The sequence below is a fragment of the Enterovibrio calviensis DSM 14347 genome (assembly GCF_000621165.1).
GTDB lineage: Bacteria > Pseudomonadota > Gammaproteobacteria > Enterobacterales > Vibrionaceae > Enterovibrio > Enterovibrio calviensis.
Genome location: NZ_JHZA01000001.1, coordinates 807,400 through 865,070, shown reverse-complemented (window position 1 = coordinate 865,070; position 57,671 = coordinate 807,400). Strand labels below are relative to the sequence as shown.

At 47.6% G+C, this 57,671-nt stretch carries 36 protein-coding genes (1 of these 36 running past the window's edge); 14 read left to right on the top strand and 22 right to left on the bottom strand.

What is annotated here, in order from left to right; all coding sequences use genetic code 11:
- Nucleotides 1-505 precede the first annotated feature (505 nt).
- Both Q365_RS0103730 and Q365_RS0103725 read right to left on the bottom strand, forming a co-directional pair.
- Nucleotides 506-790, bottom strand: coding sequence for a type VI secretion system PAAR protein (locus Q365_RS0103730; protein ID WP_028022083.1), 285 nt, complete (start codon nucleotides 788-790; stop codon nucleotides 506-508).
- A 260-nt stretch (nucleotides 791-1,050) separates the two neighbouring features.
- Nucleotides 1,051-1,827 (bottom strand): phospholipase A, encoded by a 777-nt coding sequence (locus tag Q365_RS0103725; protein WP_028022082.1) that lies wholly within the window; start codon nucleotides 1,825-1,827, stop codon nucleotides 1,051-1,053.
- A gap of 428 nt (nucleotides 1,828-2,255) precedes the next feature.
- Here Q365_RS0103725 and Q365_RS0103720 point away from each other — a divergent pair, with 428 nt between their 5' ends.
- Both Q365_RS0103720 and Q365_RS25370 read left to right on the top strand, forming a co-directional pair.
- Nucleotides 2,256-2,768 (top strand): hypothetical protein, encoded by a 513-nt coding sequence (locus Q365_RS0103720; protein ID WP_035024333.1) that lies wholly within the window; start codon nucleotides 2,256-2,258, stop codon nucleotides 2,766-2,768.
- A gap of 36 nt (nucleotides 2,769-2,804) precedes the next feature.
- Entirely contained in the window at nucleotides 2,805-4,310 is a 1,506-nt protein-coding gene (locus tag Q365_RS25370) for a GGDEF domain-containing protein (RefSeq protein ID WP_081796127.1), read from the top strand.
- Nucleotides 4,311-4,425: 115 nt separating this feature from the next.
- Here Q365_RS25370 and Q365_RS0103710 read toward each other — a convergent pair whose 3' ends face one another.
- The 7 genes from Q365_RS0103710 to Q365_RS0103680 all read right to left on the bottom strand — a co-directional run bounded on the left by Q365_RS0103710 (nucleotide 4,426) and on the right by Q365_RS0103680 (nucleotide 11,595).
- Nucleotides 4,426-5,130 (bottom strand): ThuA domain-containing protein, encoded by a 705-nt coding sequence (locus tag Q365_RS0103710; protein WP_035024330.1) that lies wholly within the window; start codon nucleotides 5,128-5,130, stop codon nucleotides 4,426-4,428.
- A gap of 38 nt (nucleotides 5,131-5,168) precedes the next feature.
- Nucleotides 5,169-6,056, bottom strand: a complete 888-nt coding sequence (locus tag Q365_RS0103705; protein WP_028022079.1) for an NAD(P)-dependent oxidoreductase — start codon at nucleotides 6,054-6,056, stop codon at nucleotides 5,169-5,171.
- A gap of 28 nt (nucleotides 6,057-6,084) precedes the next feature.
- Nucleotides 6,085-7,635 carry a sugar ABC transporter ATP-binding protein gene (locus tag Q365_RS0103700; RefSeq protein WP_028022078.1) on the bottom strand — a complete coding sequence of 517 codons (1,551 nt, stop codon included), beginning with the start codon at nucleotides 7,633-7,635 and terminating at the stop codon, nucleotides 6,085-6,087.
- Entirely contained in the window at nucleotides 7,632-8,582 is a 951-nt protein-coding gene (locus tag Q365_RS0103695) for an ABC transporter permease (RefSeq protein WP_028022077.1), read from the bottom strand. The genes Q365_RS0103700 and Q365_RS0103695 overlap by 4 nt, the downstream gene beginning before the upstream one ends.
- 23 nt (nucleotides 8,583-8,605) lie before the next feature.
- A complete protein-coding gene (locus Q365_RS0103690; protein WP_028022076.1) occupies nucleotides 8,606-9,625 on the bottom strand; it encodes an ABC transporter permease in 1,020 nt (339 codons plus the stop codon).
- Nucleotides 9,626-9,785: 160 nt separating this feature from the next.
- Entirely contained in the window at nucleotides 9,786-10,721 is a 936-nt protein-coding gene (locus tag Q365_RS0103685) for a sugar ABC transporter substrate-binding protein (protein ID WP_028022075.1), read from the bottom strand.
- Between the two features lie 70 nt (nucleotides 10,722-10,791).
- Nucleotides 10,792-11,595: an SDR family NAD(P)-dependent oxidoreductase gene (locus tag Q365_RS0103680; protein WP_028022074.1), complete on the bottom strand. Its 804-nt coding sequence runs from the start codon at nucleotides 11,593-11,595 to the stop codon at nucleotides 10,792-10,794.
- Nucleotides 11,596-11,993: 398 nt separating this feature from the next.
- Between Q365_RS0103680 and groL the strand changes: the two genes are divergently transcribed.
- A complete protein-coding gene (gene groL, locus Q365_RS25365) occupies nucleotides 11,994-13,604 on the top strand; it encodes a chaperonin GroEL (protein ID WP_081796126.1) in 1,611 nt (536 codons plus the stop codon).
- 227 nt (nucleotides 13,605-13,831) lie between these two features.
- Here the strand turns inward: groL and Q365_RS0103670 are convergent, their stop codons facing one another.
- The 5 genes from Q365_RS0103670 to Q365_RS0103650 all read right to left on the bottom strand — a co-directional run bounded on the left by Q365_RS0103670 (nucleotide 13,832) and on the right by Q365_RS0103650 (nucleotide 20,196).
- The gene (locus Q365_RS0103670) at nucleotides 13,832-15,289 is read right to left on the bottom strand and encodes a 2-oxo acid dehydrogenase subunit E2 (RefSeq protein ID WP_028022073.1); all 1,458 of its coding nucleotides are present in this window, start codon (nucleotides 15,287-15,289) and stop codon (nucleotides 13,832-13,834) included.
- A gap of 13 nt (nucleotides 15,290-15,302) precedes the next feature.
- The gene (locus tag Q365_RS0103665; protein ID WP_028022072.1) at nucleotides 15,303-16,763 is read right to left on the bottom strand and encodes an NAD-dependent succinate-semialdehyde dehydrogenase; all 1,461 of its coding nucleotides are present in this window, start codon (nucleotides 16,761-16,763) and stop codon (nucleotides 15,303-15,305) included.
- Nucleotides 16,760-17,740, bottom strand: a complete 981-nt coding sequence (locus tag Q365_RS0103660; protein WP_028022071.1) for an alpha-ketoacid dehydrogenase subunit beta — start codon at nucleotides 17,738-17,740, stop codon at nucleotides 16,760-16,762. The genes Q365_RS0103665 and Q365_RS0103660 overlap by 4 nt, the downstream gene beginning before the upstream one ends.
- Nucleotides 17,728-18,714, bottom strand: a complete 987-nt coding sequence (locus Q365_RS0103655) for a thiamine pyrophosphate-dependent dehydrogenase E1 component subunit alpha (protein ID WP_028022070.1) — start codon at nucleotides 18,712-18,714, stop codon at nucleotides 17,728-17,730. The genes Q365_RS0103660 and Q365_RS0103655 overlap by 13 nt, the downstream gene beginning before the upstream one ends.
- A gap of 177 nt (nucleotides 18,715-18,891) precedes the next feature.
- Nucleotides 18,892-20,196: a M24 family metallopeptidase gene (locus Q365_RS0103650; RefSeq protein ID WP_028022069.1), complete on the bottom strand. Its 1,305-nt coding sequence runs from the start codon at nucleotides 20,194-20,196 to the stop codon at nucleotides 18,892-18,894.
- A gap of 227 nt (nucleotides 20,197-20,423) precedes the next feature.
- Between Q365_RS0103650 and Q365_RS0103645 the strand changes: the two genes are divergently transcribed.
- Together Q365_RS0103645 and katB are read left to right on the top strand one after the other, a co-directional pair.
- Nucleotides 20,424-21,464, top strand: a complete 1,041-nt coding sequence (locus Q365_RS0103645; protein WP_162176366.1) for a LacI family DNA-binding transcriptional regulator — start codon at nucleotides 20,424-20,426, stop codon at nucleotides 21,462-21,464.
- Nucleotides 21,465-21,785: 321 nt separating this feature from the next.
- Nucleotides 21,786-23,246, top strand: coding sequence for a catalase KatB (gene katB / locus Q365_RS0103640; protein ID WP_028022067.1), 1,461 nt, complete (start codon nucleotides 21,786-21,788; stop codon nucleotides 23,244-23,246).
- A 77-nt stretch (nucleotides 23,247-23,323) separates the two neighbouring features.
- Here katB and Q365_RS0103635 read toward each other — a convergent pair whose 3' ends face one another.
- The 3 genes from Q365_RS0103635 to xsc form a co-directional block, all read right to left on the bottom strand.
- Nucleotides 23,324-24,340, bottom strand: a complete 1,017-nt coding sequence (locus Q365_RS0103635) for a CNNM domain-containing protein (protein WP_028022066.1) — start codon at nucleotides 24,338-24,340, stop codon at nucleotides 23,324-23,326.
- Nucleotides 24,340-25,716: a hemolysin family protein gene (locus tag Q365_RS0103630; RefSeq protein WP_028022065.1), complete on the bottom strand. Its 1,377-nt coding sequence runs from the start codon at nucleotides 25,714-25,716 to the stop codon at nucleotides 24,340-24,342. The genes Q365_RS0103635 and Q365_RS0103630 overlap by 1 nt, the downstream gene beginning before the upstream one ends.
- A gap of 526 nt (nucleotides 25,717-26,242) precedes the next feature.
- Nucleotides 26,243-28,054 (bottom strand): sulfoacetaldehyde acetyltransferase, encoded by a 1,812-nt coding sequence (gene xsc, locus Q365_RS0103625; protein WP_028022064.1) that lies wholly within the window; start codon nucleotides 28,052-28,054, stop codon nucleotides 26,243-26,245.
- 209 nt (nucleotides 28,055-28,263) lie between these two features.
- Here xsc and Q365_RS25360 point away from each other — a divergent pair, with 209 nt between their 5' ends.
- The 3 genes from Q365_RS25360 (at nucleotide 28,264) to Q365_RS0103610 (ending at nucleotide 31,985) form a co-directional block, all read left to right on the top strand.
- Nucleotides 28,264-29,307, top strand: a complete 1,044-nt coding sequence (locus tag Q365_RS25360) for an AAA family ATPase (protein ID WP_245621483.1) — start codon at nucleotides 28,264-28,266, stop codon at nucleotides 29,305-29,307.
- Nucleotides 29,304-31,061 carry a cobaltochelatase CobT-related protein gene (locus tag Q365_RS0103615; protein WP_028022063.1) on the top strand — a complete coding sequence of 586 codons (1,758 nt, stop codon included), beginning with the start codon at nucleotides 29,304-29,306 and terminating at the stop codon, nucleotides 31,059-31,061. The genes Q365_RS25360 and Q365_RS0103615 overlap by 4 nt, the downstream gene beginning before the upstream one ends.
- A gap of 123 nt (nucleotides 31,062-31,184) precedes the next feature.
- On the top strand, nucleotides 31,185-31,985 hold the full coding sequence (locus Q365_RS0103610) for an IclR family transcriptional regulator (RefSeq protein ID WP_028022062.1): 801 nt from the start codon (nucleotides 31,185-31,187) through the stop codon (nucleotides 31,983-31,985).
- A 133-nt stretch (nucleotides 31,986-32,118) separates the two neighbouring features.
- Here Q365_RS0103610 and Q365_RS0103600 read toward each other — a convergent pair whose 3' ends face one another.
- From Q365_RS0103600 to Q365_RS0103590, 3 genes are all read right to left on the bottom strand, one after another.
- Nucleotides 32,119-33,408 carry a TRAP transporter large permease gene (locus Q365_RS0103600; RefSeq protein WP_028022061.1) on the bottom strand — a complete coding sequence of 430 codons (1,290 nt, stop codon included), beginning with the start codon at nucleotides 33,406-33,408 and terminating at the stop codon, nucleotides 32,119-32,121.
- A 9-nt stretch (nucleotides 33,409-33,417) separates the two neighbouring features.
- The gene (locus Q365_RS0103595) at nucleotides 33,418-33,945 is read right to left on the bottom strand and encodes a TRAP transporter small permease (protein WP_028022060.1); all 528 of its coding nucleotides are present in this window, start codon (nucleotides 33,943-33,945) and stop codon (nucleotides 33,418-33,420) included.
- A gap of 90 nt (nucleotides 33,946-34,035) precedes the next feature.
- Nucleotides 34,036-35,199, bottom strand: a complete 1,164-nt coding sequence (locus Q365_RS0103590; RefSeq protein WP_081796125.1) for a TRAP transporter substrate-binding protein — start codon at nucleotides 35,197-35,199, stop codon at nucleotides 34,036-34,038.
- A gap of 430 nt (nucleotides 35,200-35,629) precedes the next feature.
- Here Q365_RS0103590 and Q365_RS0103580 point away from each other — a divergent pair, with 430 nt between their 5' ends.
- Nucleotides 35,630-37,243 carry a GMC family oxidoreductase gene (locus Q365_RS0103580; protein WP_028022058.1) on the top strand — a complete coding sequence of 538 codons (1,614 nt, stop codon included), beginning with the start codon at nucleotides 35,630-35,632 and terminating at the stop codon, nucleotides 37,241-37,243.
- Nucleotides 37,244-37,262: 19 nt separating this feature from the next.
- Here the strand turns inward: Q365_RS0103580 and Q365_RS0103575 are convergent, their stop codons facing one another.
- Nucleotides 37,263-38,030: an IclR family transcriptional regulator gene (locus tag Q365_RS0103575; protein ID WP_028022057.1), complete on the bottom strand. Its 768-nt coding sequence runs from the start codon at nucleotides 38,028-38,030 to the stop codon at nucleotides 37,263-37,265.
- A 394-nt stretch (nucleotides 38,031-38,424) separates the two neighbouring features.
- Nucleotides 38,425-39,621 carry a benzoate/H(+) symporter BenE family transporter gene (locus tag Q365_RS0103570; protein WP_028022056.1) on the bottom strand — a complete coding sequence of 399 codons (1,197 nt, stop codon included), beginning with the start codon at nucleotides 39,619-39,621 and terminating at the stop codon, nucleotides 38,425-38,427.
- 88 nt (nucleotides 39,622-39,709) lie between these two features.
- On the opposite strand from Q365_RS0103570, the gene Q365_RS0103565 reads away from it, so the two are divergent.
- The 5 genes from Q365_RS0103565 to Q365_RS0103545 form a co-directional block, all read left to right on the top strand.
- Complete coding sequence (locus tag Q365_RS0103565) at nucleotides 39,710-40,276, top strand: helix-turn-helix domain-containing protein (protein WP_028022055.1); 567 nt, start codon at nucleotides 39,710-39,712, stop codon at nucleotides 40,274-40,276.
- An 831-nt stretch (nucleotides 40,277-41,107) separates the two neighbouring features.
- Nucleotides 41,108-41,533, top strand: a complete 426-nt coding sequence (locus Q365_RS26085; protein WP_051563722.1) for a hypothetical protein — start codon at nucleotides 41,108-41,110, stop codon at nucleotides 41,531-41,533.
- Nucleotides 41,534-41,587: 54 nt separating this feature from the next.
- Nucleotides 41,588-43,417 carry a M23 family metallopeptidase gene (locus Q365_RS26080; RefSeq protein ID WP_051563721.1) on the top strand — a complete coding sequence of 610 codons (1,830 nt, stop codon included), beginning with the start codon at nucleotides 41,588-41,590 and terminating at the stop codon, nucleotides 43,415-43,417.
- A complete protein-coding gene (locus Q365_RS0103550) occupies nucleotides 43,414-54,621 on the top strand; it encodes a hypothetical protein (protein ID WP_028022054.1) in 11,208 nt (3,735 codons plus the stop codon). Before Q365_RS26080 ends, Q365_RS0103550 begins: the two co-directional genes overlap by 4 nt.
- 30 nt (nucleotides 54,622-54,651) lie before the next feature.
- Nucleotides 54,652-57,671 carry the 5' portion of a hypothetical protein gene (locus Q365_RS0103545; protein ID WP_028022053.1) on the top strand. It continues 4,915 nt past the right edge of the window, so the window shows 3,020 of its 7,935 coding nt (coding positions 1-3,020); its start codon is at nucleotides 54,652-54,654; the stop codon falls past the right edge of the window.

Here is a 57,671-nt window from a genome sequence, read left to right as displayed (position 1 = left end):
TATTTACGAGTACCACCGTAGAACTTTGCCAACCAACGTTTAAATTTTTTCATGTGCGCCACTCTCTACTGATGATTCAATCATTTGCATAGGGATGAACAAGCACATTCTAATTTTAGTTATATTTAATTAGTTATTGCTAAAACCAATACTAACTTTTTATTTTATGTCTGGGCACATCATGAAACATGACCCCGACAGACCACAAGAAAAAGAAGTAAAAATTTGCATAGAAAAATATAGAAACAAGATCTACATCTATAATAATCAGCAGTTAAACAAATAACTCATTATTGATACAAAGCACAACTTTAAACTCATTTCATGAATAGTTGATTATTAACAAGAAAGACATTAGCTTTCAGGAGGGTCATTAATATAGTACTTTTATCATCTCAGCGAATGTTGTGAGCAAATATTAATGAGAGGGTGAATTAATTGTGGCTGATATCCCCTAGGGGGTTATTTCTATTCATGTGATAAACATATAATTCAATCGCCAACATTAACCAATATTGACGGTCCCACCTCCAATTACTACGCCACCGCAGCCAACCGCATCACCCGTTCGCGCAACTGGTTTTCCATTCGCAAACACTGTGGATGAACCTGCCGCAATACTTCGTCCATGGGGGGGATTTTTAGGTTTATCGTGAGGCGCCAGAGTATCTCCTTGGCGTGCAAGAGGGATGCCGTCAACTTTCACATCTGGAGATGCAGAGGTCACTGGAGATGGATGAAATCCGTCATGATCAGTACCAATGTTACCTAGCACAACTGCATTACCCATGAAATATCATCCTTGTTCAGTTAGGCAGCCAGTTACCAATCGACGGTAATGGCGGAGAATTTATCGTTCGTTATAAATACAACAAGATCAATACAGCAAGTAATACGCCAACATTTACCCCATTTAAAATCAATTACTTAGCATTAAACCAAAAATTATCCAAGCAACAGTTTGCCCAAATGTTGGTAAAATCTTGCTCAACAAGCAACAAATTGCTCAAGTAACGACGTCTTGATGACACTTTCCGACACGTTGAACGGCTAGAAGTTGAATGCAAAACCAACTCCGTAAGCGCTGTCATCAAAGTTGTAGTTAGAGACCGTTAATCCATAACCCGTTTCCGCTTTCAAGTATCCTCTTAACCCTTGATAAATTGGAAAATTCCAACTCAATCTATAAAGCATGCGATCAACATCATCGGCGAACACATTTCCTATTAGAACTTTCACTTCTTGATGACTTGTTGGATGCCATCCAAGCTCTAGTTCACCAAATCCCAGAAAGTCTGAAATATTGGGGTTATAACTCACACTACCCACTCTAAACCATGGCTTGATTCGAACATATCCCCACTCCCAACGGCGTCTTACATCTGCATAAACTCTATTCCAACTTACCTCGTTTTCACCACCAGCGCCGTTGGATTCATGCTCGGCTCCGAGCGACAGTTGCCACGATTCATAGTTCAGCCGATAAAATAACTCAGGGTTATAGTTGCTATCTCTAAAGTAGGCAGAACTATCATAAGCCTCCCAGTTTGAACGTTGGGTGTACGCGATATAAAGACCGTGTTCATCAAACTCAAAGATCTGATATTTGAGGCTAAATTGAAACTGTACAAAGGTATCTTTGGCGTCACTATCATTGGGGTTTAAAGGAGCAAAACGTGCCTGATTAACGTGACTTTCTTTGTAGTAGGGCAACAGGTAGTTGTCTCGATGCGCAGAGAAATCACTTTCTATCGCATGGGCATATGGGGATATCATCAAGGACAAAGAGAAGGTCCATCTGCATAACGTGTTGATCTTGGTATTCATCAAAGCTCCCTGAGAATGCTGTCAAACTTACTGATGGCGACGCTGTATCACCTGTCATTCAGCCAATTTCTCGAGAGTATAGAAGGCCACTCAAACCAACATTGTTGTGTTTAGCCCCGTGAATCAACAATGAGGCAACTAGCTAGGAGCAATAGAGGCATAGAAAGTATTAGAAGCTAAAAGCGTGTTATTCCTTTATGAAGGAGATCACTAGATCGGCAAAGGAATGCCTAGATCATAACGTCAGTAAAGTTCGCTGAATCCTGCATCTTCAGGTTGCTTGGATATACTTTGAATGCAACATAAAAAAGCCACTAGGCCGCATTATTGAAGCAATTAACTGTTTCATCACTGGCGCAACAATTATCATGAATGAGACCTAATCTCGTCAGTGGGGCGAGTGTTGTTACTAAAAATGGAATTACCTTATGTTGTTTTCGGCTCGCCGATATTTTGTGGTTTTTGTTACGCTACTATTTAGTAGTTCAGTATTCGCAGATTCAATTGCCAGTTACCCAGCAGGATGGGAAGAGTGGCCCGTTGTCAAAGAATCCATGAACCTTCCTGCAGATACCGTTCTCCCCCCTGATGCCTCTTTGTTTATGCAAGAGTCCGTTAGAGCATATTCATGGATCAATGATGGGCAAGGCTCTCCTCTTACGATCCGAGTTAATCCCACTAAACTCGAAGAGTACAAAACCCATGGCCCTTACAGTGATGGGCCGACGGTGATCGCAGTCTCTGAAGCGCAGGGAATCATCTGGGTAACAGAGCACTTCGGTGGACTGGCCCTGTATGGAAGTTACAGTCGACAGGGTGAAGATATCAGTAGCATGCACCCTTCATTAGAACCCGCATTTTGTCAAAATTGTCATGATACCTACAAAGACATTTGTATCAACGGCACCTGTACTGAGCCAGTTTCATCTCTGTATGAATAATTTAGGTCAACGGCTGCAAATCATTCGGATCTTAGCTTGCTAAAGAAATTTACGATAAATCAGCTTCTCTTTATTTCCCATCTGATGTTGGTGTTAGTACTTATCGCGGGTATGAGCGCCTCGCGCTATCAAAGTGAATGGGATAGCCGAGTTAACTACGCGACAGAACGGGCTGAACGTGCATTAACACGCTTAGTTCGCGATTTTTCGTCAGCGGTCGCAGGCAGAAACTATGCAAATTTAATGATGCCTTCTCAGAAAGAGGCACTCGTTAGTATTGGAGAGTTACTGTTCCTCGATATTGAAGGGACGTCAGATTACAGTCAAAAACACGTCGGTGTACGCTATTCACGAGAGCACATGACTGTATGGCGAACAGACGTCACGCAAGACGAAATCGCCGATGTTAATGCAAGAAAAACTAAGCTCATGGCTTCGCTTGATGATCCCGAGAACCAAAGTGAAGTGAGAAGTAGAAAGCTGAATTTTGTCCTCAATAAAACAAATGATGACCTAAAGGCTTTGCAAAAAAGTTTACGCTTGTCATCAGTCATACCCCGCTGGACTCCTTCTCGTTCCCCGGATATAGCTTTTCAACTGAAGCCAGATGAAGAAATTTTGATCGTGCAATTACCGCTTATCAACAAAAATGGCGGTAACATTTGGGCGGTTTTCGATGCCTCTAATCTGTTTATTCTCAAACAGCAAATCTTGGTTACCCTAGCGATCGAGGCTGCCGTGGCGTTATTCGTTTCTCTGCTGCTGATTGTCGGCGTTACTCATTGGTTAGTGGCACCATTAAGCCGCCTAGCCAAACGAATAGACCACGACATCGAATACCTTGATATCTCCGATCTAGAAGAACTGCGCCGACATGATGAAATTGGCGTGTTGGCTCGCGGTCTTCACAAACTAACACTCAAAACCCAATCGCAAATGAAGATATTACGCCATCAATCAGATACCGATGCCCTGACAGGTCTAGCAGGACGCCACAGCTATGTGAAGCGCGCGGAGTCCTTCTTACATACAACACGCGCCGAGAATAAGCTCTTTGGCATTGTTGTTTGCGATATTGACCACTTCAAAGCGTTTAACGACACCTTCGGGCATGCACGCGGAGATGAAGTGATCAAGTCCACGGCAACCGCCATCCTAAACGCACTTCGAAATGATGACTTGTGCTTCAGGATTGGTGGTGAAGAATTCGTCGCACTGCTTCAAATTGAAAATGCGGACTCACTCGAAGCGGTTGCAGAGCGGATACGAAGCAGCGTCGAAGAGTTGGCAATCCCTCATGCCACCGATGAAGCTGTGGTTACACTTTCCATTGGCGCGATACTCATCCCACCTTCTGCATCAGCATGGTCGTTTTCGGATGCATTCGATGAAGCAGATTCGTTGCTTTATCGCGCTAAGCGTAATGGTCGAAACCAAATTGCCATTGGTGCAGTGCATGACCAACAGATCACGTTAAGCGACGACTGGGACATTGACGCAAATGACAAACTAGAAGAAGTCGAAAAAGTTGATCTAAAGTAGAAAGCACAGTCAAACAGAACCAAACGAAAAATAGCTACTGAAACACACTCAGTGGCTGCTTTCTTAGGCCTCAAGCAACCTCGAACTGTGCCGAGATAAAACCTTCCGCTCTTAACTACCTAGCCGCCCAGACAAAACCTTTACGCATCAATTTGTCCACCATGGGATGCATCAATTCTTCAACGGTATGACCGATCGAACAATAGAATACCTTCCCTGAATCCCAGCGACGACGCCAAGCAATTGGCATCACTGTGCCTTCAATCCAATGAAGGTGATCGCCAGAAAACACAGTGGTAGCGACAACATCATTGCTCGGATCAACCAGCATATAGTATTGCTCGCCATGTATATCAAAGTCTTCTAACCCTTTCATAAAAGGGTCATCAGATTTCGCAAAGGTAACGCGATAATCGACAAAATCGTCAGAAGGGATTGGATTATCCGGCCACCCAGGAGGGTGTGCGACGAACTGACCACCAATCATGAAGTGATAGGTGGGGTGGTCACGAAATGCATCACCCATATGACCGTGCCAACCTGCTATGCCGCAGCCTTTTGCTATCGTATCTAGCAATGCTTGCTCTTGCTCACGCGTGATATTGCCAAATTCATCCTGATGACTGCTTCGTGCGCTAGACCAAATGGGCACAATGAGGTCGAGTGTTGTCGTCACATTGGTATCAAGTAAAGGGTCAAATGAGTCATATGACGTCACTTCAAACCCTTCATCTTCGAGCAATTTGGTTGCCCAGTCACAAAATACTGTTGGAGTATGGCCTTCCCATCCCCCCACAAACAAAGCTGCTTTCTTTGCCATCGCCGATTCCTTAGTGATACGTGTTGATAGAGTGACTCTTACTTTTGACTCGCCAAATACTGAGCAATCGCCGCCATGTCTTTATCACCCCAGCCCTGCTCTTCTGCTGCTTTCAATTGCTCTAAGTTGGTGTTGATTTGCGCAAGCGACCAGCCATGTTCATTCGCGAGATCAGAAACAAGCGCCATGTCCTTTTTTGCCAAGGCAAGAGAAAAAGTGACATCGTCACTTTCACCTAAATAGAGTGGCGTTCGAAAACGAATCATCGGTGAGCCCGCAGCACTTTCTCCAAGCAATTGCATTAACGCTGTTCGGTCAATATCGCAAGATGCGGCCAATGCTAATATCTCACCCACAATTTGATTCTGGCTGTGAATCACGCTGTTGATGAGTAGCTTGGCCGCGTGTCCCCTGCCAGCCTTACCCAAGGCAAACTGCGCCTTACCCATAATGGAAAAACACTGCTGAATGGCCTCTGGTAACTCTCCATCCGTGCCAAACATAAACACTAAGTCACCCGCTTCAGCGGCATTCAAACTGCCGGAAACCGGTGCATCGATATACCCAGCAGACCTTTCATCGGCTAGCGTCGAAATCTGTGTTGATAACGCAGGGCTAATCGTGCTCATTTCCACCCAATATTGTTGTTTTCCGAACACCGAATTGCCAAGCGCAGCCACACCCGATTCTTTATCGAAATATACAGCTTTCACCGCGTCATCGTTGGCTAGAATGGTAAACACCACATCGCATGTCGAGGCTATCTGTGCTGGCGTTTTGGCGGCGGTAACATTTGAGAATGTCTCAGCCAAACACCTCGCTTTTTCCGCACTTCGATTCCAAACAGACAGGCGTAAGCCCTCTCGAGCCAAATTAGAAGCCATAAGCGCTCCCATCCGGCCCAATCCAATAAAGCCAATGTGCATAAAGAAAACCTTTGAGGTGTGTAAGAACCTAGTTGTGAGCCGCGTTAGCGGTTTGCCCTGTAATTGCCGTGACTAAACGATTTTCCGTAACGGTTTCAGCAGTAAATGTCTCCATTATCTTGCCTTCATAGAGTGCCAGTATTCGATCACTCACACTGAGTACTTCAGGCATCTCAGAGGAAATCACCAACACCGCCAAACCAGAGCGTGCAAGCTCCCTAATCAGCCCATGTATTTCTGATTTTGAACCCACGTCGATGCCACGTGTGGGTTCATCGAGAATCAAAACCTTAGGATGAATAGAGAGCCACTTTCCTATCACCACTTTCTGTTGGTTCCCTCCGCTAAGATTACCAACAGGGTAACTTCCATCAGGGGCTTTTATAGAAAGTTGGTCAGCGTACTTCTTGTAGACTTTGCTTTCTTTGCCTTCCAAGAGCCAGCCAATCACCGACACGCGATCAAGCTGCGCCATAGTGATATTGTCTTGGCAGCTCATGGGGAGCACCAAGCCCTGCTCTTTTCTGTTTTCCGGCACCAGTGCGATACCAAGGTCGACTGCCTTTTGGCTGTCATCGATAGTGATGTCTTTGGCATTAAAACGAATGGTGCCGGCATCAGCTTGTCGAAGACCGAACAAAGTCTCGGCTATTTCGGTGCGCCCTGCGCCAACCAAGCCATACATGCCTAACACTTCGCCTTCACGCAGAGAAAATGAAATATCCTGATAGTGACGTTCAAGGGTGAGTCCTTCGACTTCTAGGCGTATTTCACCACCAGCGGCCATTTGTACAACCTTGCCGGTTTCGAGTTCACGGCCAATCATCATCGCCGTCACTTCCGGCTCATTGGTATCTTTAGTGATCAAGGTGCCACGGTACTCACCGTCTCGCAGCACGGATAAGCGGTCAGAAATGGCGAAAATTTCCTCCATTCGGTGAGAAATATAGGCGATACCAACACCGTGAGCCTGAAGCTCTTTGATTACCTCAAACAATACGACTTTTTCATAATCGGTAAGCGAAGCCGTAGGTTCATCGAAAATCACTATTTTGGGCGTAAACACCAATGCTCGTGCGATTTCGACCATGTATTTTTTAGCAATGGTGAGCGATGAAACACGATCATCCGGTCCAAAGTCACAATTTAGACGCGTTAGAATTTCAGCAGCCCTCGAGCGGAGTGTCGCATTATCTACCACCCCAAATATCTTGGTGGGCATCATGCCAAGAAAGATATTCTCGGCAACGGTCATGTCTTCCACCAGCGACAATTCCTGATGGATCATCAAAATGCCATGATGTTTGGCATCCATAGGCGTTTTAAGATGCACCACTTCGCCATCAATAAGAATGTTGCCCTCTTCCGCTTGATAAATGCCCGACATCACCTTCATCAATGTCGATTTACCCGCACCGTTTTCGCCCAAGAGTGCATGAACCTCTCCCGCTCGAATATCAAAGCTCACGCCATTTAGCGCGACCACTCCGGGAAACACTTTCTTTATGTTTTTGAGTTCCAGAGTTGGCGAAGTAACCGAAGCCTCGATTTCTTCGTTCGCGATTTGTGCCATATTCATGCGCTAACCCCTCCGCGCTCTGCTTGGTTCACTTTCTTATCAATGAAGAGAACAAGGATCAGGATAGAACCCATGATAACGAGCACATAGAACGCAGGAACTTGCATCAAGTTCAGTCCATTACGAAGAATCCCGATGGCAAGCACCCCACCCAGTGTTCCCATAATGCTACCAGCACCACCTGTGAGACGAGTTCCCCCAAGCACAACCGCAGTGATCGTCCAAAGCTCGAAATCACGCCCTAAGTTTGGCGTAGACGCCCCCATTTGGGTCGATAGCGTGACGCCCGCTAAGGCAGCAAAGAACCCCACCAACATGAAGTTAATCATCATGTGAGGGCCAACCCTTATACCTGCATCAATAGCAGATTTCCGATTTCCCCCAACGGCATAACAATTTCTGCCATGAACCGTGTACTTCATCATCAATTGCATCAGTACCGTGGCTAGCAAGAACAAGAGTGCCAACGTTGGTAAACCAAACACGGAGCTAGACCCAAAGTCTGAATACGCAAAGTCACTGGCATAGAATGACTGCTCGCCGGTGTAGACAAACACCAGACCACGAACCCCAATCATCGCGCCTAATGTGACAATGAATGCGTCAACACCGGTTTTCCACACAATCAAACCGTTCAACATCCCCAGCAGAATCCCTGAAGCCAGAGCGATCAAAACGGCGGTTGGAATACCAAGCGTTCCCTGTAATTCAATCGCAAGGCTGGCAGACAGAGCCACGACTGCCCCCACAGACAAATCAATGTTGCCGTTGATCATCACCACCGTCATGCCTAAGGCGATAAAACCTATCGTGGACGTTTGAATCAAAATGTTCTTAAAGTTAGCGATGTCAAAAAAGTATTCCGACGAAAAACTGAACAACACAATACAAAACGCAACGAATATCCATATTGGCTGCGTCTTCAGAAAGCGAATTATTCTATCCATCATTTGTCTCCTTCAGCTTTCCGTCAAAATTTGGTGAACACACTGCCGCGTTTCGTGCCGACATCCAGCCAAACAGCCAAAATGATCACCGCCCAAGTCACTAGCCACTGTGCGTAATAAGGAAAGCCCAGAAGCAACAAGCCATTTTGGATAAAGCCCAATATCAATACGCCAATCACGGTTTTTGTGATGCTGCCAGAGCCACCTAATAAGCTGGTTCCGCCCAAAATCACACCGGCAAGCACCAATAGTTCATAGCCTTGACCCACATTGTTCTGTGAACCCATCACGCGTGAACCCAATATCAAGGCAGCGCAACCCGTTGAAAATGCCGACAGTAAATACGTGCTGAATACGAGTTTGTTTCTGCGAATACCTGAATACGCAGTAGCAATGGGGTTCCCCCCGACGGCAAAGATTTTTCGCCCATAGGCTGTGCGTTTAAGCAGGAGTTCATAAAGGACGGCGAGTACGAGGAAGATGATGATGGGCACGGCAATGGGCCCGAAAAACCCTCGACCAAAAATGGCAAACCAAGTCTCTTCTTGATTCGCAATATCAACGTTCTGGCCTCCGCTATAGATCAAGGTTAAACCTTGAATCGCCGAGAGCATTCCTAAGGTGACAATCAACGAATTGAGCCTTAAATAGCCCACCAGAAAACCATTAATCACCCCCACAAGAAGCGTGAAAAGGAACATCAATAAGATGGCTTGACCCGGCCCCACTTTGTCGTGCAAATCCACCACAAGAACCGTTGAGAAAGACAGCAAAGAGCCCACTGACAAATCCAGATTCCCGCCAATCACGACAATGGTTACACCGAGGGCAATCGTGCCAATGATTGAAGCTTGACGGACCACCGTCATAAAGTTATCCGTACTGAGAAATCGGTCAGATGATAATGAGAATGCGACAATAAACATAAAGAACGCCACCAAAATCCCGTGGCGAGCCATCAATGTTTTTACTGAGAATGCCTGCGTTTTGCCATCGGCTTTACTAGCACTTTTGGCAGCATCAGTTGAAGAGCCTGAAGCCATAAATCTATCCCTTGATGAGTAGAGAGAATGTCGCAATCCTTGCTAAACAATACCTGTCCCATTCAGTATGACTGAGAAAGTAAAATCAGGTGATGTTGCCTCAATGTGCTGATTGGTTAGAGAGGGAGGCCCAATCAAGCACACAGAGGCAATGCACTTTTTAAAACACTGGCTTCGTGAAATTAGCCATGTTCTCTTGCGTGATTTTTGGTGTATCAAAGTAGTTTAGCTTCGGTACATCCTCGCCATTGGCGATGGCTATTGCCGTTGCCAACGCATTCTCTGCATCGTCTACAGGGGACTGATAAACCGAGCCCCAGTATTCCCCGCGTCCCATGGCTTCGTAACCAACCGCAAAGTTCGTTGCGCCAATAAATGCGATGCCTTCACGCCCAGCCGCTTTCGCCGCGTTTAGAGCACCAACACCCATGTTGTCATCACCAGAGTAGACACCATCAATGTTGTCATACTTGGTCAGGAAGTTTTCCATGACACGTTGCGACTTCTCGCGGTTCCAGTCTCCTGGTTGCGTTTCCATAATTTTCACGTCTGGACACGCGACGGCCAATCTATCTTCAAACCCTTTTTGACGCTCAATGGCCGTTGTGTAACCCGGCTGACCGGAGATTTGAACAATCTGGCCTTTATTACCTAGCGCATCACACATCATCTCAGCCGAGTAGGCGCCTTGAACAATGTTGTTAGGCCCTGAGAATGATTCAATAAACTGCTGACCTTCTTCGGCGACATTGGAATTAGTGACGACAACAGGGATGCCAGCCTGTTTTGCTTTACGAACCGCTGGCACAACGGCTTTACCATTAGTCGGCCAGATAATAATGACATCTACTTTTTGTTGAATGAGATCCTGAATTTGTGCAATTTGACGCGCGACATCACCGCCAGCATCAAGCACCACAGTATCAACACCTTTAGTGTTTGCTGCCGCCTCTTTAAATGCCTTTTCATAGGTGGTTTGGTACGAGTCTACACCCACGTTATTCTGCGTAATGCCAATGACTAAGTCTTCCGCGTACACTGCTGAGGCACTAGCCGAAATCATTAGGCCTAACAGGGTTTTACTGACTATTTTCATCCTTACCGCTCCGTTTCTAACGCACCCCAGAGAGGGGGCTTCAGTTTTCGTCTACAGACATTCCAGCCTGTTACTGCATGACCATGCCGCCATCAATCATGATGAGCTGACCTGTCATATAATCCGAGTCTTTACTTGCGAGGAAACTGGCCGTGCCTAACACATCTTCGGGGTAGGAATAACGCCCGAGCAAAATCATGTCACGCGCCAAGGTATCCATCGACTCACCCGGCTTTTCGAACTTTCCGATGGCAACCAGATCTTTATCGAGCTGCTCCCATAATTCTGTTCGAACAACACCAGGCCCATAACCGTTCACCGTAATGTTGTGTTTCACCAACGCTTTCGCACCACCATTGATCATGGCGAGCACGGCATGCTTGCTGCACGAATATGGCACGACATCATCAAAGGCCATCCGAGAAACAATGGAGCCTACATTGATGATCTTGTAGGGCTCATCTTGTGGGCCTTGTGCGATCATCTGTTTGGCCGCTTCCTGCATTCCCATCAAACAGCCCAAACCATTCACATCCATGATTTGCTGCCAGTTTTCTTCCGTAATATCGAGAAACATTAATGGCTTATTAATGCCCGCATTGTTCAGCATCACATTGATAGAACCAAAAGCGTCCACTGTGGCTTTCACACCCGCAGCGATATCCGCACGTTTGGTCACATCCATTTTGACTGCGATCGCTGAGCCGCCTTTTGCGACAATGCGATCAACAACTTCTTGGCAGCCATCAAGGTTAACGTCAGCCACACAGACTTTTGCGCCTTGCTCAGCGTAATTTTCCGCAATTGCCGCGCCCATGCCTCGAGCAGCACCAGTGATCAGCACATGTTTATTTGCAAGTCTTGATGTATCCAAAGTGATCTCCTTTTCTCTGTTGGCATTTCAAGCCTCAAGCCATACAGCAAACGTTTGCAATGAAATGTCGTTAACTAATTATTTACAATTAGCCTCAAGCATAGAACAAGAAATGAGCAATAAAAACACACCTTTCCGTTCCAAATTTAAGAATCATGATTCTTTACTTTTAACACTTGATAGTTAATACCTTGTAGTTACTTGGTAATATCGGAAATCGTCGTCCAAAAGCGGCATTCACTATTCTTGTGAAAACCACAATACCGATCACAAAGCACACGCCACTTCATTCTTTGCCCAACTGCAATTTCTGCAAAAAATTGCCATTTTATTTGCAAACGATTGCAAAACAGTTAACGTTATAGAAACAAATACAGGAATCAATGCGAGGGAAAGCTATGCAGCAAGATCACTTAGAATTTGGTGAAGAGGCCAGAAAGCGTCTGCTTGTTGGCGCCAACCTTTTAGCGGATGCGGTAAAAGTCACCCTCGGCCCAAAGGGCAGAAATGTCGTGATGCGGAATTTTGATCAACCACCCATCATCACAAAAGACGGTGTTTCCGTTGCCCGAAAAGTGGCCATTAAAGGGCAAATGGAAGAAATGGGGGCATCACTGATCAGGGCTGTCGCATCGAAGGCTAACGACGAGGCAGGCGATGGCACGACCACGTCAACAGTGATTGCGCAAGCTATCCTCAACCAAGGATTCAAAGCGCAAGCCGCAAACTACAACATTATTGACATCAAACACGGTATCGAGCGCACTATTCAAGCCGCCGTTGCTGCTTTGAAAGAGCAGGCCGTTGCTTGCAACCAAGATGCAGATATTGAACATGTCGCCACGATTTCTGCCAATAACGACACCAGTATTGGGAAGATCGTGGCAGAAGCCATTCGCGCTGTGGGTGAACATGGGGTTGTTACCATTGAAGAAGGCAAAGGCTTTGATACCGAATTGCACGTGGTGAAAGGCATGCAATTTGATCGTGGTTACATCTCTCCGCACTTCGTCAATGTCAGAGGGAAAATGCGGGTAGAACACACGATGCCGATGATTTTGTTGGTTGATGGCAAGCTTAGTCAATTTGAGCAAGTGGTTCCGGCTATGGAGCTCGCCGCCAAACTAAAACGCCCACTGTTTGTTATGGCTGAAGAGGTTGAAGGCGAAGCGCTTTCTACTTTAGTGGTCAACCATATGCGAAAAACACTGGATGTGGTCGCCACACGCACCCCGGGATTTGGACCCCGTCGCCAAGCCATACTGCATGACATCGCCGCATTGACGGGAGCCACTGTGATGTCTGCTGAAACGGGGCATGACGTCAGTCAAATCAGCGAACACGACTTTGGTCACGTGGAAAAAATCGAACTCACTAAGAATGCCTTCACCCTCATAAAAGGGCTTGGCACGGAAGCAAGAATTGCAGATCGCATTGCCCAAATTAATGCCGAGATCGCCAGTTCAGATTCTGAGTATGACACTCAAAAAATGACCGAGCGACGCGCCAGACTGTCCGGTGGTATTGCGCTTATTGAAGTCGGGGCTGCGACCGAAACTGAAGTGAAAGAGAAAAAAGCACGCGTAGAAGATGCCCTACATGCAACGCGTGCAGCCATCGAAGAAGGCATCGTTCCTGGTGGTGGCATTGCCCTGCTCCGTGTATGCGAAAACATGTCCTTGCCGACTACCAACAATGATGATGAAAAAGCGGGCATGCAAATCGCGCTTGATGCGATGAAATCACCGTTTAAGCAAATAGTAAAAAATGCAGGACTCGATGCCGGCGTTTATCTCGAAAAAGTCAGCCATCAGTCCTTCGATTTTGGTTTTAATGCCGCCAATGGTCAATTTGGTTCGATGCTGGAAATGGGCGTCATAGATCCCGCGAAAGTGACACGTTTATCGCTTCAAACTGCCAGTTCGATCGCCGCACTCATGCTCACCACCGAGGCGTTAGTCGGAGACACGGATCCAGATTACGTCCCTTCTCACCACCATGAGCATTGATATACCCGAGCAAACTGAAGATGCAGGATTCAGGATGTTTGGGTACAGATTGTTTGGTTACAGGTTGTTTGGGTATATAACGTCAGACGATTGAAAACAAAGGGAGCGGCTGCTCCCTTTTGTTTTTCTGATGTGCCTGCTGATGTTTTTACTGATATGTTTACTGAAAAAACATCCTTTCAAACGATCCTACAAACACAACCTACCCAGCACTGGTTGAGCTCAACTTAAAGCTCTCCCTGCCAATCATGAGATTCGATCATCGATTTCACTTTCTGCAAAAAGGCACCGGAATAAGCACCATCAACAGCCCGATGATCGAACGATTGAACGAGCATCCCGACACTGCTGATCCCTAGCGTTTCTCTACCATTGGCGTTCACTACCGTGGGTTTTCGAGCGATGCTATCGATAGACAATATCGCGATTTCAGGGTGATTAATAATCGGCGTCGTAAACACAGTGCCAGCAGCGCCATTGTTGGAAAGCGTATACGTGCCACCTGACATTTCATCAAGTGTTAAACGGTTTTCTCGCGCTTTTGTTGCAAGCTCAGCGATGCGCCTTGCTAACCCAGACACATTCATCGTATCGGCATCTTTGATTACCGGCACGACCAGACCTTGGTGATTAAGATCCACCGCGATGCCTAAGTGAACAGCAGCACTTAGCACCAATTTATCTTCTCCTACTTGACCATTGAGATTTGGATACGCCTGTAATGCCTTTACCACTGCCCTCGCAATAAACGCGAGCGGCGTCAGACTGCAACCGTAACGCTGTTTGAACGCCACTTTGTGTGTCTGCCTAACGTCCTCAACGGCATCAAAGTTGATTTCCATACCCTGAGCAACGTGAACGGCATGCTGCACCGATGAAGTCATCTGACGGGCAATTTGTTTGCGCATAAAAGTAAACGGTACGGCTTCCCCTTGAATAGAGAGTGGCGTCGATGAAACCGGATTTGTCTGATTGGTCAGCGGTGCGCGTGGATTGGCTGCAACACCACCATCAAGATAAGACAAGACATCTGACTCGGTAATACGCCCGTGCCTGCCCGTTCCCTCAAGGTGATTGATGTCTACATCATGCTCGGTGACCAAACGACGCACAGACGGAGACAACTGTGCCAGCGCGTGATCTTCTAACGCCAAGGCTTCTTCATCTCGAACAGGCGAACGCCATGCAGACACTTGCTCAATATGTGCCTGCATATCCCGTTTGGTGATACGCCCATTTTTACCACTCCCTGTGAGCGAGGACATATCGATAGGATGCTTGGCGGCGAGATATTTCACTGCTGGCGAAAACAAACCATTCCCGCCTTTTAAGTGGGGTTTGGATTGGTTTGGCACAGCCTTGGCTTCATTCGACGACGCGGGTTTAGATACTTCCGTCTCTGCAGATGCAGAGAGGTTTGAATGATCTGAACTCGCAACAGCTAACTGTTCACCCACAACCGCTATTACGGCAACGGGCTCACCCACCGGAACCACTTCACCAACGGCAGCGATGATTTTGGTCAACACCCCGTTTTCCATAGCAGGTACTTCCATCGCCACTTTGTCCGTCGAAATCTCGAACAATGCATCGCCTTTTTTGACTTCGTCGCCTTCGGCTTTATGCCACAAAAGGATTTCTCCCTCAGCAACCGTCTCCCCCAATTGGGGCATAATGATATCCATGTCTGCCTCTTACCTACTGGGAGTCACTCGGCCAATCAAGACCGATGTACTGAGTTTCAGTGAATTCCGCAATGCCAACATAACCACCTTCACGGCCTAGGCCGCTTTGCTTCATGCCGCCAAATGGCGCGGCGGGATCAGATATCACCCCTTTATTGATGCCCACCACCCCCGCTTCTAGCTGCTTCGCAACGGAAACCGCATGAATTGCATCGGATGACATCACATACGCCGCCAAACCAAAGATGGTGTTGTTGGCCGCAGCGATTGCCGCCTGTTCATCATCAAACGGGATGATCACCGCCACAGGGCCAAAAATTTCGGTATGGAGAATGTCGGCATTGTCGGTAAGGTCTTTCAATACCGTTGGTGGGTAAAAATATCCCGCGCCATCCGGCAACACGCCGCCAGTGAGCAATTTCGCCCCTTTCTGTACGGCGTCGTCCACCAGCGAAGCGACTTTTTGTTGGGTGGTACGATTGACCATAGGCCCGATATCGACACCCTCAAGTGTGCCATCGCCCATTTTCAATGCAGCCATTTTAGACGCCAATGCATCACTAAACGCATCATAGTGCTGACGCGCTACGTAAATGCGATTTGCGGCAATGCAGGACTCCCCCGCGTTTCGAATTTTAGCCACTAAGGTTTGCTCAACCGCCGTATCAAAATCGGCGTCGTCTAGCACCAAAAGAGGCGCATTTCCGCCAAGCTCCATCGAACTATTGACCACACGTTCAGCAGCGTTATGCAGCAATACACGCCCCACTTCCGTTGAGCCGGTAAACGACACTTTCCGCACACGATCATCCGCGAACATCACCTCAGAAATCGTGCGCGCACTCAAAGAAGGCAGCACCGAAATTACATCATCTGGCACACCAGCTTCTGTGAGTAATTCAGCAACATACAAGGCGGTAAGTGGCGTTTCTGTGGCGGGTTTCAAGATCACTGAACAACCTGCGGCAAGTGCCGGGGCAATTTTCCGTGTTGCCATGGCGGCAGGGAAATTCCAAGGCGTCACAAGATACGCAATACCAACGGGTTGATGCGTCACCATGATGGCTTTATCACCGTTGGGCGCAGTCGATAATGCATCATTCATTTGGACCGATTGATCGGCAAACCAGCGGAAGAATTCTGACGCGTAATTCACTTCACCTCTGGCTTCATTCAGCGTTTTTCCTTCTTCGAGCGTAATGATCCGAGCAATGGTTTCTTTTCGTTCTTGCATCAGATGAAAAGCACGACGAAGTACTTCTGAGCGATGGCGTGGTGAGGTTTTTCGCCATGTCGAAAATCCTCGGCTAGCGGCTTCAATGGCATCTTGTGCATCTTGTGCGTCCGCGCTCGCAATCGTAGTCAATTGCGATTCATCAGCAGGGTTGTAGACGGGAATAGTGGCCCGCCCTTGATGTCGCCATTCCCCGCCTATTTTCAACCCTGTGGGAATTGTAATGTTATCGACGATCATATCTGCACCACCTCGCGCACTTCTTCCACGATGCGTGCCACCGACGGGATGACATGGTCTTCCAAGTTGTCTGCGGCGGGCAATGGGATATGCGGCGTGGTGATCCGCGTTGGAGGAGCATCAAGTTCAAAGAAGCACTCTCTGCCAATAATGGAGACGATTTCAGCCCCCCAGCCACATAGCTGGGGGTTTTCTTCCACCGTCACTAGCCTAGACGTTCTTGCGACATCTTCTAATAGCGTTTTCGTATCAAGCGGCACCAAACAGCGCAAATCTATCACCGAGCAATCGATACCTTCTTGCGACAAAATTTCGGCGGCTTTTTGTGCCCTAGGCACCATGGCAGCCAACGCCACAATCGTGACATCATTGCCTTTGCGAAGCACATTTGCCTCACCCAGATTCACCACATGATCGCCATCCGGCACTTCACCTTTCATGGCATATAGCGATTTGTGTTCAAACACGATGACGGGGTCTGGGTCGCGAACCGCAGCCGCGATCAACCCTTTTGCGTCAGCAGGGTTAGACGGCGCAACCACTTTGATGCCGGGGATCATCATCGCCCAGTTTTCAACACTCTGAGAGTGCTGTGCACCAAAGCGAGAGCCCGCACCATTGGCTGTTCTGATCACCAAAGGCATCGACACCTGACCGGCTGTCATGTATCGCGCTTTCGGTATTTCATTGGCGACAAAGTCCCAACATACCGCGAGAAAATCAGAGAACATGATTTCGGCAATGGGTTTCAACCCTGTCATGGCAGCGCCCATTGCGGCGCCAAGAATGGCTTGTTCTGATATCGGCGTATCTCGTACTCTCAGTGGACCAAATTCTTCAAACAACCCAACGGTGGCTTTGAATACGCCACCTGCAGCAGCAACGTCTTCTCCAAGAAACACGACATCGTCGTCTCGGCGAAGCTCTTGAGCAATGCCTGCTGACACTGCTTCGCGATAACTCATTAGTTGCGCCATGCGTACCCTCCGTTGGCCCATACGTCTTCAAAACATAAAGATTCATCTGGCGCGGGCGACACTTTGGCTGCCTCGGTTGCCCTATCAATTTCCCCTTCTACGTCGCTTTCTATGTCCAATAACCGTGATTCCTCAACCCCTTCATCTGCAAGACGAGACCGGTAAAGAGGAATGGGATCATAAGCAAGCCAACGTGCCACCTCTTCAGCGGGGCGATACTTGCCAGGATCGGCGCGAGAGTGTCCTTGGTGGCGATATGTTTTCGCTTCAATCAATGAAGGACCATCGCCGCTGCGCGCTTTTTCAATCGCTTTAGAGGCGACCTCATACATAGCATCTGCATCGTTGCCATCAACAATAATGCTATCAAGCCCATAAGCACTGGCGCGATCTGCTGCTGGGTGTTCAACCGCCGTGACGTTGCCAATCGGCGTGTATTCCATGTAGAGGTTGTTCTCGCAGACAAAGACAACGGGAAGGTTCCAAATTACGGCGAAGTTAAGCGCTTCATGAAACGCACCGATATTGGTGGTGCCATCACCAAAGAACACAACCGTCACTTCACCCGTATTTTTGTATTGGCTTTTCCATGCACTGCCGTTCGCAATACACAATTGGGCACCAATAATCGCATAGGAACCCATAGCGCCATGCTCTACGCTGGTTAAGTGCATCGAACCACCTTTACCACGCAAGATGCCACAATCACGCCCCATCAACTCACCAAATAAACCCGTCATATCCGCGCCGCGAACCAAGGTATGCGTGTGTCCACGATAGGTGCAGAAGGTGTAATCGCCTTGTCGCATTGCAACGCCAAATGCTGCGGCAACCGCTTCTTGCCCCATCGCAAGATGATTGGTTCCCTTGACGAGGTTTTGAAGAAAGAGATCAGAGGCGCGTTGCTCAAACCCTCTCGCCCGCAACATGGTGCGATAGAGCGACAACCGTGTCTCCAGACTGTTTTCTGACATAGCCTGTTCCTTTTGAATGATGCTTGGGTGTGCCCAACGGTGCTATGCGCCATTGAACAAAAGATCTAACGTTTAAATTAGGTATGGATTCTTTATCCAAGACAGAGGCTTCGACATGCAGTGCGCCTACATGAGAAGCCGATAACGCAGGAGAAAGGAGCCACAGCCGCTGTCAAATCAGTATTTGTTGGCGATAAAGAGCTCTTGTGCCGGAAACAACGTAATGATTTCGCATCCGTCGGCAGTAACAACCACTTCTTCTTCAATACGAGCTGCACCATTACCATCGGCAGATGGGCAATAGGTTTCTAGGGCGAACACCATGCCTTCTTGCAGTTCAAACGGGTTATCCATTGATACAAGACGGCTGATGATAGGACGCTCATGCAATGCCAGCCCCAGACCATGGCCGAATTGCAAGCCAAACGCCTCCATTTCACTGGCAAAACCAAACTGTTCTGCTTTCGGCCAAACGGCCGCAATTTTGTCTGTGGTCATGCCAGGACGAATAAGATCTATGGCTGCATCAATCCATTCACGGGCTTGTTTATAGGCATCTTGCTGTGCCTGACTCGCACTGCCTACGTTCAGGGTGCGGTAGTAACACGTTCGGTAACCCATAAACGAATGAATGATGTCAAAGAAGGCCTGATCACCCGGGCGGTACATGCGGTCCGTGAAATTATGGGGATGTGGGCTACCACGTTCGCCAGACACGGCATTAATGGCCTCAACGTCGTCCGAGCCATTGTCATAGAGGAATTTATTCGCGTCGGCGACACTTTCGTTCTCACGTTTACCTGGCTTGAGATTTTCAGCCAACTGGTGATATGCGCCATCAACCATGGCTGCCGCCATATTGAGCAGCACCACTTCATCCATGGATTTGATTTGTCGCGCTTCCAACATGATCTGTTGGCAATCACGCACTTCAATACCTTCTGCCTGCAGCGCTTCCAACATGGGAGGCTCACAAACATCGATACCCAATGGCATATCCGCAACGCCCTCTTCGACCAACAGCGCTTTGATGTCTTTGGCTGCATTTTTGAAAAGACCCGCCTCTTTTGCCACTGAACCTCGAAGACCCAACATGCCAGCCTTAAAGTGCTCAGGTGCAATCAACCCTTGATAGAGTTGATGATGCTTTGCCGCCGAGCCAAAATCCCACAGATAGGGGTCTGAGTTGCCAGTGAACAGGGTGTAGCGAGCAATTTTGTCACGAGCCCATTCACCGATCACGGTACTGGTGAGGTAACGGATATTGTTGTTATCGAAACACAAGACCGCCCCTAACCCAGAGGTTTTCAATGTTTCCCTAGCACGCCCTACTCGATAGCGATGCAAACGATTGAAGTCCACCCGCTGTTCAAAATCGACACTCATTCTCCCCGGCGCAGGAATACGCTTAGACCAGTCCCAACCTGGTTCAATGTCGGATTCTCTGATGATTTCTGGTTCCGTGGGTTTCACAATACTCATAGCAGCAACCACTCCATTTATTGCAAACGTTTGCATTAATTACGCAAATAATAGGTGACTGATTGTTGTGCAGAAAAACACGGGGCTTGTGCACGAACAAAAAACCACCAACTTGCAAACGATTGCAGCACATAGTAACTTAGCTGTCAATGCAACGGTTGAGAGAATGTTAACGAAAAGTTGCCTTGTCTGATTTGTGAAAGGCACATTCGTTTTAGGGAATGGTTTTGGATAACAATAAAAATAAACGCATTACTGTCAAAGACGTAGCAGCCGCTTTGGGTATCAGCCCTTCAACTGTATCTCGTGCGCTAAGTCCAGAAAAACAACATTTAGTCTCTGATCGTGTCATCGATATGGTTGAGAAAAAAAGCGAAGAAATGGGATATACCGCCAATCCTATGGCGACAGCACTCAAACGTGGTGCCACAAAAACCATCGGTATGATGATCCCTGACATCCTCAACCCCATTTTCCCGCCTTTGGTTCATGAAATTCAGCAACTTACCAATAAACTAGGTTACACACTCACCCTTGCTTATACCGAAAATAATCAGGCGCTTGCGCTTGAAGAAGTCAAAAGGCTCATTGCTCGGAATGTAGACGGCATTATTCTCGCGTCCGCGTTTCGTAATGACCCTACCGTTGATTACTGTCTCGATCACGGAAAGCCCTTGGTACAAGTAAATCGTGTTATCGATAAATTGGCATCTGATCAGGTGTTGGTTGATGACAGAGAAGGTATCTACCAACTTTTTGAACACTTATACCAACTCGGGCATCGCCATATTGCTCATATTGCTGGCCCCAATGACATTTCCAGTGGGTTAAGCCGCCGGCATGCTTTCATCTCTATCGCCGATATGTTCGATGTCGCCCCAGATCATGCACCAGTGATCCCCGCTAGCGCATTTAGCGAACTCGCAGGTAAAGAAGCGACCAAAACCCTTTTAAAAGAACACCCTGAAGTAACCGCGGTGATTGCCGCCAATGATTTGCTGGCATTGGGCTGTATCGAAGAATTGGAAGCGGTAGGCAAAACCATCCCTAACGATATTTCCGTGACGGGCTTTAATGACATGCCCTACTTAGATTGGTTCCGTATTCCTCTCACCACCGTTTCACTGCCGCAAACACAACTTGGTGATCAGTCAGTACGAATGTTACTGAGTCAAATCCGTAAAGACAGTGACAGCAATTTCCCTAGAAAGGTACTGCTTCAGCCTCAGTTAGTTGTTCGTAAATCAACCGACAAGCCTCGTAGTTAATCATTAACGCGTAAACCACCAGCGCCATCGTTCCCTGCGATGGCTCATTGCCATAGTTTTTATTGGCATAGCTCATTGCCATAGCTCTCTGCGATATCAAATAGATAAATAGGTATCGCAGCGATTCCATCAACCATGCCCTGTTATCCCAAGATCTGCATCTAACATGCAAAAAGCCCCCGCCACCCCATAATTGCAACATATATCACCAATATGATGATTTAAATCAATATTTATAACTAAGAAATTTTGTAATTTCCCAGCATGGAATGATATTGATTCTTGTTTATGCACGATGCATTGACATATTTAGGGAATAACATGGAAAACACTCGTTACCTCACTAGCCAAAATGGCGCACCTGTCGCCGATGATCAAAATTCTCTGACTGCCGGAGAGCGCGGGCCAGTATTACTGCAAGATTGGCACCTGATTGAAAAACTCGCCCACTTTAACCGAGAGCGCATTCCTGAGCGTATCGTTCACGCAAAAGGGACTGGCGCATACGGCACATTCACGTTGACGCGTGATATGTCTGAGTTCACCCTCGCCGACCACTTCAATGGCGAAGGTAAACAGACGGAAACGTTCGTTCGTTTTTCAACGGTGGGCGGCGAGATGGGGTCGGCAGATGCAGAGCGTGACCCACGCGGTTTTGGTCTACGTTTCTACACGCAACGCGGTAACCACGACATTGTTGGCAATAACACACCAACATTTTTCCTGCGTGACGGTATCAAGTTCCCTGATTTCATACACACCCAGAAACGTAACCCTCACACGAACCTGAAAGATGCTCAGGCTATGTGGGAGTTCTGGTCACTAAACCCAGAATGTATGCACCAAGTGACGGTGCTAATGTCTGATCGCGGCATTCCTGCAAACTATCGCCAAATGCATGGTTACGGTTCGCACACATACTCACTATGGAACAAGCAGGGTGAGCGTTTTTGGGTGAAGTTTCACTTTAAGAGCCAACAAGGTGTGGTGAATCTAACCAATGACCAAGCGGCGACGCTGCGTGGCATTGATCCAGATTCAAGCCAACGTGATCTTGTTATCGCCATTCAAGACGGCAACTTCCCTCGTTGGAGCGTGAACGTTCAAATCATGCCAGAAGACGATGCGAACACGTACCACATCAACCCATTCGATCTCACAAAGGTATGGCCGCACAGCGATTACCCGTTGATTGAAATTGGTGAGCTAGAACTGAACCGTTTACCAGAAAATTATTTTGCTGAAGTTGAACAAGTGGCGCTAGCACCAAGCAACTTGGTTCCGGGTGTGGGTGCGTCTCCAGACAAAATGCTGCAGGCACGCTTGTTTGCTTATGCGGATGCACAACGTTACCGCTTAGGCGCTAACTACAACCATCTACCTGTGAACTGCCCGCACGCGACTCAGGCAAACCATTACCAACGCGCTGGCGCAATGGCGGGAACACAGTGCCCTTACTCTGGCCATCAGACTGGGCAAAATGCATCGCCAAACTTTGGCCCTAACCAACAAGATGATTTGGTTGAAGCGATTGAGTTCAAAGAGCCGCCACTTCGCTTAGACGGCGAAGCCGATCGTTACAGCCGCTACGATCAAGATGACTTTGCCCAAGCAGGTAACCTGTATCGCTTGTTCAGCGACGAGGAAAAGGCGCGTCTGATTGAAACCATCTGTGGTTCTCTGTCACAAGCTTCTGAAGATGTTCAGCGCAAAATGGTTGAACACTTTAGCCATGCAGATGCCGACTACGGCCAACGCATCGCGAATACCTTAGGCTTGTAAACGCCCTGTCGCCTTGTAGGTTTCTAACAAAAAAACGCCGCTAATCAGCGGCGTTTTTATTTGGGCAGAACGACTAATTAGTTCGTTTCAGTCGTAGGCAAAACGCATTTCAATATGTCGGCCAAAGTCACCACGCCAAGCATCTTCTCGCCTTTGCTCACAACAGCTAACTGAACACTCGCTTCACGCATACGCGCCAGTGCTTCGTAAACGGGTGTGTTTGCATCAAGCACATAGGCCTTACGCGCCACTTCTCTTGCTGGTCTGTCTTCCGGCTCCAGCAAGGTATCACGCACGTGAACAACCAGCGGTTTCAAGCCACGCTTTCCGTAAACCAGAATACGCAGGTGACCCGTCGCCATCGCAGCTGCGCGCACGTCAGCAACGGTTGCAAGTTTATCAACATGCGCCATGACCTGCCCTTCTGTCACCAAGGTTTCAACCGGAATTGAACTCAGATCGATAAGGCCAGACAGTTGTTTCTGGATGTTTGGTTTCAGCGTACCCACTTTGCCCGAATGCTCAACGAGTTGGCGAATGGTACTCACATCCTGGCCACCAACAGCGGCACTCTCAACAGGTTCAACGCCAGACGCTTTCACCAGTCGGTTTGCAATGCTGTTGATCCAGTTTAATAACGGACGCAGCGGCCAAACGTAAGCGCGAGCAACGATACCAATGGCAAGCGCAGACTTTTCTGGGTGTGCAATCGACCAAGATTTTGGTGCCATTTCACCCACCACAAGGTGAAGGAAAGTGACAACAAACAACGCGAAACCAAAGGATGCTCCGCCAGCTGCCCATTCAGGCATACCCATAGCAAGAAACACTGGGCCGACCCAAAGGTCAACCGCGGGCTTGGTAATCGCACCCAACGCAAAGGTACAGAACGTAATACCCAACTGGGCACCAGCTAGCATCAGCGTAAGATCGTTCATGCCGCGCAATGCAGCACGCGCAGAAGCGCTCTCAACCGCCATTTCTTCTAGGCGGTGACGACGGGCACCCATCAAGGCAAACTCGATGATAACGAAAAAGCCACTCAATACGATGAGGGCTGTGGTCACTAAGGTGACAATCAACGGATCAGTCATCATTCTTCGCCCTCCTCAACCAGCTTCTCTACTAGCTTTACACGGACCTCTGTCGGTACGTGTCGCTCGATGCGCAATACTTCTACTTCAAGATGGCGCTTGAAGAGCTCGCCAGATGCGAACTCAGACGGGTCGACAGGGAGTTCGATGTTAACGGTCTCGCCCTCGGCAGGCAGTGCACCACGTTCGGCAATCAAGATACCTGCGATGGTTTCAACATCGCCTCTCGGTAGATCATAACCAATGGCACGTTCTACCTCGTCGATGTGGACATCACCTTCCATTAACCAGACATTCTCGCTTTCAGACACAACAGCTTCGCCAGCGTCTGCGTCATGCTCGTCGGTAATTTCGCCAACAATTTCCATCGCCAAATCTTCAATCGTCAGAACACCCGCAAAGCCGCCGTATTCATCGATAACACAAGCGAGTTGATTGGTAGAGGTGACCAATTGATCCAGTGCGTCAGGCAGGCGCATCAAGGTTGGTAGAACAGTTGCAGGACGCATCACCGCCTCAACGGTATCTTCGGCATTGCCCGCACCCATATGAGCCAGCACATCGGAAAGATGCACCACACCAACAGGGGCATCATCGTCGTTGATTACCGGATAACGCGTGTGCGCTTGTGCCATCAATGACAGAAGCTCGGTCAGCGTGGTTTCAGGCTCAACCCAATCCACTTGCGAGCGCGGCACCATGGCATGCTCTACATCGCGCTCAGGGAAATCTAGAATGCGATCCATCATCAGTGACAACTCCACAGGCAAGTCGCCGCTTTCACGCGAGTTCGCGATGATATGGTGTAAATCTTCCTCTGATGCGCTCACATCAAGATCGTGCACCGGTTCGATGCGAACAGCACGCAGCAGAAGGTTAGAAGATTTATCAAAGAAGCTGATGATCCAGCCAAAAGCTGACATGTAAATCAATGTCGAACGCGACATCATGCGTGACATAGGTTCAGCGTTCGCAATCGCAAGATTCTTAGGATATAGCTCACCAAAAATCATTTGAACGACCATCGCCACACCAAGCGTGGCAATCGTACCAATAGCAATGCCGGCTTCTAACGACAGTCCAAAGCTTTGCAAGATCACGCCCATAGATTGACCAACAAGCGGCTCAGCAACAAAGCCAAGTACAAGGCCTGTCACTGTGATGCCAAGCTGCGCACCGGAAAGCATGAAGCTGGTGCGTTTGGTAACAGCTAACGCGCGTTTTGCGGCTTCATCGCCGGTAGCGGCTAACGTAGCGAGCTTTGCTCTGTCTACTGCCATGTACGCGAATTCTTGCGCAACGAAATAACCGTTTGCTGCAATAATCGCCAAGATAAGAAGAATGCCAAATAACAGGGTTAGAAAGGGCTCAATCATTTTAGTGCTCTCCCTTGATAACAAACGACCAAGTACGGTTTACACAATTGATTCGAGGAGGGGTCCACGCAGTATTCCTAATGTAATAACAGGATGCGCAGTATATTTCCGCCGAAACACAAGAGTCTAGACAATTATCGCATGACTCAGTGTTAATACATGGAGACAACAGGGTAACCCACTGCGATCAAGCCCTGAAATTACAGGACATTCACAGCATGAATGACGATTTTTCAGCGGTTTGGGGACATCTAATTTCGTTACCGTCGGTTACAATATAACGGCATTCAACGTGTGGTTTTTGTTCAAAGAGACGCTGGCAGCAAGCGTTAAGGCAATGACAAGACGATAACAAGGCAGTTTTTTATCGATTGAAACCCCGAATCAACAGCCGCTGACTGCTTCATGTCTTCATTTGTCCGGTTTGATTGGAGAAAGGTTTGGCCGAGTTCCCTCAGCCAAGTACTTACCCTTGATTTATTTTATGAGTTTCTTCGCTTTGTGCCGCTGACTTCGCGAGATGTGATTACACATAATCTTGGTATTTTTCGAGGAAACGAACAGGGGTAGAAAGCGCATCACGGCGGAACGGGTCTCCCAGCTCCTGAGTACACATGATTTCAATCACCGTGGTTTTCCCTTCGTTCATTTGCTTGTCTATAGCGGTTTTTAACGCTGGGCCAACATCTTCAAGCCGATCAACAGTGACACCTTCTGCACCCATGGCACGCGCAATCTCTGCGAAGCTTTCGTTATCCAACTCACCGGCAACAAAGCGACGGTTGTAGAAATCAACTTGGTTCTTTTTCTCTGCCCCCCACTGTCGATTATGGAAAACCACTGCCGTCACAGGAATGTTATGTCGAACGCAGGTCATGGTTTCAGCAAGGCTCATTCCCCAAGCGCCATCGCCTGCATAAGAAACGGCAGGTCTCTCAGGCGCAGCCATCTTCGCGCCAATAATGGTTGGGAAAGCGTAACCGCAGTTACCAAAACTCATTGCTGCGAAGAAACTACGGGGCTTTTCAAATCTTAAATAGCTGTTGGAAATAGAGTTAATGTTGCCAATATCGGTAGATACCATGACATCTTCAGGCATCGCTTTTTCAAGCTCGCGAAGGACTTGTCTTGGGTGGAGGTATTCGCCACCAGAAAATGGCGTTTCTTTTCCATTGTGTTCAATCATGTCTAGGCTGAAAGCGTCTTTTTCATGTGTCCACTCATCCAGCTCTTTTTCCCACGCGTCTTTTTCTTGTTTCATGATGCTCGTGCGTTCGTCGAGATTGCCATCACATGCCAGCTCGCGACCGCTTAAGCGCTCGGTCAATGCCACGGCGGCGGCTTTTGCGTCTCCACAGATGCCGACAGAAATTTTCTTCACCAGCCCCAGCATTTTATTGTCAGCATCAATTTGGATGATTTTGGCATGCTGCGGCCAGTAATCGAGACCATGTTGTGGCAAGGTGCCAAATGGCCCGAGGCGTGATCCCAGCGCAATCACAACGTCTGCTTGCGCAATCAACTTCATCGCCGCTTTGGAACCTTGGTAACCCAGTGGCCCACACCATTGTGGGTGTGAAGCAGGGAAAGAATCATTATGCAGGTAGCTGTTTACTACTGGTGCGCCTAATCGCTCTGCCAACGCTTTACACTCTTCAACGGCGTCAGCCATCACCACGCCGCCACCAGAAATGATCACAGGAAACTTGGCTTCTGCGAGAATATCAGCGGCTTCATTCAGGCTTTTTTCACCGCCAGGGCCGCGGTCTAAACGGGCAGGTTTTGGAATTTCACAGGTGATCTCGCCATAAAAGTAATCGCGGGGAATATTTAGCTGAGTTGGACCCATTTCACTCATCGCCCTGTCGAAGCAACGTCCGGTGTACTCGGCCATTCTCGCTGGGTGAGTCACGTGTCCTTGGTATTTGGTGAATTCTTGGAACATCGGGAGTTGGTTACATTCTTGAAAACCTCCCAGCCCCATCGTCATGGTGCCTGTTTCTGGTGTAATCATCACTACCGGACTGTGCGCCCAGTAAGCCGCCGCAATCGCGGTGACACAGTTACTGATCCCTGGGCCATTCTGGCCAATCACCACCCCGTGATTTCCGGATACACGTGAGTAGCCATCTGCCATGTGCGCTGCACCCTGCTCGTGCACCACTGGGATCATCTGAATCCCCGCAGGCGCAAAGATATCCATCGCATCCATGAACGCAGAACCCATGATGCCAAACATCGTTGTGACGTTGTTTGCGACCAGTGTTTCCACAAATGCTTCTGATGGCGTCATCTTAGTTGGACCTTCAACAACAGTGCGCACCGACGATTCGCTCATAACGTTCTCCTTGCTAAATTTCATAATATGGAATTAAATGTTTCGTTATACGGAATTTACAATTTAGTTAATGCCATGTTTCCGTATCGGTCAATGCATAATTCAAATAACGGAATATAAATTATCGAAAGTCTCACCACCGAGAAATGGCATCGTTGGTGAAGCAGGAAGCACAAAAGCTTGCTGAAAGGCTTAGTGAAGGAGGAGCAATGGAGACCACAATGTTACAAGGACCTGACATTCAGGTATCTGCCAAGGAAGTATTCGGGATCGATACGCGTTTACTTGTCCCTGCGTTTTCCAGCGCCAGTGAGTTAGTACCCAAGATTGATCCTGACTATGTGTTCAACCCAGAAGTGACCATGGCTATCCTCGCGGGCTTCACTTACAACCGAAGAACACTGGTTCAAGGACTTCACGGCACAGGCAAATCTACCCACATCGAACAAGTGGCTGCCCGTCTTAACTGGCCTTGTATGAGGATTAACTTGGATGGACATATCAGCCGATTGGATTTGGTCGGGAAAGACACCTTAGTCATTAGGAATGAAAAACAGGTCACTGAATTTCAGGATGGCATTCTGCCTTGGTCAGCAAGCCGCCCCATTGCACTGATCCTCGATGAGTATGATGCGGGAAGGCCAGACGTGATGTTTGTGATTCAGCGCTTGCTTGAAAAAGATGGAAAGCTGGTCATGACAGACAAAAACCGAGTGATCGAACCGCATCCCTCATTTCGCCTTTTTGCAACCGCCAACACAGTCGGCTTAGGGAATTTGCAGGGGTTGTATTATGGCACCCAGATATTAAATCAGGCGCAAATCGACCGCTGGAACCTCGTCGTGACACTCAATTACCTTGAACCAGAGGCAGAAGCCAAGATTGTGTTGGCGCGTGTTCCCACCAAAAATACTGAGCACGGGCGAAAGCTCGTGGCGCAAATGGTCGAAGTCGCTAACCTCACACGTCAAGCGTTCAAAACGGGTGACACCTCAACATTAATGTCTCCGCGCACCGTGATCACATGGGCGGAGAATTGCGAGATCTTCACGGACCCTAAGGTTGCCTTTCGCCTCACTTTCCTCAACAAATGCGATGAAGCGGAATGGCCATTAATCAACGAACTTTATCAACGTTGTTTCAATGAAGAGGTCGAGGATAACGAAGCCATGGATAACGAGGTCGAGGATGACGAAGCCCTAGATGAAAAAGCCTTGAATCAAAACATCTCACCAACAGGCATTGAAAGATGAGCAGCACACAGCATACCGAGCCGCTGCGATTTACCCGCGCCCAACAACGCAGGCGAGAGCTCACGCTGGCCACCATTCGCTCAGAGACGGGAAACCCTCGCCTCACACTTCGTGGAGAGCAACTTTACGAAGGGGCTGTGTTCATCCCTATATCTGCTTCTCACCTTCAGGCACAGGATTTTAGCCATGATACGCGCGCAATACGCGGTCGCGCCGATGCCATTTCCGCACGCCTATTGTTCAGTGATGCAGAGATTCATCAATCAATAATGCCCGCCGATCCTGTCGCTAGAATGTTATTCGATCTGCTGGAACAATTCCGCACTGAAGCCTTGTTCAGCGATGGCCTACAGCTGGGAACCCGGCAAAATATTCGTCATCGATTTGATGCGTGGAGTAGGCTGGCATTGCATACGAGCCTCATGGAGTCAAAACTCGGTATCTTGCTGTTCACCGTGATACAAATGGTTCGATCACGCCTTTTTTCACTGCCTATCGACCCTGAAATTGAAGACCTAATTGAAGCGACCCGTGCCGGTATTGCACCTCATGTAGGCAACGAGCTATACGGGCTTCGTCGAAGCAAGGATGATCAAAAAGACTATGGGCGGCATGCATTATCACTGGCCGAAAAAGTGGCCAAAATGGTCAGTGAATGCGAGCAAAATGACGACGATGATGAGAGAACACATCAAATACTCAGCGCATTTCCGCTATTACTCAGCACAGACATTGATACAGACAATACCTACTCTTCAGCCACAGGAGGAAACAGCAAATCTTTTGAAGCACACCATCATCAGTATCACGTGTTTAGTCGCGAGTTTGATTCCGAAATCGATGCCTGTTCATTAGTCAGGAGCGCCCAGCTTGCTGATTTTCGCTCAATCCTTGATAAACGCTTTAATCATTTAGGACTTAATCTTCGTGAAATTTCCAGACGGCTGTTGCTTGTTTTAAACCAAGAAGTCCGCGATGGGTGGAGATTTGAGGAGGAAGAAGGATACATCGACGGCAGTCGCCTTTCACAAGTTGTTTCTTCCCCAATGAATAGACGCGTATTTATCAAAGAACGCGTGATAGACAAACCGGATGGTGCAGTATCAATACTGATTGACTGCTCGGGTTCCATGAGACAACACATAGAAAATATCATCCATCTGGTGGATGGGCTCGTCAGAGCGCTCGGTATTGGTGGAGTGCCAACTGAAGTACTGGGATATACAACCCACGCGTGGAATGGCGGAAAGCCTTATAAGCAATGGCTTAAGACGGGCAGACAAGTCATGCCAGGAAGAATGAATGAAGTTTGCCATTTGATTTTTAAAGATGCCGACACGCATTGGCGTCAAGGCTCTAAAAACCTTAGTGCACTCATGAAGGGAGACATTTTCCGAGAGGGCGTTGATGGTGAAGCCATTGAATGGGCATGTTCAAGACTGCGCCAATTGGATGTATCTAAACATCTGTTACTGGTGATATCTGATGGTAGCCCCATGGATACGGCAACTAACCTGACGAATGATGATTTCTATTTGGACAACCACCTCAGGCAGGTTATCGCACAAAGGGAAAAACAAGGTGACATCATTGCTGCTATCGGTGTTGGTGCTGACCTCAGCCGCTTCTACCCTAAAAACTTAACGCTAAATGTCGATTTCGAGCCAGATAGCGCAACGTTTAACGATGTGATCATGCACATTGCCGCATCAGTTAGAGAGACACTGGTAAAACGGCGGCACTCACAACGGTAAGTTAGCCAGCAAGTGCTTACGTGGCCAATGGCAGGCATGGCAACAGATTTCACTTTCTAAGATGATTTGTTGTCATTTTCCGAAACTCTGATATACATGGCAGGTATGGAGGAAAGGATAACCATGACAAACAGCAAAAAATCCGATCTGACCGTTTTAGACGGTGACACACCAACCCTGCGGCTATTCTCTTTACTGGAAATCATCGCAAGAAAAGATGAATTCTTCTCATTGCAGGATCTCACCGAAGAAACCAACATTCCCAAGCCTTCACTGCATCGAATGCTTCAACAACTTGAAAGCGCAGGTATCATCCAGCGTGACGGCGATGAGCGCCATTATGGAAGCGGCGCAAGATTGCGTCATCTGGCGGAAGATGTGTTGTTGAATTCAACCACTCATAGCGCTAGACACCAAGTGTTAAACCAATTGCGCGATGAAGTCGGAGAAAGCTGTAACCTCACCTCATTGTCTGGTGGTGAAGTCATTTACGTCGACCGTGTAGAAACAGAAGCACCGTTACGTTTCCATTTGCACCCGGGTTCTAAAGTGCCAGTGCACTGCTCAGCAACAGGTAAATTGTTTCTAGCAAATATGGCCCCTTCCCAGCGCCGTAGACTTCTCAGTAACGCCGAACTGACAGCCTTCACAGAGAAAACAATCATTGATATGCCCTCTCTGGAGAAGGAATTAGAAAACGTCAAAATGTGCGGTTACGGAATCGACAATGAAGAATTCCTACCTGGATTATTGTGCGTAGCCGTTCTGGTGCCGTCTAAACGCGGAAGATCAAACCTCGCGGTGGCTATTCAGGCTCCCATCATGCGTCTAAAAGCCGAACAGGCCTTGCATTTCTTACCTGCTCTGCAAAGAGCGTCTTTGGCATTCGCAAAGATAGAAGATGAAAGCTGGGGCGATGACTGATAGCGCTTCTGGGGCAGAAGAAGCAAGTAAGATGCAAAAATCGCTTCGAACCACGATTGGAAACAAAAACGGCGCTGTCATACAGCGCCGTTTTTCATTGTGGTGATATCAAGGATGCAGAAAGCGAAGCTTCCTAGCCGACCGCCGAGAACTGCACCAAATACGTAGAAAGCGGCGGCCAGAATGCAATGATCATCCACGCGACCATGAGTGCAAACAGATACGGCAGTACATATTTCACAATGGTGAAATACGGTATTCCCGTTATTCCGCTGGCGACATAAAGGTTCAACCCATAAGGCGGCGTAATAAAGCCAATGGCATCCCCGACCAAAAAGATGACTGCAAAGTGGATAGGATCAACCCCCACGCTGTAGGCAATCGGCGCAAGAATTGGCGCAAGAATGATAGTGTTTGGCAGGCTTTCTAACACCGTTCCGGCCAACAGCACCAGCATCATGCAGGCAATCAACACAAAGGTGGGGTCGCCAATCGCAGACATCCACCCACGTACCACTTCGCCCGCACCCAATAGGGAAAGCAACTGCTGCATCACCACAGACACCGCAATCAATGGCGCTAGCATGCCCGTGATTTGCCCTGAGCGTAGTAAGATGTTCGGCAGCTCACGCAGTTTGATTTGGCGCGTGATGAGTACGCCCGCTATCAAACAAAACCCGACAGTGACACCCGCCGCTTCTGTGGGTGAGAACGCACCAGAATAAATGCCGTAAATCACGATACCGATGGCGATGATACCAAGGTAGGCTTTTAAGCCCGTTTTAAGAATACGCTTGGGTTCAAATTTGATTAAATTCCCCCAACCGTTTTTCTTACAGACCAAGTAACACGCTAACTGCATGGCGATCACCATGAGTAAACCCGGTAGCATGCCCCCAACGAACAAGTCACTGATAGAGAGATCCAGCAGGAAGCCATAAACGATAAAAATGATGCTTGGCGGAATGATGATCCCGACCGTACCGCCTGCCGCAGCAGTGGCAGCAGCGAATCGTTCATCATAATTGTTCTTCGCCATTTCAGGTTGCATGATGGAGCCGATCGTCGCCGTCGTCCCCGCGTTCGAACCGGAAATGGCCGCGAACATGCCACAAGCACCAATGGTCGCCATGCCCAAGCCGCCTCTCACCCATCCCAATATGGAATACGCAAAATCCGACATTCGCTTGGCAATGCCCGCGGCGTTGATCAAATCCCCCGTCATAATGAACAGCGGCAACGCCAGCAAGCCAAAGAAATTCAAGCCTTCGAACAAGGTCACGCCAATATTGGCAAGGGTAAAGTCGATAACCAAACTACAACCAACCACCCAAAACCCAATCACGAGAAAAATGGGAACGCCGATAATAAAAAGCAGTGTCACGCTAAGAGAGATCAGCGTGATAAGTGTGCCGTCTTCCATATTCTGCTCCTAATCCAGTAACGACGCTTGAAGCACAAACGGCTCTTTACGTTGATATTGCTTAATGTCTTTGGCCAAATTTTGCAGCACGCGGATAATAATCAGCACCCATGCTAGCGGCGTTGCTAGATAGAACCACCACTCCATAACATCATCAGTGCCCCCCACAATCGCGAAGTTGTCATAAGCGATATAGGTTTGATTGGTGGCGTGATAAATCACGATGCCTGCAAAGGCAATCCAAAGCACCGCGTCTAACACCAGACAGCAAAATTGAAGGCCATAAGAGAGTCGGCCACGAATTTCTGTTAAGGCTAAATGTGTGCGTTTTTTGATGTTGTACGAAGCACCAAACCAGGTGACCCAGAGAAAAAGCAACACGGGTACGGTGGTGCTCCATGGCACTTGTTGGTTGAACAAAAACCGCCGAACAACCTCTACGAAAATAATGCCAGCCATACTTGAATAGGTGATCAAGATGATGACCTTTTCCGTGTTTTCATCTAACCATTTGAGCAAGGTGTGTAGCGGTTTCATGCTGACCTCACAGATCTTGGAGTAAAGACACGCACAGGCCTGTTTACGGATGTGTTTTCACATCCGCAAACAGACGCTACGCGACCATTATTAGCTCGTCCACCAGCGTTGTGGTGGCACATTGACAGCGGAAGTATCGCGAGGGATTTCTCGCGCAATGTCGTAGATTTCTTGGTAGGTATCGTGACCACCTGACCACTTGTTCAAGCGATCGCGCCATTGCTCCCAAGGTTCAGGATTAAACTCTGGCGAACACATTTCCTCAGCTTTACGCAGTTCGGCGTCAGACAAGGTGGCAACACGGGTGTTGTTTTCCGCGAAAATAGTGCCCGGTCTTGGTGGGTTTGTCGCACCAACAATGTCTGTGAGCGCGGCTTCATTCATGCCCTGTGTGAAGATTTGCGCGACATACGCTGACTCCATCACGTCGTCTTGAAGATCTGACCCCAGCTTGTCGAACACCGGCAAACTCATCGCCGTGTGTTCTGTCCCCGAGAAGAACTTGAGATCAACACATTGCGATACCACAGGAGACATGCCTGCATACGCTACTGCGCCCATCCAGGTTTCAGCACCGTCGATCAAGCCTTGTTTCAAGCCATCGAGTGTCTCTTCCCAGGCAATTGGGACAGGGTTGAGGTTCATCAACTGCATGGCGATGCGCCCAAGTTGCGTGCCCGTGACACGGTTTTTTGTTCCAGCAAGTTGATCGATGGACGTTACCAATGGCTTGTCTTTCCATTTCAAGCCAAGTTGAATGCCTCGTAACTCGCAGTGGGTAAACAAGAATTGCAATTTATGACGCTGGCGCAGGGGCTCTCTAAACAAGGGTTCACTTTTCTTACTGTAGAAAAAGTGAAATTGCGCAGCGCGGGATGGGAACATGTAGGCGTAATCCAACACATTGAGATACGGTGCGCCCCCTGCCGAGTTTTGGGTCGACGCCGAATACATGTCAACGATGCCCTGCTGTGTTTTCTTCACGCAATTGGTTTGACCGCAGATTTGGTTACTACCAATAAACTCAACGCGAATCGCGCCGTTTGTCCGTTGTTCAAGGTCTCTCGCGAAAAAAAGCTGTGCCGATTTTTGAATATCGAGGTTTTTCTCGTTAAAGCCTGACGCTCCAAATTTCAGCTGAAACTTTGGCGCGACAGAATAGCGTTCGCTCTGTGTGTTTTCAGCGGCTCTCGCCAGCGTGGATACGGTGGCTCCTACTCCCAATGTACCCGCCGCGATCAGGGTTGATGTCATCCCAAAATGGGCGGACACCTTCATAAAATCCCTTCTCGTGAGTATCTCCCGATTTTTGCTCATGCTCGCACTCCTTTGTGTTGGCTTTCGCTCAAACGTTTACGCTGGCATGCCGACATTTGCGTTTTCATACAAAGCGGTCTGTGTTCACTCATCGCGCTCTGAAATCCAAGCAATCCAACGTTCAGTCGATAGATTTGCCCTTGGTTCGTCATCATTCTCCAACCGTGGAAATGTTAATGGCTGGTTAATTTTCGAACCGGACCATTCCATTTATGGCATAGAAAAACCAAAATTCAAGCCTTGACTATGAAAATCGAGATAACTAGTCTCATATTTCAATGTTTGAGAATTTCCAAGTTTGGATTGAGTCGAGAGGATGTCGCCTTGAATTCATGACATCTACTAGCAGACAGGGAGAAGGGAAAAGATGGGATTATCTTCAAATCATTACGATTTTATCGTTGTCGGTGCGGGATCAGCAGGGTGTGTACTCGCCAATAGGCTGTCCGAAAACCCTTCCATTCGGGTACTTTTGATAGAAGCAGGCGGGAAAGACAACAATCCTTGGTTGCATATCCCGGTGGGATATTTCAAAACCATGCATAACCCAAAAACAGACTGGTGTTATGTCACGGAACCAGATCCGGGTATTAATTCACGCCAGTTACAATGGCCAAGAGGAAAAGTGTTAGGGGGTTCTAGCGCACTCAATGGCCTGTTGTATGTCCGCGGACAAGCGGAAGATTACGATCATTGGGCCGCATTGGGGAACCGAGGCTGGTCTTACCAAGAAGTGCTTCCCTACTTCAAAAAATCCGAAGACCAAGAGCGCGGATCCGATGATTATCACGGCGTAAACGGTCCACAAAAAGTCAGTGATTTACGATTACGCCGCCCCATTGCAGACCACTTTATCAACTCAGCCATCAAGCTCGGTATACCCTACAACCCTGACTGCAACGGTGAAGTTCAAGAAGGTGTTGGTTACTTCCAACAAACGGCATACAAAGGCTTTCGTTGGAGTACCGCTAAATCCTTCTTACGCCCCGCGAAGCACAGGAAAAATTTGGATATTCTCACCCGTCATCATGTCTCCAAAGTGCTGTTCGAAGGCAAGACCGCCATTGGCGTTGAAGTGCTCAAAGACAACGTAAAGCAGCAAATCATGGCAAGTCGCGAAGTGATTTTGAGCGCGGGTGCCATTGGTTCGCCGCAATTGCTTCAACTCTCTGGCATTGGCCCGTCTTCGTTGCTTAATGAACTCAACATTCCGGTATTGCATGACCTAGCGGGCGTCGGCGAAAACTTGCAAGATCACCTGCAAGTCCGATTGGTTTTCAAAACCAGCGAGCGAACCTTGAACGATGAATTAAACAGTCTCATAAAACGCGTCATGGTGGCGCTACAATACCTCTTCAATCGCACCGGACCACTGACATTGGCAGCAAGCCAAGTGACCATTTTCACCCAATCTTCCTCCAATCTCACACGCCCAGATATTCAATTTCACATGCAACCTCTGAGCGCCGATAAACCGGGAGACGGCGTACACCCTTTTTCTGCGTTTACCGCGTCAGTGTGTCAACTTCGCCCTTACAGCCGAGGGAGTGTAAAAATCACGTCGACGGATCCCCTCGCACACCCTGCCATTCAACCTTGCTATCTTTCGGATGAACGCGACCAAACGGTGATTATCAATGCGATTAAAGTGGCACGAAGGATCGCCAGCACACCGCCACTTTCGGAGCATGTGCTAAGTGAATATGTGCCTGGAGAGAAATACCAAACTGATGAAGAATTATTAGTCGCTGCGCGAGAATACAGCCAAACCATTTATCACCCTACGAGCACCTGCAAAATGGGCATCGATGACATGGCTGTGGTGAACCCAAGGCTGCAAGTGCACGGCGTGGAGAATTTACGTGTGGTTGACGCATCGATAATGCCCGAGATTGCCTCTGGCAACACCAATGCGCCAACGATCATGATCGCCGAAAAGGCATCAGAGATGATTTTGGAAGACAACGATATCCCGCATTAGGTTTCGTCGCCATTGCTTCTTACTCGTCGGTAATACCGAATTCAGCCACCGCCAAACGCTGAGCGGCGCGACGCAGCAGCGGCAAATACTGCCTGAGTTCTTCCGTCGTTTTTCTGGCCGATGGCGCATGAACTGCCACGGTAAAAGCAACGCGGTTATCGTTATCAATCACGGGAACAGCAAGCGCGACCATATCATCAAGGAATTCGCCTGAATCCATGCCGACCCCATCTTCGGCGATCTTCGCTAAATGGGTTTCTAGCTGATCGATATCCGTGATGGTTTGAGCAGTTTCGCGTGTTAATGGCATACTTTTCAACAATCGCTTACGTGCAGTCGGTTTCATGTCCGATAGGAACAATTTGCCAGAGGCCGTGCAATGCAATGGATAGTGCGTACCGACTGGCAAGTGAATACGATATGGCCAGTTGGTTTCGACGCGTTCTAAATACAGAATTTCATAGCCGTCCAAAATGGTGAGGTTACAGGTTTCCCCTATCTCGTCCGATAGTTCTTTAAGAATGGTGTAACGGTGCACATTGATGGAGGAATTCTTGAGCGTGTCTCTGGCCAAATCCCGTAATCGAGGGCCAGCCGTAAAGCGCTTACCATCAGGCTCTCGCTGCAGTAGCCCCTCTTCTTCCAGCTGTTGCGCGATGCGGTGAACGGTTTGTTTTGGAAGATCCAACTCTTCGGCAAGATAAACACTAGAGAGTGGCTTGTCTGCTTTCACAATCTTTTCAAGGATATGAAAGCCACGAATAAGCGTTGATTGTGTTTCCTTCATTCTACCCTTCCGTTTGTCGTTTGTTCTTTATAGGAACGTGATAAATGAAACATCAAAGTATCTTGATTTTATTAAGCATCGATAAAAATCGCCAACTCGCATCCATTAATTGAGACATTGAGTCCTGAATGTTCACGAAATCATATTGGATAAGCATGCCATTAAACACCGCATTGCGATGTACTTTTATTTCATAGAAAGAACAGGGAGAGGATGAGAGCAAATTAAGACGTATACCCAAGTAACCTGAAGATGGCCTCCCTTCGGGTTGCTTGGGTATATATGGTTAAGCGCTAACGACCTGATATCAAGCCGATAGTACCGCGTGCCATACAGCTAATCATCAAGATTCCTGTTTGTCACACAGTCTGTTCATTAATTGAAGTACTTTCCGCTATTGAATCGACGAAGCGCCATTTTTACGACCCGCGCTGGCCTTATTTGTATACCCAAGTAACCAGTAGCAGAGCAGCCCAATACACAGCCCCCAGAAAGCACTGCCGATACCGAATAGATTCGTGCCAGACGCCGTAAACAGAAACGTAAGCAGTGCTGGCTCTCGATGCTGAGTGTCTGCCATCGACACCGCTAAGCTGTTCATTAGTGTAGGCATCACCGCAAGACCTGCAATCGCAATGACAATCGCGGCAGGAACGGCGCTAAATAGAGAAACAAATGACATACCCATGATGCCCGCTAACAGGTAAAACACACCCATAGAAATCCCGGCCATGTAACGTGTCTTAGGGTTTTCATCCGCATTTGGCCCCATACAAATTGCGCCAGTGATTGCGGCAAGATTAAAAGCAAAGCCACCAAACGGCGCCAATAAAAGACCTGTCACACCAGTGGTTGTGATCACTTTGGACGAATCAACGTCATAACCATTCGCTTTCAATACCGCGAATCCCGGTAAGTTCTGAGAGGCCATGGTCACGATAAACAATGGTATTCCAACACTGATCAACGAGAAAAATTCGAAATCTGGCGTCATGAATACAGGAACGGTGACACCCAAGGTCACCGCACTTACATCTAATTTCCCCATGCCAATACACATTCCCAGTGCGATGATGAAAATACTGGGAACCAGTAAGTTACCTAACCAAGTTCTTGCCACTATAAACACCGCCAGCATGACAAAGACTACGAGACCCTCTTCAGCTAATGACGAGAACAAGCCCAATCCAAATTGCAGTAAAATGCCCGCTAACATGGCAGATGCTATCGCTGTTGGTATTTGTTTTAGCACTCGCTCAAATATTCCCGCTAATCCGACTATCGTGATTAATGTCGAACTAAACAAAAATACGGCAATTGCCTGATTCATTGTCAGCCCTTCAAGGGATGTAATTAACAATGCCGCACCAGGTGTAGACCACGCTGTGACGATAGGTTTCTTATAGCGATATGAGAGCGCTATGGTGGTTGCGCCCATACCAATCCCTAACGCCCAAAACCATGATGCGACCTGCTCTTCAGTGGCACCGGCACTCATCGCAGCTTGGAAAATTATCGCTGCAGCACTCGCATAACCAATGAAAACGGCGATAAAACCCGTGCTTACATGGGAAAGTTTTAGCTTTGTCATGTTAATTCGTCTCTATGTGCGTTATAACGTCCACCTAATCAACCTAGCATCCGTGCGCTATAGCGCACAAGTTATTTGTTGAGAAAATATGCAAACAGAAATCAAAGTCGGTGATCACTTAAAGCGTCTTCGTAAAGAAAAAGGCTGGAGCTTGGATACAGCAGCGAAAGCTACTGGGGTGAGCAAAGCAATGCTGGGTCAAGTTGAGCGTGGAGAATCCAGCCCAACCGTAGCAAAACTTTGGCAAATCGCTTCGGGGTTCGATGTGTCATTTTCGAGTTTTATCACGACCAGCTCCAACAATGAGCTCACCAGTCTTTTCAGAGATGCGAACGAATTAAGACGTGAGGAATACAATGTTGGATTTTTTGTCAGCTTGTTGTTTCCTTTCGAACCCGCACTAGGTTTTGAGATATTTGAACTGACCCTCGCCCCCAATTATCAGCATGAATCTGAGCCTCACAACCTTGGCGTTACCGAACACATCCTGTGTATTTCTGGCGAAATGGCAGTATTGTTTGATGGTGAGTGGCATACATTACGTGCAGGACAAGCCGTACGCTTCAATGCTAACCAAACCCATGGCTACAAAAACATGGGTGAGGTAAATGCTGTTTTTCATAACGTTATTCACTACCCTGATATCCCCAAGTAACCTGAAGACGCTCGGGTATAATCTTATTTAAATTTAGTGAGTTGAATGTAGACAAATCGCGAGATTACAAAAAACGTGTTTGTTGAGATAACCAACTTTCAAGGAAACAAAAAAAGCCGCTGATTCTCATCAGCGGCTTTTCATATAACCATTCGGTGTCGTTACTTACTTAGCAAAGCTAGCCGCTTGTGAAGCGATAACGAACTCTTCGTTGGTTGGGTTTCTATTCGTATCGCATGAATAAACAAGTTACAAAGATGACATACTCCGCTGTCAAACCAAAAACCTGAAAAATCGTGATGAATATCACACATCCAATTGCGGGATTTTTTCGCTATCTACCAAGTATATACCCGATCAATAGATTACTTCGCCATACCCCAATCTTAACTCCATGTTCAACACAGAATTAGACTTGCATATAAAGCTTAAGCGTTGATATCGAGATCATCCACGAGCGAGCAGTAAATATACAAATGTCTCAAAAGCAACTCCGATATACCAATGATAGAATTGTTTAACTCCAACACAAATACAACAGTTCATTTTCCCTTAGGACCAAAAAAAATCCAGATACTTATCGCAAATACCATCAAATAAAAACCTATAAAATCTCACATATAAAACGCCACATGAAAAATATATATACAGAAGAATTAAACATCTTTTAGAAACATAAAATGCCATTACAAATAAAGAATTCAGTCTTAGTTTATGATTCCCCATAACAATCGATAATTATATAAATCATTTGATCGAGAGAAGTTGACAATATCATCAGCAGGTACAAATATTATCAAACCTCCTCTCCACCTAGGCATATGCTACAAAATGAATAGTTTAATTTATGTTTCTTATTTTTCCGCCAATATAATTATGACTTTTGTTCTAATTTGGGGTTTAAAAGTAATAATACAAACAGCCACTCACAAAGAGCCAAATAGCCAATCGCTTCTTCAGCAATCAATATCTGAAAAAGTACTCCCTCAGAATAAAAACGACTCTGATACAGGTGACGCAAAAGAACACTCCACCAGCATTGGCAGCTTCAGCAGAACGGCAGGTGCGTTTGGAGCAATGGCTCTTGCGGCTGCAACCATCGGTATTTCCTATTGGCTTATCTATGCATTGTTTTGTCAGGACAGTGAATCTATATCAGAGTCTTTGACCAGTGTCGGATATTTCTTTTTAGCAGGTTCTGCGCTCTTCGCACCCTATGCGTTCAATCAGCTGTCGTCACTTTTTAAAGTTGGATGAACATCAAAACCAAGCAGAAAATCGTAGCAATCTCATAGAATTAGTGGTGCATTGATGCCGAAAGATATCATCATTCCTAAAGAGCAGCGAAGCGAGTCTTTATTCGAAGGCAGCTATCCGACCCAACGTAAAGCTAAAGCACTGAAAGGGTATGCTGGGGAATATCGTGGTTACTACCCTCCCTCTGGTGGTTTGGATTGGAGACCCAAATCCAGCCAAAGAGGAGGGAGAAACGAAGGCAAACATAACGGTGTCGACATATATACTGGCTATGGGCCATTCCCGGTTGAAACTCCTATTCTATCCGCTACAGATGGAAAACTGACACTAATATTCGATGACCAAAAGCCTAACGCTTTGGGGAATCGTGCTGCCATCGTCACTACACTAAATGGTAAAGAGCTTCACTTCCGTTATGGTCATTTGTCGCGCTTTGCCAGAGGCAGTGGAGATGTAAAGAAAGGTGAAATCATCGGTTATGCTGGATGTACAGGAAATGCTGATACTAAAGGGGAATGTAGCGAAGACGGCCCTTGCGGAATAACCTCCTGCCATGTCCATCTCACTATCGCCCTTAATGGCAGTTTTACGAAAGAAAACACACCAGACCCTATACCAATATTGGGCTGGAAGTTGGACTACAAAAATGGCAGCCATGCAAAATGTGGAGATATCTCTGGGCTCAAATGGGTGCCACCAAGACCAGCAGGCAGGCTAATCGCTTGGGGCGTACTTAAACACCAGAGGGAAAGAACGCCTTCTGGCAGACAAAAAAGAAAACCACTTGCTGCGCCATTTCAATATATCGCTTTTGACGACACGCGCCGCCTTTTACACGCAGTAGCCGCCTATCAAAATCTGCAATCTAGAATCGCCAATCAAAAGACTACTCACCACGCAGCCGAATCGAAAAGAAAGACCACATTTGGAGATGATTTAAAAAAGTATATGCGTGATGTTTGGCGCGGCAAGATAGACGCCCCAATGAGAGCGCTTCAACCGCAAAGGGTATCACACACTCGCGTACTCGACACATTAGGTAAAGAAATCCAAGATATCCGCTCAAATAACACCACACCTCTCGGCGGTTCAGTTACTCGAGCGCTATTGGTAGGTGCTCATGCACTTGGGTATTTAATGGGCGGTGCGTCAATTCGCGCTGGAATGAGCAACCGGCGATTAAGAGACCTTGGTACAAAGAAATTGCCGGTTCCGACGAAAAGTTCACTACCCTCTTGTGGGTTGGGAGTGAATGGGCATGCAATTCTGGTAGCCACTGATCAGGCTCAAGTCGCTTTTCATATCGCGACTTTGAAGGGATCTCTTCCTCATGGCCCCTCTTCGTCAAAAAAAGAGCAAGACATAACGGCTGTATCTTTGGATTTCGGCACTACATCGGGCATGCAAGCCATTTGGCCTTTGGACTTGACGACTATTTTGGGGCCGAGTGTTGAAGAGCGCGATAACTCTCGCGCTGAGAAATTTTGTCAACGCATCAAAGCCTGCGTACTTTTATTTTACACTGCGTATAGTCACGCATATCGACACTCAGCATCCCTCTCACTCTCGCAAGATGACTCTACTTTGCATCGTCGAGAATTAGCGAAATCGAAAACTCTTGACGCTTTAACGAAGTTGCAACGTGGACTGCAACAGATATACCAGGATTTCTTTGCGCCTGCCTCAGTACAAAATACCCAAACCCGCCTAGACGACGCAGATCTCGATATCATTCTCACTGGGCTTTTGGAATTAAACCAGTCCCTACTCAGCGCAGCAGTCAAAAGATCACGAGAAACGGAGAGAGAGGATCAGCCTCTCATCTCACCTCGACTCTATTTCCTCAAATTACTCATCGATAAAGATGCGGAGAATTCACAATGACCTTTGATATTTTTCACGGTGAGTGCGAGTTGATTTCTCCGGCGGACTTTGGTAGTGAGAAACTGACTATTTCCATATCATTAGATTCAGATGAACCAAATCGTAAAAAGATTTGGTTCCAGTGTATACATACTGAAATTAAGTCGCAGACGTTCGAGCTCGAGTTGAAAGAAGAACATACGCTCACAGAAGCCAACCTTGGTACTCAAAGCACAACACTTACCATTGAAGATACATCCAAGTTTAGCAATCACGGCATTGCAGGCTTAACCCTGTTTGATGCAACTCTTGAGCGCGTATCCATTTCACTTCGAATGGCACAACCTAATGGAGGGTGGACGGAAAAGGCCCCTTTTTTAGAGATGGAAGCGTGCTGGAAGATAAAGGGGACACTATCAGGCAACGAAACAATTCGTAATCCAGAAGAAGATGATGACAGCGACAAAATGAAAATTGATGCCATAGCCAGTGCTGAGGTTCTTGTATGCTCTGGTTTTGCTTGCCTTACTCCCCCTACGTTAGTTTTTGGTAACTTTCGTGTCGATGATATCCTCGTTCGTTTGCGTTTAGACAGTTTCCCCATTAGCACCGGCTGGCTGCCAATCCGGCTTTTTGATGTGTCGGGCATGTCCCCACTGCACTTAAATGGCTTTGGTCGATGGTTTGCTGAATTAGTGGGCGTATCACTTCCCATATTCCAAGATCAAGATGTTCAGTTGCCTGACTGGCGGTTCGATTTGCCCGTTGACATTGACCTACCCCTTGGCCTGAAAGTCAAAACGAGCGAGTTACGCCTCCAAAAAATTGGAAACGCAGGAAACCAATATGCGGTGACTGCACGGCTTGAACATCTGTTGGTGATGTGGAACAAGACACAAATAGCCGACTGGCAAGACTTTCAAATGATTGTTCAGTATCAATCACCCAATAAATATGAAATTTTTGTACAACTTGTAGAAGACTATTTCCCGAAACAAGACAAAAACATTAAAACCGACGCCAAGGGCAATTCATACACTAATTATGGCACTGACCTGTTGCCATTTAATGCGCTTAACGTGTCCGCACAATGTTGGTATATTCGCGTTGGTCTTTACTCTGAGGGAGAAATAAATGACCTTGGGCCACTTTGTGTCGATGTGCTGCTGGAAATAGGTGGCCTGAAAATAACCAGCGACCTGTTCGATTCTAAAAACACACTCTACGAAACAGATCTCCGTTTACACACACGAAACTTCCATGTGCTTACCAAAGATCCGGGTGGGAAGTATACGCCCACCACCTATTTCAGCGGTTTACCAGACAAACTTCCAACCAAGGTTTCAGATTTCTTCTCACCCTATGAACAAGCTTACATAAAGATTCACACCGATTTGCACAAGACCTTTACTTTCGCCAGAGACTTGAGCGAGCCGCTGCCGGATAAAACCTCTGATAACGACCATGGTATTAAATTTATTGCTGGGGAGTTTCGTAAAAGCGAACGGCTTTATCTCGCTTGGTCACAGGTGGGGGGGCAGTTTCTTGATGCACTCAGCCATAGCCTTTTCTCAACGCCACCAGCCGGCACTCCACCCCGAGAGGCAGAAAAAACGCACCTTGCACTCGAAGTGGCGTGGTTTGGGGATGACACCCAAATTCGGTTGGATTGGCTCGACAGTGCAAAGCCAATCAGTCGACAACAAGCACAAGCCAGTCAAATTTGGACCCCCATAACGGGCAGCAAACCACTGCAGTATGAACTCAAATATCAGGCAGGAAGCACAGTTCAGCTGCCTCATGATGGAAAAGGAGTTGCACTCACCCCCATTCCCACTGCAAATGAACCCATACAAATCGTATTACCTGGCCTGAAATTCGACTTCGCCCGTCCCAATGCTCGCTCTCTCATTCTGCGGCATGAGGGCAATCAAGATAGCCTTGCTTACTTGTTCCATTACGAAAAACCAGAAGGAGATACACAGTTCACGGCCCAGGTTGCGCGAGCCGAAATCGGCTTTTCGCTCAACGATCCTGACAGCGGCCAACGGGATGTAATGAGTAGCAATAGAGAAAATGACGAAGCCTTTATTACCTTCGCAGTGGGACACGGTTTAAACAAAGCAACGGCTATTCGGATCCTCGGAATAACAGGAGGTGGGCGCTTACGCATTGCTGACACCTTATCTTCACAAGTTGAACCACCTATTATCCTTGCTAAAGAAGCAGCTAATAACGCCTCGTGGGAACATGGTTTCCCCCCGCCTTTACCGCCGGCCTCACCCGTTGTTTCACTCGGCTATAATGACTTTTCCACCCCCACATTTGGTCAAGATAGCTGGCAATACTCCATAAAAATACAAGCGCTGGATAGCCTGATGAACCTCTTTGGCAGTGACCAAAATGCGTCACCTGCCAAACTTGCATCAATCAAAAGGGTCATCTACGAAACACAAACCGATGACATATTAATAGAAACAGAGATTGCACTTACCTTGAGTGCGCTTGGCGACGGTTCTGGCACAAATCAGCTATCTGGCACTGTGCTGTTTCGTTTCGACCCAGCAGATTGTGCACTCAGTATTGAGGGCACAACTACCCTCACTCTTACGCAAGAAATCGAAAAAAACGGTTACGTTTGGGTTAAAAACACCTCACTACCAGAACCCAATAAAAGCGAATTTCGTTACTGGTCCAAACCCATCAATGCTCTTGGATTGAAGTGCTATCTCATTAAGCGCTTTACCAGAGAACTGCCAGAGTCAGTAAACACAATGGAGTGTCTGACTCTGAAAATTGATGGTGGGCGTCTATCTGTCGGCTTGGCAGAGAATGTGGATATGTTAGTTCGGTATGAGGGCTTCGGCCGTGATTCACTAAACTTCCTTGTTGAGACATTTGACCTCGGTCCCGGAGGCCTATCGCTCAGCGCCAAGCTCATTCTTTCTCCATTCCGCGTCAAAGGTCTTAACGCGCCGTTCCTGCTGAAACATGCAAGACTTGAGATCGTAAATAACCAATTGGAAATGCTCAGCGTCGCAGCTAATGGCACGTTACCAAAATTGCTTGATGAAGCCCCCATTTCGTTGAGCGTCACCTTTATCCAGAAAGAAAAACGCATCGAACTCGATGAACTCATTTGTGAGCTTGGAGCGAAAGGCGAACCGATATTCTCCCGAGGCACACGCTTCAAGTTCGAAATTAGTGTTCTTGAGCTTCGGTACAGTGGAACCGGTGCTGAACGTAACTTCTTTTTCGAGATTACCGGCTCCGCGCAATTTACCCCCAATGAGAATGAATTCAGCAACGGCTTGCTCGAAAACCTTAAATCCGTGCGGTGTGATTTTGTTAAAGCCCCACTTTCCGATGATTTTGCCAATGAACTGAAGGTGATGGTTGAGCTCAACGAGCCCGTCACCTTCAATATATATAACCTATTCAGAATGGAAATTCGTTCTATCGGTTTCGAACCCCAGTTTGATGAATTTTCAGAACCTAGTGCTGCGATTGCCATCGGTGGCCAATGCGAATTCGCAGAAATTGGTGATGTGGTCTCCGCTGAAATTGATTTCCACGCTTGTCGTATTGGCTTCCCTCGAGCAGGCGAATCCTTGCCTCAAATTAATTTTGAAGGGTTACGCGTTGAAATCTCATCACCAGAAGGGTTCAGAATTGCAGGGCGTGTCGACCGGTATGAAAGCGATTTAATTCGTGGGTTTGCTGGTGAGGGGACAGTCCAAATTCCCGGCTTTCCAGAACTTTCAGCCGCGTTTTCGTTCGTCAGACTCCGTGAAGATATAAATGCTCCTTGGGTACATGCCTGGTTCGTAGCAATTGAAGCCTCCAAAATGAGTATTCAGGTAGCCCCACTGCCATTTTACCTGCGTCAAATTGGCATGGGCTTTGGCTACCGTTACACCTTGCCTCTGATAAAAACCTTTGAAAACCCAGAGATCAAAACGCTTCAAGAGCTCATTGAAAAGATGCTAAAAGCGCTTGATCAACACCAAACACTTGCGCGAATAGACAGTTGGGAGCCGGACCCAGAAAAAGGCAATCGTTCTGCCCCGTGGACTGTCGCACTCGAATCAGTGATGACAACTGGCACCCAACAAGCCGGACTTTATGACTACAACGCCAAAAATGAAAAGAAATTAAAAACCTTTATCGCACAAATTCTTGCGGCTTTGCGTTCAGACTTCACGCTACTTTCCGCGGCAAAAATATGGTTCCCTGTTAGTGTTGATGACTTCTTTAACGACACGGATGGCATGAGAAGCCGCCCGCTGGCCCGTGGCTTTATGATCTACTCCGCTCCACAACGTCGATTCTTGGTTCACGCTGCCAAGCACGACAATCCTTATCTTGGTAAGCCCAACGACCCATGGCCGAAGGAAATTCACGGTTTATTCAAGAACAGTCACTTCGAAGCGACCATGCTCATAGAACCCGGGCTATTTCATGCAGAGCTCGGGTGGCCCGATCGCCTCATGTACAAATGGTCAATCGGCTCACTTCAAATTGAAGTGAGGGCCGGTGTGCTGATGCGCATAGAGGATGATGCTATTGTTCAAGGCATTTATCTTTCCGCCCGAGGTGGAATGGAACTTTCGGGTGGCGTAAACCTAGGTTTTACTGGTGTTCGGCTAATCGCGCGTGTTGACGTGTTCTTCGCAACACGATTGATGACAGCACTCTATTTATCCCGACCACTCGCATCCAAGCTCTATGGTGAGGTTGGACTCGATCTGTCGGTGCGCTTCAGCGTTCAAGCTTGGCTAAGACTGAAAATTGGTTTTGTGAAAATTAACTTCAACATCCGTTTTTCAGCCTCAGTCCAAATCGTTGTTGGCATGCAGATAGGCTGGAGTGGTATCGGCAATATGGGCTTTAGAGGAAGAGCTACCGTTGTTATTGGTGTGTTTGGACGGTCTCTACGCGCGGGTATTGCCATTGGTTTGAATGAGAATGCAGTGAACAGCGCGCGACAAGCTCTCCTGCCCTACATGTCCTCATTTCTTGCGCCCGGCGAACCACCAAAAGTTCCCGATGGCACTTTATTGGGTCCAAAAGAATCCGGTGCAAAATCACAGCTATCCTCTGCAACAAACGAAGAACAAGGCGAATTACCACAAGGTGAAATAGCTCTTAGCAACGCAATCACCGAGGTACCAGAAAATCAGGTTGAAGCATTATCTCAACAAGCTTCCGATATACCGTTCGAAAAAGAACCGACCGCTCTTGGCGGAGGTGAAGCTGAAACAAACGCAGCGGTAAGCGCACCCAAAGAATTTGATTTTGTTCTTACCCAAGTAAAAGGTATCAAGGCGTCGGGCGAGAAGGTGCGTTATATCTGGATAATGCCAGGACCGAACAACGAATGTTTTTACCCAATTTACGGAAATACATTTCAAAAAAACGATGAAGAAAAAACGACGTGGGTAGATTATGCGACGTTGCGACATACCGAAGGTGTTCGCACTTTCAACCCCACAACTCGCTCGTTCGAAACGACAGATGCAAAAAGCCAATCTGTTGTTCTGAAAACGAAAGTCACCAATGACGATACATCAGCCCCCTACTCGTTGCATGAATTGCTGGCGGCTTGCTACACATTGAAAGTAAATGTTGACGAAGAGAAATACTTCCCTGATAACTACAGCGACCTGAGCAAACTTATTATACCTAAAGAGACAGTAACGTCTGAGCGAATGTCAGACGCCCGCCTCAAGGATGGGGACAAAGCCCTTCGAAACCCGAAACGCGAATTAGACACAAATAACGAATATGATCGGGTGTTGATGGAATCAATTGATGCCGAAGAGCGGCGGCTTCAATCACAGCAGAACCAACAGCAGAACCAGTTGGATGATCAGGCTTTGGGAATGCAAAGCTTCCTTCTGCAAAGCTTCTATGACGATTTGGTGACGCTTGCCAATCAAGGTGTCCATGCGGTTTTGGCTGAAAAAGGACGTCCAACCTTGTTAGATTTGGGTCTGGTTGTTGAAATTGACGACGATGCAGAATCAAGCCATTGGTTAATGCGAATGACGGATGATCCTCAGGCTTTGGCGTTTGATAACAATTTCGTTCTGCCAGGTCGAACACTTTCCAAAGCAAATTCTGAAAAAATTGATACTAATATTGCCTTCCCGTTCTTACTCAATCCTGTCATCGATTTCTATCGACTAAACTTTGCTGCATTCCCTCCCATTTTTAATAACCCCGTGACTTTCCGCGACGAGGAGGTGTTGACCGTTGGTTGGGAGCTGGCATGGGGAGGCGGTATACCCGACCACGCGCCGGGCGCAGACATAAATCCAGAGTCGTATCTAAAATGCTATAACGTTCGGATTTCCGATGGCTCACGAAGAACGTTGATGCAACGCACCACAAAGCCTGCTGACCTATTGGGCGTTGACAACACAGCTAAAAATGGCGAACAGAAACGGCTCGCACCGCGCTATCAAATTACTGTTTCTCTCTCTGAACTGTTTGGTGAGAACTTTCCTGCAGGGCAAATGCTCCAACCTCTCAATGTGACCGTTACCCCTGAAGACCAATCAGGCGGTATCGGTGAAAGTTATACCTTCATGGTTGAATTCGAGCCGACTCTTACGCCGCTTCCAGCGGACAATGCGAGTTGCCTGTTGGACATAGAGTCGAATACAGACGACGGATACATGCCCGTTGCAACAGTGACTTGGACAAAGCCGTTGTTGCCAAGTCGCCCCGGCGTTGCTGGAACGGACGGTTGGGAACTGATTCTGCGCCCTCTCCCCATCGTTCCAATGGGTGCTTACCCCACAGATGCCGTCGAAGAAGAAGAGCGCGGTTTGATGTCAGCCACAGGGCAATCACTTCAAGACGGAGATTTGCTGCTGCATTTAGACAGCATTGAATCTACTGACTCTGAAGATGACCAAGAACGTCGTGACTATACATTTGAAATAAGCAATGGCAGCCTTCAAAAGACCAAATTTATCGACAATAGTGGGAAACAAGTAGACGAAAATCATCCATCCTCTAGCGCTCTCAAAAGCTTTGTTGATTGTGTATCTTGCAATCAACCAGAGGGGCGCGCTTGGCGTTTATATTTAAGGGCGCGACACGAACTTAAGGATGAGAAAACCGATGAGATCATTCACGTGACATACTCGGGCCTTACCCCTGTCCGTTTGTTCGCGACACTATCCAATACAGAGGAAGATACAGGACGAACAGATAATACGCTCGAATCGAGAAAGCGTCCCTTGCCCCATTTTGAATGGCCAACTCTCAGCACACCTAGCAGTATTTTGGCCACCGCCCCCAGAGCGACTGGTGGTAATTTGCACGTTCCAGCACTCCAAAAGTCAGAAAAAGAGCCGCACTTGCAGCTTGAATATATAGCTTCGCCCTCGGGTGCACGAGTGATCTCACTTGATTGGCCGGCCATCGAGGCAAAAGGACGCACAAGCTACGCCGCAACTGCTGAATTTGCTATCTATGCTACAGAGCTGGACAAGCTTGTTAATGCTGATTTATCAGCTGATGATGCAGATGGCTTTGGCGTTGAATGGCATCGCGTTGCCCGAGTGTTACCGGCTGATTTACATAAAACAGCCCAAACTCCAGCTACGTTGGCTGATGCGCAAAACTGGCATCACTGGCCACCTTCATTTGTAGCCACCAAGCGTTGGCAAAAGCACCTTGGGATATCTGATGATGATTCAGCCACCCAGTGGCCTGGATGGTATTCATGGGCCGAATCCTATTTAGAATGGCCGGATCCACTCATTGAAGGTGCAAAAGTGTTAGGTCAAATCTTTGAAACACTGCCACTTAGCTCCGCAGAGATGCTAACTAAACCAGATAGCAACGCTGAGCAAAGACTTGCAGCGTGGTTAAATCTTGGCAGGCAATTGGCGGGTGGAAACACCCACCCCTGGCTTGCACTCATTATTGGGTGGATAGCATCACAGCGTATGGCAGCCTTTGGCAGTAACACGCTCAATTCAGCAGAAGTCGACCAGATTGAAATCATCTCTCCAAAAGCCGCCACTGAAAAACGTGCGACTGATTGGCTTTCATCAAATACCGCTAGCCTTGACCCCTCAGGTTGGAACGCACTGGGACACCTCGGCTTAGGAGTTACACTGTCACTCAGAGATCCTGTAACGGGATATTTGCGAACACAAAGTGAAATTCGTCATCGAATAGATACAGCATGTACTGTGATTAAAAAATATGTTGAACAGCTGAGTAAGGTCTATTCAACACTAAAAAGTGAAATCAATGAGATAGAAAAGCACATAAGCCTCACTGCGCCTATCAAATCGCAGTGGTCCCGCAGAGCATTTGCCGATCAACCCGCGCTCGGTGATGCCGCGCTAAGAATGCTCAATATCGCATTGCATCCCCTTCCTCAACCTTGGGCGGGCAAAGATGGTAAAGACAAGGCAGTAGTGCTTTCAATCACAGTTACCTCAGACTTATTGAACGGAAATGTAGGGAAAACAGCGCTTAAAATTTTCTGGCGAAATCGCCCTCGGAAACCAGAAACGTTGAAAACAGGAGATTCACTCACCGACTTCTTAGATATTGGCGATGACATTTTTGTTCTGGCTAAGCCAAGCTCTACCTCGCCAAGCTGGCCGAAAAACTGGGTAGAAGAACAAGAAAACAAATTCATGTTTACAAAAGGTATAAAACCACACATCTCCCCTCTACCACTGGAAAAAGAACAGAATGGGGACAGTGAAACCAGAAAGTCAGCGTCTCCTTTTGGTACGTTCGATACAGACCATGATGCATGGGTGGATCTATGGCCGTCTTCATACTTTGATGACGAGGACAAAGATGCCCACCCAGTCACACGACACTTTGGGCGGGCGCTGGCATACATAGATCGCGCATTCGAGCCAGAGGCGGATACGCCTCCAGACGAAAGGAAAAAAACCAGGGATACTTTATTAGCCGCAGATAATGCCGTGAAAATGATCATGACCTATCAGACGTGGTCGGCTCGTTTCTTTAATTCAGCACCGCTAAGTATAACTGCGGACAAGCCCCCTTCTTGGTTGGATAACGTTGACCCTCAAACGACAGTGGCAGCCCCAAAAAACGTCGATCCTGTTTATGTAGCAGCGGATGTCGATGGCAGACTCCAGCTCACATTGCCTCTGGAGGAGGAGTGGGCAACCACAAGAAGCTACGCCATTGCAGCGACCGATAGATACGCTCAACTTCGCGCTTCAATGCTTCCGCAACGCGACAGCAAGAATCAGGCACCGTCGCATCCACTTTCAAATGAAACCCTGCGACAGATGCTAACGCCCGAATACAGAGCCGACGTGCATCTGCAGCGTATCAGAAAACTTGAACCACCACAGATCCTTGGTGCGCACCTTGTTCTCATCGAGGATCTACCATACAGCGTATTAAGTGTCGCGAGACATAGCGAAGAATGGTTACACAATGCCAATCTCCCTCTTCGTAGGAAAATTTCATTTGGCGCCACCACCCGCAGCTACTCGCGTAAGCCACTTCAATCTATTGTATCCTGGGGCGCGAAGTTGCATTCCAAAGGCTGGATAGATGTTGTTCCAACCGCGCCCTATAGCGAGCAAAGCGAGCACAACAAAACACCTTCAACCAAGCTTCCTGACTTCAGCGCATTGCGCATGACTCATCTGTCGAGGGTGCCAGCCCTTCGTCGAGGTGGCGACGTACATGTCACCGCAGCCGAACCTTTCTGGTATCTGTCATCAGTAACGCTTGGCGCATATGCTGGCTTAGTGAGAGCTAAAAACAAACAGATCACTTTCCCACCTTCTCAGCCAGTATCAACGAAGCCTTTTAGTGATGAAGGCTCAGATGAAAAACCCAATAACACAGTCTGTAGTATCGAGCGTTCTTGGACGCTTTATGATGTATCGGAATTTGGCACTGTAATTTCGCAGCGAGCGGTAGGTTGGGAGTCTTATGTGGATGATTCAACCATGCAATTCCTTCAACCTCAGGCCTTTGGCATCAAAGTAAGACTGCCAAGGCTTATTGAAAGCTTGCCAAAGGGAACAGCACAGGAAAACGGGATTTACTCTGCCGAAACAATACAATATACCTATGGCAATTTACCTGATCCTGCACTGTCATTGCAGGTAACACACTCTGTTGCTGGTGTTGAAGCGGCCTTACTTCGTATTACCCCGATCAGCAAAGACAGCAAAGACAGCAAAGACAGCAAAGACAGCAAAGATTCTGAAAATGCCCTTTTTGAAGTAAAAATGGTAGATGATTTGTTAGCGCCAGTGCGCATTCTCAGACCTGCACAACCACCAATTCTAGATACTGACACCTCAAATGCGCACGATTGGAACGACGGAATTTACATCTCTGTCCCCATCCATCGTGACAGTATTGCTATCGACGTCGATGAGCATTTTTCACTCCCAACGAAGTTAATAACTTCACCTGAAGACGGAACCGCGAGTGATCATTTCCCTGCAATCGAGAACATGCGCCAACTCTTACCACTGCTAATGCGTTTGAATATTGGCAAAGAACAGGGAAAACGTGAGTTGATTTACACCGATCCGATATACGGTCCTGCGTGGCTTTGTCTCCCACATATCCGTACCGACACCTCTAGATGGATAACCCCAAATGATCTTGCTAGCGGTTTAATGCTGATCGCTGATCCATACCGCAGGCGCGCTGCAGCGCAACTCTGTCTTGATATGAAGAACAAAGCGCACTTACTTTCAGCAGATTCTGATGCTACATACTTATTGCTGGCTCGCGTCTCGGCAGCGAATTTCGTTTATGTGACACCAACCGAAAACACTTTCGATGGTGAAGATGTTGGAAGCGCAAGTTCACTCAAAGAAATCGGCATTGCCGTATGGATAAGAATTAAAGAAGGCGATCACACTGTCTGGTCGGAATACAAAGATGATCTATTGTCGGCTGAAAATGCGCACTTGCTTGTCATCGCTGAACCACGACAAGATGTGGCACAAAAAGATGTATTACGCGCTGTGATCACCAACATATCTGATAACGAAGTGGCGGACGATGTCCTTAGCAAAAACGAGTCTGTTCGGATTACAGCCAAGCAATTTGCTCAGAATGGTTTTCAAATAGCTCCCCTACCAACGCACCTCAACGTCTACGTGCAACGAGGGAACACACCGCGTGAAGTTTGGTGCCATTGCCCTACAAAAACTGAAGACAAAATTTGATATCCGAATCGCATCATAGGAGACGGCAAAATGGCCTTAATCTATAAGAAAGCATACAGAGCATTGATGCCTCGGCTTTATCATCAAGCTAACGTTAAGCAAAAACTTCATATTGAGGCGCTCAAGTTCCCTAACGTTCGGGTAATGGGACCATTTTGGTCTTTCGGCATAAAAATTAGGACATTCGAAAAGCTTAAAGAGGCGAATTTGCCCGACAATAGCCTGTATGCGCTAAATCTCATGCAAGAGCACACTGAGGATATCAAGTTGGTCGATGAGGAGAAGCGTCATACTATGCACCGCCCTCAGCTGTTTCAAGCAACTGTCGACAGCTTCTACTCCTACGATTCGAAAGCACTTAGCAAATATTTCCCCAATGACGATCCAGAGTATCCAGGTGCCAGCCGACTGAGCATTATTGGTGTTCATACCCTTTATATGGAAGAAGAGGGGATGTCTTTAAGCGATCTCCTGAACCATACTCCGGTAAAAACAGGACAACAGCCCAAGGGTGATACCACAGCAATGATACTCGCCACGATTGGTGGGGACCCGGTATATGAAAAACAAAACACCTTCTATCTCCCCGCGTGTCAGCTTATCAATGGAAGAATTGGATTTCGCCCAACACCTCACTACTTGAGAATGTTGAGAAACCGCCTGGGTCTCAATGCACTAGACATCACAACGGATAGTATTGAGGAGGGTGATTCCGGTTTGGTATACCTTTTACCCGATGGCTTCGCGCTATTCGGCATGATCAAGGTTCCATGGCAAGACTCTGCGGTGGGCGGGTGGTTTAAAGTTTCTAAAAAAACTCCACAGACACAGGGTAACCGACATTCCGACTCTGTTGCTGAATTATCTGTATGGACAGAAACACCGCACCCTAACACCATATACTCAGATGCCGCCGAACCATGGTCAAAAGCACTACCAACACTTAAGACATTGATGTTTAATGTCAGAGAACTGAATGAAGGACCCAAATGGCTAACGCTCAATCCAAGCGGTGTTTTGGATACCAGTGATTTTTTCTGGCCCATTCAGCAGGACGTTAACTATCTAGAAAACAATCATAATTTCAACTTCCTCCTGCAACGAATGCCCTCGGAAGACCATCGTATTTTTATTCGCGAACAAGCACTTGTTGCGAAACTAGCGAATCGCAGCCAAACAGACACGTCATTGAGCGTCTTAACTATGAAGCCGCCTTCTTTTAAGCTGTATCGGCATGATGAACGAATGGTCTTGCGTTCATCGATAACCTCTGGGCCTGAAATCGAGAGTACAGTTAGTAGGCTTCGGTCTGAATACACTTATTCAAACGAACAGACCACCGACAAAACGAAGGGTGAAAACCAATCAGAATCGCTGTTGGTCGCCGAATACAATCACAAAGGGAAAAAACAAGCACTGGAACTCGCTGTTCCACTGATTCGAACCGCAGCTATGCTCCGCGAAGCTCAACAAATACCAGAGCCGGAGCATTTGAATCAGTTGATATGGAGCTTCATTCCAACCACATCAGGATGGCTTCATCTGCCCTTTCCCAATGTCACACTTACGTCTTTGGATCTGACGATTAATCCAAAAAGTGCTGAATCTGAAGCCACACACGTGAATCAGGAATCCACTCAATCGAGTAAAAAAAATCGCAACTCAATGGTAAGCGGTGCAATCGGATTCCAAAACCGTCCTGATGCACCGGGTTTCTCGCATAATCAAAGGATATGGTCTTTCTCGTTAACAGATATCGAAGACGCAACACTGTCTGTGGACTTTGACCTCAAGGGCAATGAAATCGCTAAAGCAAACGTCACACTATTTGGCGGAGATATCGTTTTTGATGGTGTCCTTCCCATTACGCCATTCCGTCAATCCCCAGAGCGTTTGCTCCCAGACCATGCTGAACGCGCCCTATCTACCCGAAGTATACTTGCCGTGTCTCCGCATATGCTGAGAGACGTTGAAGCTAAAACTTGGTCACTAAAACATAATAATGTGCCCGTGTTACGAACCTCATTGAGAGTGCACCACCTGAAGTTTTCAGCCGGCGCATCCGATGCACCCGCGGTGATAGAAAACAATTTTCTAACGCTGGTCACCGATATTTCTCCGGATACGTTAGAAAACCCAAATGACGCGCGAGCTCCTTGGATTTGGATAAGACAGCACGAAGTGCCCACAGTGCAGACAATGCCTTTGGCACTTGCAGGAAAAGAACGCCGGACACCCTCCGGCAGCAGAGAGTTAGCTCCACTTCGGCTGAAACTAAACCCAATCAATGACATGGGAGATTTCACTTCGACAACACTCGAATATACGTTTCTCAATGCGTTGGACATGACAAAAAGCGCCATATCTTTTTCTCGCTGCGGTAACTGGGAAAGACCAACAAACATGATGTCTTGGTGCGATGAAGTTGGAATGGTATTTCTAGGTTTACCGAGTATTGTCGCCTACCCAGGCTTAGCTTCTTACGATCAAGCCCCCCAGCGTATTCCCATCCGTACACTTCAGTGGGGCGATAAACCCGCCGTAGAGACTAAACATTCCATTTTAGAAACGCCTATCGAAATTCGCTGTGATTTAGCATGGAGAGATGAGGCATACGCGACAAGCACCATCCCTAAAAACCAATCAAAGAAAAACAATCAGCAAACTGCTCTAAACCACGAGCCCGCAGCACCGCGTTTGTTTCTGCCACGCAGGGACAACGGACCGGACAAGCCAACGCGGGAAGATTGGAGTGATGCAGTGTGGCATTCAGTATGGTCTGGCTTACAAAAAGATCTCGCACTTTCCGCTACCGACCGACGCACACTTGTTTCCTTCAAACTAGTTTCCTCCGAAAGCGATGAGTCAAAAAAACAGGCGCAGTACTATTTGCACACTGACGGCTATACGGCCTCGCCTGTCAAAATGAAATTGTGCGCACTTACAACCATCACCGCCGAGCGAGAAGCAGGCGACCATAGCTTTCATGAAGGCGGGCCTGCTCCTTGGTGGCTGAAGTCTGTCGGGACATGGTCATTCGATGACGATAA

Excerpts from the sequence above, each read along its gene's own strand:
- Q365_RS0103730 (WP_028022083.1), bottom strand. The coding sequence starts at position 790 with ATGGGTAATGCAGTTGTGCTAGGTAACATTGGTACTGATCATGACGGA.
- Q365_RS0103725 (WP_028022082.1), bottom strand. The coding sequence starts at position 1,827 with ATGAATACCAAGATCAACACGTTATGCAGATGGACCTTCTCTTTGTCC.
- Q365_RS0103720 (WP_035024333.1), top strand. The coding sequence starts at position 2,256 with ATGTTGTTTTCGGCTCGCCGATATTTTGTGGTTTTTGTTACGCTACTA.
- Q365_RS0103710 (WP_035024330.1), bottom strand. The coding sequence starts at position 5,130 with ATGGCAAAGAAAGCAGCTTTGTTTGTGGGGGGATGGGAAGGCCATACT.
- Q365_RS0103705 (WP_028022079.1), bottom strand. The coding sequence starts at position 6,056 with ATGCACATTGGCTTTATTGGATTGGGCCGGATGGGAGCGCTTATGGCT.
- Q365_RS0103700 (WP_028022078.1), bottom strand. The coding sequence starts at position 7,635 with ATGAATATGGCACAAATCGCGAACGAAGAAATCGAGGCTTCGGTTACT.
- Q365_RS0103695 (WP_028022077.1), bottom strand. The coding sequence starts at position 8,582 with ATGGATAGAATAATTCGCTTTCTGAAGACGCAGCCAATATGGATATTC.
- Q365_RS0103690 (WP_028022076.1), bottom strand. The coding sequence starts at position 9,625 with ATGGCTTCAGGCTCTTCAACTGATGCTGCCAAAAGTGCTAGTAAAGCC.
- Q365_RS0103685 (WP_028022075.1), bottom strand. The coding sequence starts at position 10,721 with ATGAAAATAGTCAGTAAAACCCTGTTAGGCCTAATGATTTCGGCTAGT.
- groL (WP_081796126.1), top strand. The coding sequence starts at position 11,994 with ATGCAGCAAGATCACTTAGAATTTGGTGAAGAGGCCAGAAAGCGTCTG.
- Q365_RS0103670 (WP_028022073.1), bottom strand. The coding sequence starts at position 15,289 with ATGGATATCATTATGCCCCAATTGGGGGAGACGGTTGCTGAGGGAGAA.
- Q365_RS0103665 (WP_028022072.1), bottom strand. The coding sequence starts at position 16,763 with ATGATCGTCGATAACATTACAATTCCCACAGGGTTGAAAATAGGCGGG.
- Q365_RS0103660 (WP_028022071.1), bottom strand. The coding sequence starts at position 17,740 with ATGGCGCAACTAATGAGTTATCGCGAAGCAGTGTCAGCAGGCATTGCT.
- Q365_RS0103655 (WP_028022070.1), bottom strand. The coding sequence starts at position 18,714 with ATGTCAGAAAACAGTCTGGAGACACGGTTGTCGCTCTATCGCACCATG.
- Q365_RS0103650 (WP_028022069.1), bottom strand. The coding sequence starts at position 20,196 with ATGAGTATTGTGAAACCCACGGAACCAGAAATCATCAGAGAATCCGAC.
- katB (WP_028022067.1), top strand. The coding sequence starts at position 21,786 with ATGGAAAACACTCGTTACCTCACTAGCCAAAATGGCGCACCTGTCGCC.
- Q365_RS0103635 (WP_028022066.1), bottom strand. The coding sequence starts at position 24,340 with ATGACTGATCCGTTGATTGTCACCTTAGTGACCACAGCCCTCATCGTA.
- Q365_RS0103630 (WP_028022065.1), bottom strand. The coding sequence starts at position 25,716 with ATGATTGAGCCCTTTCTAACCCTGTTATTTGGCATTCTTCTTATCTTG.
- xsc (WP_028022064.1), bottom strand. The coding sequence starts at position 28,054 with ATGAGCGAATCGTCGGTGCGCACTGTTGTTGAAGGTCCAACTAAGATG.
- Q365_RS25360 (WP_245621483.1), top strand. The coding sequence starts at position 28,264 with ATGGAGACCACAATGTTACAAGGACCTGACATTCAGGTATCTGCCAAG.
- Q365_RS0103615 (WP_028022063.1), top strand. The coding sequence starts at position 29,304 with ATGAGCAGCACACAGCATACCGAGCCGCTGCGATTTACCCGCGCCCAA.
- Q365_RS0103610 (WP_028022062.1), top strand. The coding sequence starts at position 31,185 with ATGACAAACAGCAAAAAATCCGATCTGACCGTTTTAGACGGTGACACA.
- Q365_RS0103600 (WP_028022061.1), bottom strand. The coding sequence starts at position 33,408 with ATGGAAGACGGCACACTTATCACGCTGATCTCTCTTAGCGTGACACTG.
- Q365_RS0103595 (WP_028022060.1), bottom strand. The coding sequence starts at position 33,945 with ATGAAACCGCTACACACCTTGCTCAAATGGTTAGATGAAAACACGGAA.
- Q365_RS0103590 (WP_081796125.1), bottom strand. The coding sequence starts at position 35,199 with ATGACATCAACCCTGATCGCGGCGGGTACATTGGGAGTAGGAGCCACC.
- Q365_RS0103580 (WP_028022058.1), top strand. The coding sequence starts at position 35,630 with ATGGGATTATCTTCAAATCATTACGATTTTATCGTTGTCGGTGCGGGA.
- Q365_RS0103575 (WP_028022057.1), bottom strand. The coding sequence starts at position 38,030 with ATGAAGGAAACACAATCAACGCTTATTCGTGGCTTTCATATCCTTGAA.
- Q365_RS0103570 (WP_028022056.1), bottom strand. The coding sequence starts at position 39,621 with ATGACAAAGCTAAAACTTTCCCATGTAAGCACGGGTTTTATCGCCGTT.
- Q365_RS0103565 (WP_028022055.1), top strand. The coding sequence starts at position 39,710 with ATGCAAACAGAAATCAAAGTCGGTGATCACTTAAAGCGTCTTCGTAAA.
- Q365_RS26085 (WP_051563722.1), top strand. The coding sequence starts at position 41,108 with ATGAATAGTTTAATTTATGTTTCTTATTTTTCCGCCAATATAATTATG.
- Q365_RS26080 (WP_051563721.1), top strand. The coding sequence starts at position 41,588 with ATGCCGAAAGATATCATCATTCCTAAAGAGCAGCGAAGCGAGTCTTTA.
- Q365_RS0103550 (WP_028022054.1), top strand. The coding sequence starts at position 43,414 with ATGACCTTTGATATTTTTCACGGTGAGTGCGAGTTGATTTCTCCGGCG.